This is a genomic window from Aquimarina algicola (genome assembly GCF_006443095.1).
GTDB lineage: Bacteria > Bacteroidota > Bacteroidia > Flavobacteriales > Flavobacteriaceae > Aquimarina > Aquimarina algicola.
In genome coordinates this window covers 115,343-172,169 of sequence record NZ_VFWZ01000011.1, presented here as the reverse complement: position 1 = coordinate 172,169, position 56,827 = coordinate 115,343, and the positions used below count along the sequence as shown (strand labels likewise).

Here is a 56,827-nt window from a genome sequence, read left to right as displayed (position 1 = left end):
AGGTGCATGCTGCGCTTAGAGCTGCTGTAATGGATATGTCAATCATTCCTATGGTATGTGGATCTGCATTCAAAAATAAAGGTGTACAGTTTTTATTAGATGCAGTTTGCCGTTACTTACCTTCACCAACAGATAAAGATGCTATTGTAGGAACAGACCCAAATACAGATGAAGAGATCTCTCGTAAGCCTGATGTAAAAGAACCGTTTTCGGCTTTAGCATTCAAGATTGCTACAGATCCATTCGTAGGTCGTTTAGCATTTTTCCGTGCATATTCTGGTAGGTTAGATGCTGGTTCTTATGTGTTGAATAATCGTTCAGGTAAAAAAGAACGTATTTCACGTATATACCAAATGCACTCTAATAAACAAAATGCTATAGAGTACATAGAAGCAGGTGATATTGGTGCAGCTGTTGGTTTTAAAGATATAAAAACAGGTGATACATTATCAGACGAGAAAAATCCTATTGTTTTAGAATCAATGGATTTCCCAGATCCGGTAATTGGTATTGCGGTTGAGCCAAAAACTAAAGCTGATGTAGATAAATTAGGTATGTCTTTAGCTAAGTTAGCTGAAGAAGATCCTACTTTTACAGTAAGAACAGATGAAGCCTCAGGACAAACAATTATTTCTGGAATGGGTGAGCTTCACTTAGATATTATTGTAGATCGTCTTAAGCGTGAGTTTAAGGTAGAAGTAAATCAAGGGCAGCCTCAAGTTGAGTACAAAGAAGCTATTACTGCACGTGCAGATCATAGAGAAGTGTACAAAAAGCAATCTGGTGGTCGTGGTAAATTCGCAGATATCGTATTTACTATGGAGCCTGCAGAAGAAGGTAAAGTAGGTCTTGAGTTTGTTTCAGAGATCAAAGGAGGTAATGTACCAAAAGAATTTGTTCCTTCTGTAGAGAAAGGTTTCAAAGAAGCTATGAAGAATGGTCCTTTGGCTGGATACGAAATGGACGCTATGAAAGTTACTTTAACTGATGGGTCTTACCATGATGTGGATTCTGATCAGTTGTCTTTCGAATTGGCGGCTAAGCTTGGGTATAAAGCTGCTGCAAAAGCTGCGAAAGCTGTTATTATGGAACCAATCATGAAACTAGAGGTATTAACTCCAGAAGAAAATATGGGGGATATCGTTGGTGACTTGAATAGAAGAAGAGGTCAAGTGAATGACATGAGTGATCGTTCCGGGTCTAAAGTTGTAAAGGCAATTGTTCCTCTTTCAGAAATGTTTGGATATGTAACATCATTAAGAACATTATCTTCTGGTAGAGCAACCTCTACAATGGAATTTTCTCACTATGCCGAAACTCCTTCTAATATTTCAGAAGAAGTAATTGCTGCTGCAAAAGGAGTTAACGCTTAATTATTACAGAAATGAGTCAAAAAATTAGAATAAAACTTAAATCTTACGATCACAATTTAGTAGATAAATCTGCTGAAAAAATCGTAAAGACAGTAAAGAGTACTGGTGCTGTTGTAACAGGTCCAATTCCTTTGCCAACGCATAAAAAGATTTTTACAGTGCTTCGTTCTCCACACGTAAATAAAAAATCTAGAGAGCAATTTCAATTAAGTTCTTATAAAAGACTTTTGGATATTTATAGCTCTTCTTCAAAAACGATTGATGCGTTGATGAAACTAGAATTACCAAGTGGTGTGGAAGTAGAGATAAAAGTCTGATAAAATCTTTAAGTAAGCTAAAGAACTTACAATAAAATGTCTCGAGCTGCGTGCGAGAGAAAAACGGCAAAAATATATTTCAGGGTTGAAATTATTTTGACCCTGTTTTTTTGCGAATAAACAAAGAAAAGTTAGAAAAGTAATTTTCACACTTTATAAATAAGAATAATTAATAAATAATTTTAATATGTCTGGGTTAATAGGAAAAAAAATCGGTATGACCAGCATCTTCGACGAAAATGGAAAAAACATTCCATGTACGGTGATCGAAGCTGGACCATGCGTGGTTACCCAAGTCAGAACCGAAGAAGTTGATGGTTATGAAGCTGTTCAACTAGGTTTCGATGACAAAGCGGACAAAAATGCTACTAAAGCGGCTATGGGTCACTTTAAAAAAGCAGGAACTGTTGCTAAACGTAAAGTTGTCGAATTCAAAGGTTTTGGTGAGGAGTACAAATTAGGAGATACAGTAACTGTAGAGCATTTTGCTGAAGGAGAGTTTGTAGATGTGTCTGCAACGTCTAAAGGTAAAGGTTTTCAAGGTGTTGTTAAGAGACACGGTTTTGGTGGAGTAGGACAAGCTACTCATGGTCAGCATAATCGTTTAAGAGCCCCTGGTTCTATCGGTGCGGCATCCTATCCTGCTAGAGTATTCAAAGGAATGCGTATGGCTGGAAGAATGGGTGGAGAAAAAGTAAAAGTTCAAAACTTAAGAGTGTTAAAAGTAGTTCCTGAAAAGAATCTACTTGTTGTGAAAGGGTGTGTACCTGGACACAAAAATGCTTATGTAACTATTGAAAAGTAATGGAAGTAGCAGTATTTGATATCAACGGAAAAGAAACAGGAAGAAAGGTAGACCTTTCAGATGCTGTTTTCGGTATAGAGCCAAATAATCATGCTGTGTACTTGGATGTGAAGCAATACTTGGCAAATCAACGTCAAGGAACTCACAAAGCTAAGGAAAGAGCAGAGATTACTGGTAGTACTAGAAAAATCAAAAAACAAAAAGGAACTGGTACTGCAAGAGCAGGTAGTATTAAGTCGCCTGTGTTTAAAGGAGGGGGTAGAATATTTGGTCCTAGACCACGTAGTTACTCTTTCAAATTGAATAAAAACTTAAAAAGACTAGCTCGTAGATCAGCTTTAAGTATCAAAGCAAGTGATAAGGCAATAACAGTTGTTGAAGACTTTACTTTTGATGCTATTAAAACTAAGAATTTTACGGCAATTTTAAAGTCTTTAGGGTTAGAAGATAAAAAATCTTTGTTTGTGTTGGCTGAGCCAAATAAAAATGTATATTTGTCGTCACGCAATTTAAAAGCCTCAGAAGTTATAACTTCTTCAGAATTAAGTACTTACAAAATACTTAATGCTAATAATGTTGTGCTTTTAGAAGGTTCTTTGAAAGGAATTGAAACGAATTTAAGTAAATAGAAGCCATGAGTATCTTAATAAAACCTATTATTACAGAAAAGGCTACCTCAGATAGTGAAGTGTTTAATCGCTATGGTTTTGTGGTAGATAAAAATGCGAATAAGGTAGAGATCAAAAAAGCAGTGGAAGCTGCTTATGGAGTGTCTGTTACTAAAGTTCGAACTATAAATGTCCGTCCGGATCGAAAAACCCGTTATACAAAAACAGGTATGATCACTGGTAAAACGGCTGCTTATAAAAAAGCAATCGTACAGGTGGCGGAAGGTGAAGTAATTGATTTATATAGTAATCTTTAAGACTAAAAAATGTCAGTAAGAAAATTAAAGCCAATTACCCCAGGTCAGCGTTTTAGAGTAGTAAATGGATTTGACGCAATTACTACTGATAAGCCGGAGAAGAGTTTATTAGCTCCGAAAAAAAGAACTGGTGGTAGAAACAGTCAAGGTAAAATGACTATCCGTTACAAAGGAGGAGGTCATAAAAGAAGGTATCGTATTATTGATTTTAAACGTGACAAGCAAGGAATTCCTGCTACTGTTGCTACAATAGAATACGATCCAAACAGAACTGCATTTATTGCACTTGTTAACTATCAAGATGGAGAAAAGCGTTATGTAATCGCTCAAAATGGATTACAAGTTGGTCAGAATATCGTTTCTGGTAACAATGTAGCTCCAGAAATTGGTAATGCAATGCCTTTAAGTGATATTCCACTTGGTACAATAATCTCTTGTATAGAATTACGCCCTGGACAAGGAGCCGTTATGGCTCGTAGTGCAGGTTCTTTTGCGCAATTAATGGCGAGAGATGGTAAGTTTGCTACTGTAAAGTTGCCTTCAGGTGAAGTTAGAATGATACTAGTAAGTTGTATGGCGACCATAGGAGCTGTTTCTAATAGTGATCATCAATTAATCGTTGGTGGTAAAGCTGGTAGAACCAGATGGTTAGGGCGTCGTCCAAGAACTAGACCAGTAGCAATGAACCCGGTAGATCACCCAATGGGTGGTGGAGAAGGTCGTTCTTCAGGAGGTCATCCACGTTCTAGAAAAGGTTTACCTGCAAAAGGATTTAGAACCCGTTCTAAAACGAAAGCGAGTAATAAGTATATTGTAGAACGTAGAAAGAAATAATAAGATATGGCACGTTCATTAAAAAAAGGACCTTACGTTCACTATAAATTAGAGAAAAAGGTAGCTGCAAATGTTGAAGCTAACAAAAAATCAGTAATCAAGACTTGGTCTAGAGCATCAATGATTACTCCTGATTTTGTTGGGCAAACTATAGCAGTTCACAATGGCCGTCAATTTGTTCCTGTATATATTACAGAGAATATGGTAGGTCATAAATTAGGAGAATTTTCACCTACACGTTCGTTTAGAGGACATGCAGGAGCAAAAAATAAAGGTAAAAAATAATTTAAGTCATGGGAGTTCGTAAAAGAGAAATGGCAGATAGAATTAAAGAAGAGAAAAAGCAGATTGCTTTTGCTAAACTTAATAACTGCCCGACATCACCACGCAAAATGCGTTTGGTTGCGGATTTAATTCGTGGTGAGAAAGTAGAGAAAGCACTTCATATTCTTAGATTTAACCCTAAAGAAGCTTCTCGTCGTCTAGAAAAGCTATTGCTTTCTGCGATTGCAAATTGGCAGGCTAAGAATGAAGATGCAAGCATTGAAGATGCTGATTTATTTATCAAAGAAATACGTGTTGATGGAGGAAGTATGTTAAAAAGACTTCGTCCTGCACCTCAAGGTCGTGCACACAGAATAAGAAAACGTTCTAACCACGTAACTATCGTGTTAGGAGCTAACAATAATACACAAAGCTAATATAAACTATGGGACAGAAGACAAATCCAATCGGAAATCGCCTTGGTATCATTAGAGGTTGGGAGTCCAACTGGTATGGAGGTAATGACTACGGTGATAAACTTGCCGAAGACGATAAGATTAGAAAGTATGTACACGCACGTTTATCTAAAGCTAGTGTATCTAGAGTAATTATTGAGCGTACGCTTAAACTTGTAACCGTTACTATCACCACTGCCAGACCTGGTATTATTATCGGAAAAGGTGGACAGGAGGTAGACAAGCTTAAAGAAGAGCTTAAGAAAATTACTGATAAAGAAGTACAGATCAATATTTTTGAAATCAAAAGACCTGAATTAGATTCATTTCTTGTAGCTTCTAGTATTGCTAGGCAAATAGAGAGTCGTATCTCTTATCGTAGAGCAATCAAGATGGCTATTGCGGCTGCAATAAGAATGAATGCAGAAGGAATAAAGGTTCAGATTTCTGGTAGATTAAACGGTGCTGAAATGGCACGTACAGAATCTTATAAAGAAGGTCGTATTCCTTTATCAACCTTTAGAGCTGACATCGATTATGCTTTAGTTGAAGCCCACACTACTTATGGTAGATTAGGGATCAAAGTATGGATCATGAAAGGCGAAGTATATGGTAAAAGAGAACTTTCTCCTTTAGTTGGTTTATCCAAAAAACAAGGAAAAGGTGACAGAGGAGGACGAAGTGGTGGAAATAATAAATCACGTCGTAGAAAGTAATTTTTTAAAGTAATTAAACAATGTTACAGCCTAAAAGAACAAAATTCCGTAAACAACAAAAAGGACGTATGAAAGGTCTTTCTCATAGAGGACATACCCTTTCAAACGGAACTTTCGGAATCAAATCGTTAGATTCAAGTTTTATTACAGCTAGACAAATAGAAGCGGCACGTATATCTGCTACTCGTTATATGAAAAGAGAAGGTTCTCTCTGGATCAAAATTTTTCCAGACAAACCTATTACTAAAAAACCTCTTGAAGTACGTATGGGTAAAGGTAAAGGTGCAGTAGAATATTGGGCAGCGGTAGTAAAGCCAGGAAGAATATTATTTGAAATAAGTGGTGTTCCTTATGATGTTGCTAAAGAAGCATTACGTCTTGCATCACAAAAACTTCCTGTTAAAACAAAGTTTATCGTAGCTAGAGATTATCAAGCTTAATAATTGAAATGATTATGAAACAATCAGAAGTAAAAGAATTATCTACAGCTGAATTACAAGAAGAACTTGGTAAATCTCGCAAAGAGTATTCAGATTTAAAAATGGCTCATGCAATGTCGCCACTAGAAAATCCTTTACAAATTCGTAAAGTGAGAAGATCTATTGCAAGAATTGCAACAGAGCTAACAAAAAGAGAATTAAACGGTTAATTCTGCTGAAAGATGGAAAAAAGAAATTTAAGAAAAGAACGTATAGGAGTTGTTACTAGTAACAAAATGCAGAAATCAATCGTGGTTTCTGAAGTTAAAAAAGTAAAACATCCCATGTATGGAAAATTCGTGTTGAAAACTAAAAAATATGTTGCACACGACGAGAAAAATGACTGCAATATTGGTGATACTGTAAGGATCATGGAAACAAGACCTTTGAGTAAAACCAAATGCTGGAGATTAGTAGAAGTAATTGAAAGAGCGAAGTAATTATGGTACAACAAGAGTCTAGATTAAAAGTAGCTGACAATACGGGAGCTAAAGAAGTTTTAGCAATTCGTGTTCTTGGCGGTACAAAGAGAAGATACGCCTCTGTAGGAGACAAAATAGTTGTCAGTGTAAAAGAAGCAACTCCTAATGGAAATATTAAAAAAGGAGCAGTTTCAACTGCAGTTGTAGTTCGTACTAAGAAAGAAGTACGCAGGCCAGATGGTTCTTATATTCGTTTCGACGACAATGCATGTGTTTTGTTAAACCCTGCTGGAGAAATGAGAGGAACGCGTGTATTTGGTCCTGTTGCAAGAGAACTTCGTGATAAGCAATTCATGAAGATTGTTTCACTAGCGCCAGAAGTGCTTTAAAACGTTTTGAAGATGGCAATAAAGCTAAAGATAAAATCAGGAGATACTGTGCGAGTTATCGCTGGAGACAATAAAGGTCAAGAGGGTAAAGTGCAAAAAGTACTCATAGATAAAAACAAGGCAATTGTAGAGGGTGTAAATTTAGTTTCTAAACACCAGAAGCCTAGTGCAACTAATCCACAAGGAGGTATTGTAAAAAAAGAAGCGCCTATTCATATTTCTAACCTTTCTCTTTTGACTTCAAATGGAGAAACTACAAGAGTAGGGTATAGAATGGAAGGTGATAAGAAAGTAAGATTTTCTAAAAAATCTAATGAAGTAATATAGTTATGGCCTATATACCAAGATTAAAACAAGAGTACAAAGACAGAGTAGTGTCTGCTCTTAGAGAAGAATTTAGTTACGAAAACGTAATGCAAGTACCAAAACTTAAAAAAATAGTTTTAAGTAGAGGTATTGGTGCGGCTGTAGCTGATAAAAAATTGATTGACTATGCTGTAGACGAGTTAACAACAATAACTGGTCAAAAAGCAGTTCCTACAATTTCAAAGAAAGACGTTGCTTCATTTAAGCTTCGTAAAGGTATGCCTATAGGTGCAAAAGTAACGCTAAGAGGAGAAAGGATGTATGAATTTCTTGATCGTCTAATTACTTCTGCATTACCTCGTGTTAGAGATTTTAACGGAATCAAAGCTACTGGTTTTGATGGTCGTGGAAATTATTCTTTAGGTATTACTGAGCAAATTATTTTTCCAGAAATAGATATTGATAAAGTAAATAAAATCTCAGGAATGAATATTACTTTTGAAACATCTGCAAATACGGATAAAGAAGCAAAATCATTGTTAACAGAACTAGGGTTACCTTTTAAAAAGAATTAATTATGGCTAAAGAATCAATGAAAGCCCGTGAGGTAAAAAGAGCTAAAACTGTTGCTAAATATGCAGAAAAGCGTAAGGCTCTTAAAGAAGCAGGCGACTATGAAGCATTACAAAAATTACCAAAAAATGCTTCTCCTATTCGTATGCACAACCGTTGTAAGCTAACAGGAAGACCAAAAGGATATATGCGTCAATTTGGAATTTCTCGTGTTACTTTTAGAGAGATGGCTAACAAAGGATTAATTCCTGGAGTAACCAAAGCAAGCTGGTAATATAACAAAAAGTATTAATTGATTTAAGGTTCGATTTATTATCGAAAACCAATATCATAAATAAATAATAATGAATACAGATCCTATTGCAGATTATTTAACCAGAATACGTAATGCGAATAGAGCTCAACATAGAGTTGTTGAGATTCCTGCATCAAAGGTTAAAAAAGAAATTACTAAAATATTATTCGATCAAGGATATATTTTAAGTTATAAATTTGAGGATAACACAACTCAAGGTACTATTAAAATCGCACTTAAATACGATAAGATGACCAAAGAGCCTGTTATTAAACAATTACAAAGAATCAGTAAACCTGGTCTTCGTAAATATGCAGGAGCTAATGATATACCAAGAATTCTTAACGGATTAGGTATTGCGATTGTTTCAACTTCTCATGGTGTAATGACTGGTAAGCAGGCAAAGCAAGAGAATGTAGGTGGAGAGGTACTTTGTTACGTTTATTAACAGTATAAAAGACAAAAAGAAATGTCAAGAATAGGAAAAAATCCAGTAACTATTCCGTCTGGTGTCACTGTAGAAGTGAAAGGTAATGTTGTTACTGTTAAAGGGAAATTAGGAGAGCTTTCTCAAGAGATCGACAGCGTTGATGTAAAAGTTGAAGAAGGTCAAGTTTTCTTAGAGAGACCAAGTGATGCTAAAGACCATAAAGCAAAGCATGGTCTTTATAGAGCTTTAATCAATAACATGGTTATTGGTGTTTCTGAAGGGTTTACTAAAGAATTAGAGTTGGTAGGAGTTGGTTATAGAGCTTCTAACCAAGGACAAAAATTAGATTTAGCTTTAGGTTTTTCTCACAATATTGTGCTAGATTTGGCACCTGAAGTAAAAGTTGAAACTATCTCTGAAAAAGGTAAAAACCCTATTGTAAAATTAACTTCTCACGATAAGCAGTTAGTAGGTCAGGTAGCGGCAAAAATTAGAAGTTTCCGTAAGCCAGAGCCTTATAAAGGAAAAGGAATTAAATTCGTAGGAGAGCAATTAAGAAGAAAAGCAGGTAAATCTGCATAATAACTAACGTTATGGCATTCTCAAAAGATTCAAGAAGAGCAAAAATAAGAAAGGGAATCCGCGGAAAAATAAGCGGAACAGAACAACGTCCTAGATTATCTGTTTTTAGAAGTAATAAAGAAATTTATGCTCAAATTATAGATGATGTTTCTGGAAAAACAATAAGTTCAGCATCATCAAGAGATAAAGATATTGCTTCAGCATCTGGTAATAAGGTTGAAAAAGCAGGTTTAGTTGGAAAAGCATTAGCAGAAAAAGCTAAACAAGCTGGAGTTGAAACAGTATCCTTTGACAGAGGAGGATATTTGTATCATGGTAGAGTAAAATCATTAGCAGAAGGTGCTAGAGAAGCAGGACTTAAATTCTAAAGAATATGTATCAGAAATATAAAAACGCAGAATTAGTAAAACCAAGTGGACTAGAATTAAAAGACCGTTTAGTTGGTGTACAGCGTGTTACTAAAGTAACAAAAGGTGGTAGAGCATTTGGATTCTCTGCTATAGTAGTTGTAGGAGACGAAAACGGTGTTGTTGGTCATGGTTTAGGTAAATCTAAGGAGGTAGCTGAAGCGATTGCAAAGGCAGTGGAAGATGCAAAAAAGAATTTAGTTCGTATACCATTACACAAAGGTACTTTACCTCATGAACAAAAAGGAAAGTACGGTGGAGCAAGAGTATTACTTATGCCTGCTGCAACAGGTACAGGAGTAATCGCTGGTGGAGCTATACGTGCGGTATTAGAATCTGTAGGAGTACATGATGTACTTTCTAAAAATCAAGGATCATCTAACCCACACAATGTTGTAAAAGCCACATTTGATGCTTTGTTACAAATGCGAAGCGCTCAACAAGTAGCAACACAAAGAGGTATTTCACTAGAAAAAGTGTTTAAAGGATAAATTAAGGAACGATGGCAAAGATTAAAATTACAAAAGTAAAAAGTGCTATAAATCGCACTCAGAGACAAAAAAGGACCCTAGAGGCCTTAGGTCTTAAAAAGATCGGCCAGGTTGTGGAGCATGACGACACTCCTAATATCCTTGGAATGGTAAATAAAGTTAAACATTTAGTTTCTGTTGAAACAAAATAATTTGAGCAAATGGATTTAAGTAACTTAAAACCTGCTGCAGGTTCAGTAAAAAATAACAATAAACGAGTAGGTCGCGGACAAGGTTCTGGTAAAGGAGGAACTTCTACTCGTGGTCATAAAGGTGCTAAGTCACGTTCAGGATACTCTAAAAAGATTGGTTTTGAGGGTGGACAAATGCCTTTACAACGAAGAGTGCCTAAGTTTGGTTTCAAAAATATTAACAGAAAAGAATATCAAGGAATCAATTTGGATACACTACAGAAACTTGTAGACGAGGGAAAAATTCAGGATACTGTGGATTTAGATGTGATTTTATCAACACGTCTTGCTGGAAAAAATGATTTAGTTAAGATATTGGGGAGAGGTGAATTAAAGGCAAAATTAAAAGTTTCAGCCCACAAATTTACTGCCACTGCAAAAGCTGCTATCGAAGCAGCAGGTGGCGAAGCAGTAACCTTATAAAAAACTATTCATGAAATTTATTGATACAATAAAGAGCATTTGGAAAATCGAAGAACTAAAAAACAGAATCATAGTAACACTAGGATTGCTTTTAGTATATCGATTTGGAGCACAAGTTGTACTTCCTGGAGTAGACGCATCAGAGCTTGCTAGTCTGGGAACTCAAACTCAAGATGGATTATTAGGTTTACTTAATGCGTTTACAGGAGGAGCATTTGCTAATGCTTCTGTATTTGCTTTAGGTATAATGCCTTATATATCTGCTTCTATTGTGGTACAGCTGATGGGGATAGCTATTCCTTATCTTCAGAAACTTCAAAAAGAAGGTGAGAGCGGAAGGAAAAAAATTAATCAGATAACACGTTGGTTAACTATTGCTATTACCTTGGTTCAGGGACCTGGCTATATTTATAATTTATTTGCTACACTCCCTGCGGAAGCATTCGTTATACCTAATCAAACTGTTTTTGTTGTATCATCTGTAATCATCATATCTACGGGTTGTATTTTTTCAATGTGGTTAGGAGAAAAGATAACAGATAAAGGTATAGGAAATGGAATTTCTCTTTTGATTATGGTAGGTATCATTGCTACTTTACCGCAATCTTTTGTTCAGAACTTTTCTTCAAGAGTTTCTGGAGAAGGTGGAGGAATGATAATGGTTCTTATCGAATTAGTTATCTGGTTTGTAATCATTCTAGCTTCTGTTTTGCTAGTTATGGCAGTTAGACAAGTACCTGTTCAATACGCTAGAAGAACCGCTGGTGGGGGATATGAAAAAAATGTTTTTGGATCTCGTCAGTATATACCTTTAAAATTAAATGCTTCTGGTGTAATGCCAATAATCTTTGCACAAGCTATTATGTTTGTGCCTGGGCTTATAGCTTCGCAAGTTTCAGAGTCTGAAACTGCGCAAGGTGTTACAGCTGCTTTTAGTGATATATTTGGTTTGTGGTATAATATTGTGTTTGGATTGTTAATTATAATTTTTACATATTTTTATACAGCGATAACTGTGCCTACTAATAAAATGGCAGATGATCTAAAAAGAAGTGGAGGTTTTATTCCTGGAATACGTCCTGGCTCTGAGACTTCTGAGTATTTAGATAAAATAATGTCACAAATTACATTACCGGGATCATTATTCCTTGCATTGATAGCTATATTTCCTGCAATAGCAGTAAAACTTCTAAACGTACAACAAGGTTGGGCTCTGTTTTTTGGAGGTACTTCTTTGTTGATTATGGTAGGGGTTGCTATCGATACTATGCAACAGGTTAATTCGTACTTGTTAAATAGACATTATGATGGGTTAATGAAAACAGGTAAAAATCGTAAAGCGGTAGCATAATGGCAAAACAACCTGCAATAGAACAAGATGGAAGTATTATAGAAGCATTGTCCAATGCAATGTTTCGTGTAGAGTTAGAAAATGGACATGTAGTTACGGCACATATCTCTGGTAAAATGCGTATGCATTATATTAAATTATTACCGGGTGATAAGGTGAAACTAGAAATGAGTCCATATGATCTTACAAAAGCTCGTATAACATATAGATATTAATATTTAGGTAATTAAGATTTTTTGTGTATTTTTGCACGCTGAAAAATCTTGTTATCCAATTTGTTAAAATAAAATGCAATTTTTGCATAGTGTTTTGCAAACAAAAACAAAATAAAGATGAAAGTTAGAGCATCAATAAAGAAAAGAAGTGCCGAGTGCAAGATTGTACGCAGAAAAGGGCGACTTTATGTGATTAATAAAAAGAATCCTAGATTTAAACAAAGACAAGGATAATTATGGCAAGAATTGCAGGGGTAGATATACCCAAACAAAAGCGAGGAGTTATAGCATTAACCTATATCTTCGGAATCGGTAGAAGTAGAGCAAAGACAATATTAGCTACCGCTAAAGTGGATGAAAATATTAAAGTTTCAGATTGGGATGATGATCAAATAGGTCGTATCCGTGAAGCAGTAGGAGCCTATACTATTGAAGGAGAATTACGTTCAGAAGTTCAATTGAACATCAAACGTCTTATGGATATAGGATGTTACAGAGGTATTCGTCATAGATCTGGATTGCCTTTAAGAGGACAGCGTACAAAGAATAACTCTAGAACGCGTAAAGGAAGAAGAAAAACAGTAGCTAATAAAAAGAAAGCGACTAAATAATCTAAAATAGAAGTTAGTATTAGTATTTAGAGGTTAGAATAAGTGTAATTTTTTTTAAAATTATTAAATAAAACTCTAACTGCTATGTACTATAAGCTAAATACTTGAAAATATGGCAAAGTCAACTTCAAAAAAACGTAAAGTAATAGTAGAATCTATAGGAGAAGCTCACGTAACTGCTTCTTTCAATAATATTATTATTTCTTTAACCAACAAAAAAGGAGACGTTATTTCTTGGTCTTCTGCTGGTAAAATGGGATTTAGAGGATCCAAAAAGAACACTCCTTATGCTGCTCAGTTAGCTGCAGAAGATGCTGCAAAAGTAGCTATTGAGGCAGGTCTTAAAAAGGTAAAGGTTTTTGTAAAGGGACCTGGTAACGGTAGAGAATCTGCAATTAGATCTATCCATAACTCTGGGATAGAAGTTTCTGAGATTGTAGATGTAACTCCTATACCACACAATGGATGTCGTCCTCCAAAAAGACGTAGAGTTTAAAAAAAATAATTTATCCTGGAAATGTTACACTTTATATTAAAGTGTATAGTTTCAGGATGTTTTAGTATAATAAGTAAATCTAAAAGAGGAATATACGATTATCGAAGGAAAGAGACCTTAATTCATAATCCCTCTTATAACTAAATCATAAATAATGGCAAGATATACTGGTCCAAAGACTAAAATCGCTAGAAAATTCGGAGAAGCGATTTTTGGTGACGATAAGTCATTCGAAAGAAGAAATTATCCTCCTGGTCAACACGGTAATAACAGACGAAGAGGAAAGAAAAGTGAATATGCGATCCAATTAATGGAAAAGCAGAAAGCAAAATATACATATGGAATTCTAGAGCGTCAATTCCGTAATATGTTCGAAAAAGCAACACGTGCACAAGGTATTACCGGTGAGGTATTACTTCAGTTATGTGAGTCTCGTTTAGATAATGTAGTATTTAGAATGGGATTGTCAAACTCTAGAAGAGGAGCAAGACAATTAGTTTCTCACAGGCATATTACTGTAAATGGAGAACTAGTAAATATTCCTTCTTACCAATTGAAAGTTGGAGATGTTGTAGGTGTAAGAGAAAAATCAAAATCTTTAGAGGTGATTCAAAATGCTCTTGCTAATAACAGCAATGTTTATGAGTGGATTACTTTTAATAACGAAACTAAACAAGGTACTTTTGTATCAATTCCACAGAGAATACAAATTCCTGAAAAAATCAATGAGCAGTTCATTGTCGAATTATACTCTAAGTAATTAACTCTAAGAAGAAACAATAATATGGCAATATTAAATTTTCAGAAGCCCGATAAAGTTATCATGATCGACTCCACAGAGTTTGATGGTAAATTTGAATTTAGACCATTAGAACCGGGGTATGGATTAACAATTGGTAACGCTTTACGAAGAGTTTTGCTATCTTCACTAGAGGGATTTGCTATTACATCTTTAAGGATAGAGGGGGTAGATCATGAATTTTCTACTATCTCTGGAGTAGTAGAAGATGTTACAGAAATTATCTTAAATCTTAAACAAGTACGTTTTAAACGTCAAATTGAAGATATAGATAATGAATCTGTTACAATTTCAGTGTCTGGTCAAGAGCAGTTAACTGCAGGGGATTTTCAAAAATTCATTTCTGGATTTCAAGTTTTAAATCCTGACTTGATTATCTGTAACATGGACAAAAAAGTGGCTCTTAATCTTGAGATTACTATCGAAAAGGGTAGGGGTTATGTTCCAGCAGAAGAAAATAAGAAAGCTAATGCTCCAATAGGTACTATTTTCACTGACTCTATCTACACACCAATTAAGAATGTTAAGTATAGCATAGAAAACTATCGTGTAGAGCAAAAAACTGATTATGAAAAATTAGTTTTTGAAATCGTTACTGATGGTTCTATACATCCTAAAGATGCTTTGACAGAAGCGGCTAAAATATTAATTCATCATTTCATGTTATTCTCTGATGAAAGAATAACTTTAGAAGCTGATGAAATAGCTCAAACAGAAACTTATGATGAAGAATCGCTTCACATGAGACAACTATTAAAAACAAAATTAATAGATATGGATCTTTCTGTTCGTGCTCTTAACTGTTTAAAAGCTGCAGAAGTTGATACTTTGGGAGACTTAGTATCATATAATAAAAATGACTTGATGAAGTTCCGTAACTTTGGTAAAAAATCATTAACGGAATTAGAAGAGTTAGTAAATGTGAAAGGACTTAACTTTGGTATGGACCTTTCCAAATATAAATTAGATAAAGATTAATACATCATATTTTGCACCTCAAGAGTGAGTCGATGCAAGATGATGATTAAAATTAAATGTCATGAGACACGGAAAAAAAGTAAATCATTTAGGTAGAAAATCTGCTCATCGTAAAGCGATGCTAGCAAACATGGCTTGTTCTTTAATAGAACATAAAAGAATTAATACAACTGTTGCAAAAGCAAAAGCGCTTAAACAGTTTGTTGAGCCACTAGTAACTAAATCAAAAGAAGATACAACACATAATAGACGTATTGTGTTCCGTAAACTACGTAATAAATACGCAGTTACAGAACTGTTCAGAGAAGTAGCTTCAAAAGTTGGTGATAGACCAGGAGGTTATACTAGAATTATAAAGCTAGGAAATCGTTTAGGTGATAATGCAGATATGGCAATGATAGAATTGGTTGATTACAACGAATTGTATAACGCAGGAAAACCTACTAAGAAGAAAGCAAGAAGAAGAGGTAGAGGAGGAAGTAAAAAAACTGAAACCGCTGCACCGGCTGCACCTGTAGCAGACACTTCTAGTTCTGAAGAAGAATAAATGAAGAGTGTGAGTGACACATAAGATACAAAGGATAAGCGTTCGTCGTTTATCCTTTTTTTTTGAAAAATTGTAAAAACCTTATTTTTAGAAATAGAAGTACTAAATAAATAATAAAATGACAAAATATCAATCTCGAAAAAAAGCGATTCTTTTACTAGCAGATGGAACTATTTTTCATGGTAAAGCAGTTGGAAAAGAAGGTAAAGCATTTGGTGAAGTTTGTTTCAACACAGGAACAACCGGATATCAAGAGATTTTTACAGACCCTTCCTATTATGGTCAGTTAATGGTGACTACCAATGCGCATATAGGTAATTACGGAACAAATGATGAAGAAAACGAATCTGATTCTGTAAAAATAGCTGGGTTAATTGTTAAGAACTTTAGTTTTGAATATTCTAGAGTGAATGCAGATAGTTCTCTTCAGGAGTTTTTAGAAAAACATAATTTACTCGCAATTTCAGATGTTGATACTAGAGCTTTAGTCTCTTATATTAGGGATAATGGAGCTATGAATGCTGTAATTTCTACAGAGATTGATGATATAGATGCTTTAAAACAAGAATTGGCAGCTGTACCCAATATGAATGGATTAGAATTGGCTTCCAAAGTATCAACGACTGCTCCTTATTTTGTAGGAGATCCAAATGCTACCTATAAAATTTCTGCTTTAGACATAGGGATAAAGAAAAATATTTTGCGAAACTTAGCAAAAAGAGATGCTTATATCAAAGTATTTCCTTTTAATACCACTTTTGAAGAGATGAGTGAGTGGAATCCTGATGGATATTTCTTGTCTAATGGTCCAGGAGATCCAGAACCTTTGAAAGATGCAATAGCACTAGCCAAAGAAATTATAGAAAGAGATTTACCTTTGTTTGGTATATGTTTAGGACATCAGGTCATAGCATTGGCAAATGGGATTAGTACTTATAAAATGCATCATGGTCATAGAGGGATTAATCACCCGGTAAAAAATCTTCTTACAGGAAAAGGAGAAATAACTTCTCAAAACCATGGTTTTGCAATACATAAAGAAGAAACAGAAAATCATTCAGATATTGAGATCACGCATCTACACCTAAATGATGATACTGTAGCAGGAATACGAATGAAAAATAAAAATTGTTTTTCAGTACAATATCATCCAGAGGCAAGTCCGGGACCAAATGATTCGACTTACCTTTTTGATCAGTTTATTGAGAATATCAAAAAAGTGAAAGAAACAGTATAACACAAAAACATAAAGTAAAATTAATGACGTGTTAATCACGAATAATGCTAAAACGTTATAGTTGATAACTTACTGTAGATATTGAGGTTTTCTCATATAATTAAGAACTTTTCAGCATCTTTAAAACTTACTGGTTTTGTATATTGCGAAGAGTTTAAATCATCCAACAAAATAAATAAAACATGAGTATAATTATTAATATTCACGCAAGGCAAATCTTAGATTCAAGAGGAAACCCAACAGTAGAAGTAGATGTAATAACAGAAAATGGTGTATTGGGTAGAGCAGCTGTGCCTTCTGGAGCTTCGACAGGAGAGCATGAGGCAGTAGAGCTTAGAGATGGGGGAAAAGATTACATGGGTAAAGGTGTTACAAAAGCAGTAGAAAATGTAAATACCATAATAGCAGAAGAATTATTAGGCTTCTCGGTTTTTGATCAAAATTTATTAGATCAAACAATGATTGCCCTTGATGGTACATCCAATAAATCAAAATTAGGAGCGAATGCTATCTTAGGAGTTTCTCTTGCTGCGGCAAAAGCAGCAGCAAACGAATTAAATATGCCTTTGTATAGATATGTAGGAGGTGTTAGTGCCAATACACTTCCGGTTCCTATGATGAATATTATTAATGGAGGATCTCATAGTGATGCCCCAATTGCTTTTCAGGAATTTATGGTAATGCCGGTTAAGGCAGAAAACTTTACTCATGCAATGCAAATGGGGACTGAAATCTTTCATAATTTGAAGAAAGTCTTACACGATAGAGGATTGAGCACAGCAGTTGGAGATGAAGGTGGTTTTGCACCTACTTTAGAAGGTACAGAAGATGCTTTAGACTCAATTGCCTTAGCGGTAGAAAAAGCAGGGTATAAGTTTGGAGATGAAATAATGATTGCTCTGGATTGTGCTGCTGCAGAATTTTATGTGGATGGAAAGTATGATTACACAAAGTTTGAAGGGGATAAAGGCGTTGTTCGAACAAGTGAAGAACAAGCTGATTACCTTGCAGAGCTAGCATCAAAATATCCGATTATTTCTATAGAAGATGGAATGGATGAGAATGACTGGGAAGGTTGGAAATACCTAACAGACAAAGTTGGAGACAAGGTACAGCTAGTAGGAGATGATCTTTTTGTTACAAATGTAGAAAGGTTGTCAAGAGGTATTGATAATAATATTGCAAACTCTATTTTGATCAAAGTAAATCAAATAGGTACATTATCCGAAACAATTGCAGCAGTTAATATGGCGCACAACGCAGGATATACCTCTGTAATGTCTCATCGCTCGGGAGAGACTGAAGATAATACAATAGCGGATTTAGCTGTTGCACTTAATACTGGGCAAATCAAAACTGGTTCCGCTTCCAGAAGTGATAGAATGGCAAAATATAATCAATTACTTCGCATAGAAGAAGAATTGGGAACGGTAGCCTATTATCCAAAAGAAAATGCCTTTAAAATAAAATAAACTTTATCGTTTTTTGATATTAAAAATAGATGATTTTAAAAGGTCATCTATTTTTTTTGTAAGTATTTCTGATAATCTCATGTAAGGCCAAAAATCATATAACGATTAATAATATATTAACACTATATTTCGTATTTTAGCGACCCTTACAATAACAGCAAATTCTAAAATAATCAAATGTCAAAAATAGCTACGTTAGAAATCGATGGTAATAAATATGAGTTCCCTATTATAAAAGGAACAGAAAATGAATTGGGAATTGATATAAAGACACTTAGAGGAGTAACAGGAGGTGTTACGACTATTGATCCCGGATTTAAAAATACAGGGAGTTGCGAAAGTGCAATTACTTTTCTTGATGGAGAAAAAGGAATTCTAAGATATCGAGGATATTCTATCGAAGAGTTAGCTGAAAAAGCAGACTTTCTAGAAGTAGCTTATTTACTAATTTTTGGAGAACTACCAACTGCAGAACAATTAGATAAGTTCGATAAAGATATTAAAGAAGAGTCTCACGTAGATGAGGATATGAAAAAAATATTAGATGGGTTTCCTAAAAGTGCTCATCCAATGGGAGTTCTTTCCTCTCTAACAAGTGCATTAATTGCATTTAATCCAGGGTCTGTTGATGTAGATTCAGAGGAAGCAATGTACAATGCTATTGTTAAGATAATGGCAAAATTTCCTGTACTTGCTGCATGGACCATGAGAAAAAGAAAAAGTCTTCCGTTAGATTACGGAGACAATTCTCTAAGCTATGTTGAGAATCTTCATAAAATGATGTTTGCTAAGCCTAATAAAGCTTATGAATTAAATAAGATCGTAATAGATGCACTAGATAAACTATTAATACTACATGCAGATCATGAGCAAAACTGTTCTACATCTACTGTAAGAATTGTTGGATCTTCTCATGCAGGATTATTTGCATCATTATCAGCAGGAATATCTGCACTATGGGGGCCACTTCATGGAGGAGCAAACCAAGCTGTAATAGAAATGCTTGAAGCAATTAAAGAAGATGGAGGAGATACAGCTAAGTATATACAAAAAGCAAAAGACAAAGAAGATCCATTCCGCCTGATGGGATTTGGTCATAGAGTTTATAAAAACTTTGACCCAAGAGCAAAAATCATTAAAAAATCTGCCGAAGAAGTATTAGGAGACCTTGGTATAGAAGATCCAGTTCTTGACATTGCCAAAGGTCTATCACAAGTAGCTTTAGAAGATGAATATTTTGTAAAAAGAAAACTATATCCTAATGTAGATTTTTATTCAGGAATTATCTATAGAGCATTAGGTATACCTACAGAAATGTTTACAGTGATGTTTGCGCTAGGAAGATTACCAGGGTGGATTTCTCAATGGAGAGAGATGCGCCTACGCAAAGAGCCTATCGGAAGACCAAGACAAATATATACTGGAGAAAACCTTAGATCATTCAAGGATATTGCAGATAGATAATTAGAGCCTTATTAAATAAATATATTAAAAGCGCTGAATTTTTTCAGCGCTTTTTGATTTTCTAAATACTCGAGTTAATCAATTGTTTCTTTTAGAAATAAGATAATAGAATCTAAATATGATGTTATAGTATTGCTAAAATCACAATTTTACAGGGTTTAAAAAATGAAATTGATATTTTATAGTCGATTTTGTTCATTATTTTTAATATTTTTATTTTAAATCTAAATTTTACTATTTAGAAAATAAGAGTAGATAACTTTTTAAACTCTAAAAACCATGAAAGAAATTATCGTAATAAAAAATAGGTCTGATCTTGGTGCGGGAACTAGAGGATCAGATCTAGGTATAGATGCCATAGAAATAGCTGCAATTAATCAAGACAATGATTTTTTTAATTTATATGAATACGAGGATATAAAAACAGAAAATGAAAAAATATATAACAAGGTTGATAACTTATTTGCAAAGAGGATAGAAAATATATATAACGTCTGTTCAAGATTAAGTGATAGTGTCACTAAAAACCTAAAAAAAAATAAATTTCCAATAGTATTATCAGGAGATCATTCTTCTGCATTAGGTACGATTAGTGGTATTAAATCTACTTACCCACAAAAAACACTGGGAGTGGTTTGGATAGATGCACATGCAGATATACATTCACCCTATACAACACCTTCAGGCAATGTTCATGGAATGCCATTGGCAGCAGCATTGGCAGATGATCATTTGATGTTTAAAACCAATGATGTTCCTCAAAAAACGGTAGAGTTATGGGAAAAAATTAAAAATATAGGAGTAAAGGAACGAAAAATAGAACCTGAGAATATTGTCTATTTTGGAGTTAGGGATACAGAACCTGCAGAAGATAATATTTTATCTACCAATACAATTAAAAATTACTCTGTTGCAGAGATGAGATATAGAGGGTTTGAACAATGCCTACAAGAAGCTGTAAAAAGATTAGATCAATGTGACATCATTTATATTTCATTTGATGTAGACAGTATGGATTGCGATTTGGTTTCTAGAGGTACAGGAACTCCTGTATCCAAAGGATTTGATATAGATGAAGTAAAAAGTATTATAGATGCATTTATTCAAACTAAAAAAATTGCATGTTTTGAGATTGTAGAAGTGAATCCTACACTAGATAATAAAGGAAATAAAATTGCCGAAGCAGCTTTTGAAGTTTTAAACTCGACAACAAAAAATATTGAAAAAATAATAGGAAAGAAAGAAGAGATGCATAGTTACTAGCTCAAAAAAGCATCTTTTGTCAATGTTACTTAACTATTTGTTTTTTAGAGCATCATTTTGTTAAAAAAAACCAATGAAACTATTCTTATAGACATATCACCTTCATATATTTGCGGCATATATGTAAGGGTATGAAATTAAATATACAAAACGAAACATCAAGGCTTAGAGCTGTGGTTTTAGGAACAGCTGTTAGTAACGGGAATACACCAACAGTAGAAGAAGCATACGACCCTAAGTCTATAGAACATATCAAAGCAGGAACATATCCAATAGAATCAGATATGACAGAAGAAATGAATGCTGTCGCTAGAGTATTGGAGAAATATGATGTAAAAGTTTTTAGACCGGAAATTATTAAAAATTGTAATCAAATTTTTGCCAGAGATATCTCACTAGTTATAGAAGATAAATTCATAAAATCTAACATTTTACCTGATAGAGAAAAAGAGATAAAGGCAATTCAATATGTAATCGATACAATTGATCCAAAAAAAGTGTTCAAAGCACCATCAGAAGAAATACATTTTGAAGGGGGAGACATTATCATACATAATGATTATATATTTATAGGGACATACAAGGGTGAAGATTATCCTGACTGTATTGTAGCTAGAACAAATATGAAGGGAGTTGAATACATAAAAACACTCTTTCCTAATAAAATTGTAAAAGAATTTGACTTAAATAAATCAATGGAAAACCCCAGAGATAATGCTTTGCATCTTGACTGTTGTTTTCAACCGGTTGGAAAAAATAAAGCTATAATTCATAAAGAGGGATTTAGAGATATAAAAGGATACGAGTTTTTAGTAGACCTTTTTGGTAAAGAAAATCTTTTTCATATTACAAAAGACGAAATGTATGATATGAACTCAAACATATTTTCTATAGCAGAAGATATTGTAATTTCAGAAAAAAACTTTATCAGGTTAAATACATGGCTGCGTAATCATAAAATTACAGTTGAAGAAGTCCCTTATGCAGAGATCGCAAAACAAGAAGGACTATTACGTTGTTCTACAATGCCACTAATTAGAGATTAATCAATGTTGAAGATATACTCATAATTTAATAAAAAGAAAAGAATAAAAATGAGACAAATAACTAATACTATTGTAATGATTCGACCTGTTCAATTCAGAATGAATGAGCAGACTGCAGTTAATAATTATTACCAAGTTGATGGAAACATAGATTCTGAAAGTGCAAACCAAAAAGCACAGCAAGAATTTGACACCTTTGTGAAAGTATTAGAAGAAGCAGGAGTAAATGTTATTGTGATTGATGACGATCCTAAAAATGATACACCTGATTCTATTTTTCCAAATAATTGGGTTTCTTTTCATGAAAATGGAGATATAGGATTGTATCCTATGTTTGCAGTAAACAGACGTAAAGAGAGAAGACCTGAAGTCTTAGATCAATTAGAATCTTCTGGTTTCAAAATTAATAATATTGTTGATTATACGAGTGCAGAAGAAGCAGGAGTGTTTTTAGAAGGAACAGGAAGCCTGGTTTTAGACAGAGTGAATAGAAAAGCCTATTGTGCATTATCTCCCAGAGCCGAAGAAGAACTTCTTATCGAATTTTGCGAAGATTTTGAATACACTCCGGTAATATTTACAGCCTATCAAACAGTAGATCAAGAACGATTACCTATCTATCATACAAATGTAATGATGGGACTTGGTGAGACACTTGCAATAGTATGCTTAGATGCTATAGATGATAAAAAGGAAAGAAAAAACCTTATCGAACACCTAAAAAATGATAACAAAGAAATTATTGCGATCACAGAAGAACAAGTAAATAATTTTGCAGGAAATATGCTTCAAGTTGAAGGGATAGATCGTAAACGTTATCTTGTAATGTCTTCTGCTGCGTATCATAGCCTTACCAAAGAGCAAATTGCCAAGATAGAACAGCATTGTTTAATTCTTCATAGTGATCTAAATACGATAGAAACTCTTGGAGGAGGCAGTGCACGCTGTATGATGGCAGAAGTTTTTCTTCCTAAAGCTTAAATATGTAGATTTATATCTTAAAATATATAGAATATGCTTTCTAAAAAGACAAAATATGGATTAAAAGCACTAACATATATTGCCAGAAAAAAATGTGATCATCCCGTTTTAATTTCTGAAATAGCGTCTAGTGAAAATATTTCTCAAAAATTTTTAGAAAGCATACTTCTAACACTTCGAAAAACAGGATTTTTAGGATCTAAAAAAGGAAAAGGAGGTGGATATTACCTTATTAAAGATCCTAAAGACATTACTATGGCTTCTGTTATTAGAGTTTTAGAAGGGCCAATTGCAATGGTGCCTTGTGTGAGTCTTAACTTTTATGAAAAATGTGAAGACTGTCCTGATGAAGATCAATGCGCAGTGCATGGTTTGATGATAGAAGTAAGAGATAATACGCTAAAAGTATTAGAAAATAAGACACTTAGCGATTTTATGATGTAAGGGGATGTTAGTCAATATTTTTCCTAAACTTGTATGGTCCTTTAATTTTACCCCAAACTTGTTTTCCTTTTTCATCATATCCTCTATTCCAAACAGATAATTTATTTTTGCTGATAACAAAATTACTAGAGATATGATCTACAAAATTAATACTGCTAGAGCATGATCCTTTATTAGTTTTACCAGAGTATATAGTTGAAGTTTTTTTCTTAAAATAAACATCGCACCCATTTCTGATTTCAAGATCTTCAGGTTTTAGACTTTTGAGAATTTTTGGGTTTTTCCAAGCTTCTTTGTATTCTTTTGCATTATTGATAGTATAGCTTTTACTAGCAAAAGTGATAGAGTCTACTCGTTCATAAAATAATACTCGTTGACTGTAGATAATATTTTCTTTTTTTGCATCAAAGAGTTGAGAGTATACCCAGTATCCGGATTTATTTTTCCATATTCTGATATTGATTAGAGAAAGCTGAGAAAAGCTAGGGTCGTTTTCTGCTTGTTCTTTATTTGTAAAATCCCCAATTAAAAGAGACACCAAATTATGCAATTCTTTGTCTTTTACAGGCGCAGAGACGCATCCTGAAAAGAGAATGAGTAGCGAGATGATAAGTAAAAATTGCTTCATTTGGTTGTTTTAATAAAAATAACAAAAAAAGCAAAAATAGGGTAATTTATCGATAAAAATTAGCATTTTGTCCTAGTAAAATATTTATTTTGATGCGATTTTTCTAATCATGCCTCCAAAAATAAAGTAATGAAAAGGGATCATCATATACCAATATATTCTTCCCCAAATACCTTTTGGTCTAAAAGTAGCCGTTTGATGTAAAATATTATTCTCATCAATATCAAATTCTAGCCATGCTTCTCCCGGGACTCGCATTTCTGCAAATAATAACAAACGCATATTATTTTTGTCTGCAACAAGAACTCTCCAAAAATCTAAAGCATCGCCAGAGAATATTTGATCTGGGTTTGTTCTTCCTCTTCTCAGGCCAACTCCCCCAAAAAATTTATCTATATATCCTCTTATTTTCCACATCCAATTTCCGTAATACCACCCTGTTTCTCCACCAATAGCCCATATACGATTTAATGCTTTTTCTTTGTTGTAAAGTTGCATTATTTTTTGGTCTTTAAAACAACCTCTTTTAGGCACAGTAATATATTTTTGAATGTCTTTTTTGAATCTACTACTGATCATAGAATCTTTCCAGCTTGATACAACCTGATTTTGCTCTATTTTTATAAAAGCAAGTTCCAAAGCTCGTTTATAGGTCATAGGTTTGATGTCTAATAACTGTTGGAGCCTATTGTCATTTGCTATTACGGGTATACTCATGCTATCTACAAGGTTTAAAGCAAGTTTATATGAGGTAGAAGTTACAAAGTATAACCAGTAAGAAGAAAGTTTAGGAGTCATGATAGGTAATGTGAAAATCAATAATTTGATGCCTCTGGTCTTGGCATATTGATATAACATTTGTTTGTATGTAAGAATATCAGGTCCGCTAATATCATAAGATTCATTATAACAATTCTGATTGCCTAATACCCCTATCATAAAGTTAAGAACATCTCTAATTGCGATAGGTTGTGTTTTGGTATTTACCCATTTTGGAGTAATCATTAAAGGAAGCTTTTCACACAGATCTCTAATGATTTCAAAAGAAGAACTACCGGATCCTACAATAATGCCTGATCGTAATACAGTAAGATGATAATTCCCTTTATAAAGTGTTTCTTCTACATTTTTTCTAGACCAAAGGTGTTTTGATAAGTTTTTTTCATTGACAATACCACTTAGGTAGATCACTTGTTTAATATTTGTATGAGCTACATATGCATTAAAATTCTGAGCAGAAATTTCTTCTTTTTTATCAAAATCAGTTGTAGAAGAACTCATAGAATGTATAAGATAATACGCTGCATCTATTTCTTTTGGGAGTTTTGTAAAGTCAGGGGATTCTAAAAAATCAATCTCTACAACAGAAACTTTATTTTTTGTGTCTTCATCAATAGATAACCTATTCTTATCTCGTACACAGCATATAAGTTCATGACCTGCATTAATAAGTAATGGTAATAATCTCATACCAATATACCCATTGGCACCAGTAATAAGAATTCGCATTTTTTAAGTAAAAGATACAAAGAATTTTTTCTTAATTAAAACAATATCATCGTATTACATTATATTTTTTTATTCTTTGTGAACGGTATAATAGCTGAGTCATTGATTTTAAGATATAGAGTGATGCGATATTCTATAACTCAAAACTTTGCGAATGATATCCATTTTAGTTTAATCGGTTTTATTTAATGTAACAAGGATTTTTAATCTTGTGTTGATTAAGATGAAAACTTTGATTTATAAACACTGTAAAAAGTATAAATGTCATGGTCGAACACTATAATTTCTATTATCTTTGCTCCCTAATTTTATTAAGATGAGTTTGCAGGAGGTTATTTCACAAAAAGTAAAAGAATCTATACAAGAATTATATAACGCAGTTTTAGATACTGTAGAATTACAAGCAACTAGAAAAGAATTTGAAGGAGATGTTACAGTAGTTGTTTTTCCTATGCTGAGAGTGGTTAAAGGAAATCCTGTGCAAATAGGAGAAGCTATCGGAAAGTATCTTGTAGAACAAGTAGATGAAGTTTCTAATTTTAATGTGGTAAAAGGATTTTTGAACCTTGTGATCACAGATACGTATTACCTGGACTTTTTTAATAAAATCAAAGATGAAGAACAATATGGTTTTGTAAATGTTAATGAAGAAGAAAAATCAGTTATGGTTGAATATTCTTCACCAAACACCAACAAACCATTGCATTTAGGACATGTACGTAATAATTTGTTAGGATACTCTGTCGCAGAGATCATCAAAGCAAGTGGAACAAAAGTGTACAAGACTCAAATCATAAATGATCGAGGGATACATATCTGTAAATCGATGATTGCCTGGCAGAAATTCGGAAATGGAGAAACACCTGAATCTACTGGACTTAAAGGAGATAAGTTAGTAGGTAATTATTATGTAAAATTTGATCAGGCTTACAAAGAAGAAATCGCACAACTGATTAAAGAAGGAAAATCAGAAGAAGAAGCCAAAAAAGAAGCTCCAATACTTCTAGAAGCTCAAAAAATGCTTCGTGACTGGGAATCTGGTGATAAAGATGTTGTAGCATTATGGAGCAAGATGAATAGTTGGGTATATGATGGTTTTGAACAGACATACAAAACACTTGGTGTAGATTTCAATAGTTATTACTATGAGAGCGATACATATTTACTAGGTAAAGATAATATTCAAGAAGGGCTGTCAAAAGGTATTTTCTATACAAAAGAAGATGGTTCTGTATGGTGTGATCTTAGTGATCAAAAGCTTGATGATAAATTGGTATTAAGAAGTGATGGTACGTCTGTATATATGACTCAGGATATAGGTACTGCCATACAACGTGTAAAAGATAATCCGAGTGTAGGTGGTATGATTTATACGGTCGGAAACGAGCAAGATCATCATTTTAAAGTACTATTTGCAATCTTGAAAAAATTAGGATATAACTGGGCAGAAAACTTACATCATCTTAGTTATGGTATGGTAGATTTACCTAGTGGAAAAATGAAAAGTAGAGAAGGAACAGTAGTAGATGCAGATGATCTAATTAGAGAAATGACCAAAACTGCTGCAGAAATCTCTAAAGATCTAGGAAAATTAGATGGTTATTCTGAAGAAGAAAAAGCCGAAGTATACAAAACAATTGGTTTGGGAGCTTTAAAATACTTTATACTCAAAGTAGATCCTAAAAAACGTATCCTTTTTAATCCTGAAGAGTCAGTGGATTTTCAAGGGAATACGGGACCATTTATACAGTATACTTATGCGCGAATTCAAGCCATTTTACGTAAAGCTGATTTTGATTGGAGTCAATCAATTGAAAATATAACATTACATCAAAAGGAAAAAGAATTAATAAAACAATTAGAGCTATATCCAGAAGTTATACAAAATGCTGCAAAAGAACTTAGCCCTGCTCTAATGGCTAATTATACTTATGATCTTGTTAAAAGCTATAATTCATTTTTTCAGAATGTATCTATATTTGGAGCAGATACAGATGCAGAGAAAATATTCCGCGTTCAGCTTTCAAGTCTTGTAGGTAATACTATTAAGTCTGCTTTTAAAACATTGGGAATCAATGTTCCTGAAAGAATGTAGTTAAAATATTAGATAAAAGTTAAAAATTAGTATTTCTAGAAGCTTTTTTGAATAGCAAAAAGTTCTTACAACGATATTTTACCCCTTTTTATCTAAAGAAACTGTTGAAAATAAGCAGTTTATAGTGAAGTGATTAATGTGTTTGTTATTTTTGTAAAATGAAGATTGAAGTATTTAGAGCTGTTGAGCAAGACCTATCATTAATGCAACGATTGTTTTATCAAACGGTGACTACTTACGGGTCTGCCGTTTTTACAAAATCAGAAATAAAACAATACTCTCAATTGGCGAGTGATACTTCATATTGGTTAGACAAATTTGAAACAGAATATATTTATAATGCCAAATTAAATGGTGAAATTATTGGTTCTGTTTTTATGAATGCCAAAGGCCATATAGAATATATTTTTATTAATAGAAATTATCATGGATTAGGAGTTGCTTCAAAATTGTATAATACCGTAGAAGAAATTGCTAGAGAAGATAAAATTATTACGTTAACAACATCTATTAATAAGCAAACGCGTTCTTTTTTTGAAAGCAAAGGGTTTCAAATTATTAAAAATGCTGTAAGAGTTTCAGGAGGAGAAGAAGTTATTACTTATAGTGGAATCAAGCATCTTTAGAAATTAACCCTAAACATAGCATTAGGAGTAAAGCCAAGACCTAATTGTCGAACCTCTTCTACATTATTTTCGGGATTAATCCTGTAATAATTGTTTACTGTATTTTCTGAACTCAAAATGTTCCATATCGATAATCCCGCAGTTGCACTGATTTTTTTTGAAAGCTTAAAATTATATATGGCAGAAGCATCCCATCTAAAGTAATCTTCGATAGTCTCTGTATTAGGGTGATTATAATTTATGGTGTTATCTTCATTGATCTCATTGCCAAAAACAGGTCGAGTTGTAGGAATACCACTATGCCAATTGATACCACTCGAGAATTTAAATTTTTTAAAAGAGTAAGAAAGAGCAAGATTAACATTATGCCTGATATCTATATTGTTAGGAAAATCTCTTTCGGTTAGTGTATTGAAAGCATAATTGTTTTCAGCAAAAGAGTAACTGAGCCATGCACTTAATTTCTTAAAGCTTTTATTGATCAAAAAATCAACTCCTTTTACAGTATAACTTCCATGGTCTTCTTGAAATTCCAGTTGATTTTGAAATCCTTGACTTTGTGCAATAATACCATCTACATGTTTATAATAAAAATCTGTACTAATCAACCAATTATTGTGATTGTAACTCAAGCCTAATGAAACTTGTTGACTTTTTAAAATAGGTATATCATCGTCATTAGATAATATCCATTTTCTATTTTCTACTCCCAAAAAATCATTTTGTGACTCAATAATTTGAGAAGTGATTTGGCTCTTTAGTTCACCTAAAACCTCAACTGTAAAATGATTATTAAACCGATGATTAAAGCTAATTCTGGGTTCTACCAAAAATGTATCGAATTTTTCAAAATAATTGGCACGAGCACCTATGTTAAGATGGGTGTTACTATCTTTTGATTTATACTCAATTTCAGAAAAAATACCATGTGTACGGACAACTTCTTTTATCAAATCCCTAAAAACAGGATTGTTTACATCTCTAAGGTTCGAAATTCCGGTTTCATTAAATTGATATCCTGTTTTTAAATTGATACTAGAGTTGAGCTGTAACAATGTATTTACTTTTACGCCACTTTCTAAAACCTCATTTTCTTGTAGCAATCGTTGATCATTAACAATATCAGAGTTTATAGCTTCTAACGTATAATTTGTACCATACAACAAAATTTCACTTTTAAAAAAATCATTCCAGTTTCTTTGATAAGAAATACCTGCTGCGCTATTGTTTTGTGTAAGATTACTTTCTCGGGAAAGATTAATTAGATTTATCTTTGTATTTTCTTGAAAATCAAGATTATTTCTAATCACTAAAGCATTTACCTTGATAAGGTCTTTGTCAGTAAATTGATACAACCACCGTAAACTTGCATCATAAAAAGAAAACTCATCATTGGTATTAAAAATATTCTCAGAATTATTAACCACTTCAGAATCCTGAAAAGCCTTGTCAAAGAACTGATTATAAGTAGGAGTTTCAAGAATTTCGCTCATTGATTTTCTTACAGATAATTGAAGAGAAGATTTCTTACCGATAGGTGTATCTATATAGGCGTCTGCACTAATCATATTGGTTCCAATGCTCGCATCGAGTTCGGTATTAATTTCATTACTTGTATTCATAGCAATTACGCTAGAAACACCATCTCCGTAAACAGTACTTGACCCGTTTTTGATGAGTTGTACATTTTTGGTTAGATAAGGATTAAAAGCAGAAATGAGTCCTAAGAAATGTCCGGACTGATACATTTTGATACCATCCCAAAGAATAAGGTTCTGATCATTAGTTCCCCCTCTCACGTTGATATCAGAAACAGTTTCTTGTACACTTAAAATCCCGGGTAATGCCTGAATTGTTTGTAATAAATCAGGTTCAATGAGTCCGGGAAGAATACCAAAGTCTGTATAATCTATGCTAATCGAACCATCAGATTTTTTGTCAATCCCCTTGATTAAATAATCATTAAGTACTACTTCATTTAAATATTGTACTTCTGGAATCATAGTGATTGATTTGCAAGGGGAATCTAAAAAGTCATTTGCGGAAAGAAATATTGTTTTATATCCAATAAAATTGACCGTAATGATTTCGTTGCTATTTTTAATTACTAGTTTAAATTCTCCATTTTGATTGCTAATTGTTGCATTGCTTTTGGTTTGTATGGTTGCATTAGCAACAGGTTCATCATTTACAGGTGATTTCAGAGTGCCACAAACCGTTTGTGTTTGCTCATTTTTGCGGCTTAAAGTAATAGTAGCGTCATTTAAAAATGTATAGATGAAAGGAGTATTGTTTTCGAGATAGGATATAGTACTTTTTAGATTTAATTCTTCAGAAGGTTTTATCAAGACAATTCCCTTTAGATCACTATCTGCATAAGAAAAATTACAGTTGAATTTTTTTTGAGTTTGTTCTAGAATAGAGATAAGAGATATATTATCCTGTGTAGATTGTGCAGATACTTCACAGAAAAGAAAACAAAAAAAAGTAAATAAAACTGTGATTTTATATTGTATCACTCCTTAGACAAGGTTATTGTTTTGTTTTTGATCTCATATTTCAAATGCATAGGTATGGTTATAGATTGTAATGCTGTTTGAATATCTGAATGTACAAAATTACCTGTAAAAAGTTTATCTAAGCTGACATTTTTTGTCAAAATAGTAACATTATATTGTCTCTCAAACTCTTCTAATATGTATTGATAAGGAGTACTCTTGAACGAACTGCGATTTTCTTTCCAATCAGGAGCAACAGCAGAGGTTTTATAATTCGATATTTCATTATTAATCACTCTGAAAGCGTTTCCTGCCGGTAATTTGATTACATTATTTTGATAGGTTACACTAACTAATCCTTCGTAACAAACAACTTCAAAATAATTGTTTCGTTGCTTTACATTGAATTGAGTACCTAATACACTGACGATGCCTGATGCGGTTTCAACATCAAACTTTTTTCCCTTGGCAACTTTAAAAAATGCTTCACCTTCTAAAGAAATCTCTCGATTATTCTGCCACGAATCATTATTATATTTAATAGAAGATAAGGCATTAAGCTCAACTATAGAAGTATCAGGTAATTCTACAGAAGTTTTTTGAGTAATCGCTGTATCTACGGTAGTGAGAGGGGAATAAAAAAATGTAAAATAAATGCCAAAAAACAGCACAAACATAGCTGCAACTTTCAAGATCATAGATACGTATGATTTGGTATTTCTTTTACTTTTATGAGTTTGTAATTGAGACGTCAAGCTAATCAGATGGTCTTCGACATCATATTCTGGAGCTTTGAATTTTTTGGCAGTATCAGAAATTTGAACATAGGAATCATGTTCGTTTAAACTTTTAAACGTTTCTAACTCATCCGGTGTTAGCGTTTCATGATCTAACCATTTACTTATAACATCTTCTTTTTTCATCTCCTAAGTTATATTATTATAACAACAGTGGTTTACAAATTCCTACCACTAATATGTTAAATTCCTTCAATTTCTTTTCTTAATTTTTCTAAAGCCCCATAAATTCTTTTTTCTACTGCTTTTCTAGAAATCCCAAGTAGTTCTGATATTTCTTTATGTTTTTTTCCTTCAACTCTATTTAATAAAAAAGCAACTCGTTGAGGTTCGGTTAATTTTTTGAGAGCATTTTGATATTTGATTAAATATTCTTTTTCTTCTAATATAAATTCAGGACTCTCATTAGTTCTGTCGTGATGTTCTAATTTTTGAAATTTAAGCTTAACTTTATGATGTTTAATTTCATTAAGTGATAAATTATTAGCGACAGTATACAAGAAGCTCTTAGCCTTTTGCAAAGGAATTTTCTTACAATTATCCCATAATTTTATGAATGCCTCTTGTACTTTATCACTTGGTAAAATATGTTCACCATATTTATAATAGATAAAGTCATGTAGTTCTTTAGAATGTTTTCTAAATAATTCAGAAAATATTTTTTCTTCACAGACATCCTCGAACAGGTCTTTTGGCATAGCAAACTATTTTTGCTAAAATTAAAAAAAAATGAGAATCATGGTAGGAATTTTTAGTTCTAAGTTGTTATTAAATAAATCGTAATGGATTAAAATTGCTATGAAAATTGAAAAATTCTTTCTTTACTTTTTTGTAAGTTTATTTGTACTATGTATAGCTTGTCAGGAAGAAAAAACTGAGAGTATTGTTCCTAATGATGAAAATACTTCTATTCCTAAAGACTCAGAATTAGCTGCCCTTGTCAAAAACGTAACTACTCACGATGGTTCTTTTGATGATATTGTTGATAAAAGTTATTGTTTTAGCATAAAGTTGCCATACTCTATCTTTCAAAATGGAAGAATCTTAAGAATAGACAAAGAAGAGGATTACACTAATTTGTCGACCTCGGATAAAATCGAAATTCAATTTCCTGTAACAATTACTTTGAGTGATTATAGAGAAATTGTGATACAAGATGCAAATGAACTTTCTGCTTTGTCAAGTAGTTGTAGGCAAGGAGAAGATGATGATATAGAGTGTATCGATTTTATTTATCCTATACAAGTATCTACTTTTAATATAAATACAAACCGGCTAGTAACAGAAGAAGTTGTACATGATTCTGTACTTTTTCAAATTATAAATACCCTTAATAGTAATTTAATTGTTAGTGTGAATTATCCTGTTGATTTGCTTCTGCATAATAGTGAAAAGGTTGAAGTTTTGCATAATACAGAACTCACGAATGCTATTTTGGATGTAATATCAGCATGTAACGAAAACGATAATTGATCAATTGTCAAGACCCCCTATTAGAAAAGATCGCTACTTGGCGATCTTTTTTTTGTTTAACATTTTTTCTGTTTTGTTAAACAAAAAGTTAAAGTAATGCTAAAACGAATCTTTGGGGTTAGTATTTTTTTGTGTAAGTTGTTTAATCACCAAACAATAAATTTAAAACCCATGAAATTTAAACATCTATTCAAGACAATTTATCTAACACTTTTTGTAATCACTTTGGTTGCTTGTAGTGATGATGACGATACGACTTTTCCTGCAGATTCAGAATCAATTGCAGACTTTGTATTAGATAATCAAGATCAATATAGTTCTTTATTAGCGGCTTTAGAAAAGGCTAACTTAGTACAAACTTTATCAGGAACAGGAAACTTTACTGTTTTTGCACCGAACAATGCAGCTTTTAATGAATTCTTAGGAGATCGTAGCTTAGATGATTTTTCTGAAGAAGAAATTAAAACTCTTTTAGAAAATCATGTTTTAGGAATAAAAGTTCTTTCTAGTGAAATCCAAACAGGATATGTTAAAAATCAAGCAGATTTTAGTTCTTATATCGCCAAAGAAGGAGATAATGTAACAATCAACGGAGTTGCTAGTGTTACTACTGCAGATGTAGAAAGATCAAATGGAGTTATACATGCTGTAGATAAAGTGATTGACACTCCCTCATTGCTTACTTTTGCTGCTTTGGATCCTAGCTTATCATCTTTGGCTACTACGGCTATAACAACAACTGGTTTTGAAACAGATTTTGGAGCTGTTTTAGGAGATAAAACAGGTAATGCTCTTACCTTATTAGCGCCAACTAATATGGCATTTATGAATCTTGGAGATATCTCAGGTTTATCTGCTGGTGAATTAGAACAAATTTTATTGAATCATGTGATCAGTGGTAGTCTTTTATCAGAAGGACTTTCTACAGGATATAGTAGCACACTAGCTTCAGTAACTTTTGGAGATGATACATCCAATTTAAGTATTTATATTAATACGTCTGATGGTGTCGAATTTAATGGAATATCTAAAGTTTCAACTGCTGATATTGTAGCTACTAATGGTGTGATTCATATTGTAGATGAAGTAATTACATTGCCAACAGTAGTAACTTTTGCAACAGCAGATCCTACTTTTTCTACTTTAGAAACTGCATTAACGACATTAACACCTTCTACAGATTTTGTAGCAACACTTAGTACAACTGGTGCAGCTCCTGCTCCTTTTACCGTATTTGCACCAACAGATGATGCTTTTGGTAACATTACTGTGCCTAGTGATGAAGACGATGTAGCTGATATTCTAAATTATCATGTTGTTACAGGATCAAATGTTCGCTCTTCTGATCTTGTTGATGGGCCTGTAGCTACATTAAATGGAAATGTAACTATCGATGCTTCTGCACCAAGTGTAAAAGGAGCAGAAAATGACACAGCTAGTAATATAGTTGCGACTGATGTTCAAGCTGTTAATGGAGTAATACACGTTATAGATCAAGTATTATTGCCAGCAGCTCCAGTAGTATTTTAAACTACTTTTTATAATATACTAATTCCGGGTTATCCTAAATCTATAAATATAACCCGGAGTTATTACTTCACACTTCTTTTCTAACATATTAACTCTAAAATTTTATCACATGAAAACGATAATCAAAAGATTAACGGTACCCTTGTTGTGCCTCATCGTAACGAATTTTTTTATCTCTTGTCAGGATGATGATTCACAAAATCAACCGGCAGAACAAAACGTTCAATTTGAAGAATCCAAAATCATAAGTTTTGATGCCATCGAAGAAATGACTCAAAATATTATCGATGGTGAATTGGCTGTTGAAGAAAGCGAGGCCTCTGGATCTGAAAATCAAAACAAAGTATTTGGGTTTAACATCAGCAGAGAAAAACGTATCTATGATTTTTCCGGGACTGTTAATAGTGGTGCAGGTTCAGGAACCGAACTTTCAGGAGAACTTAAACTCAACTTTACATTCTATCATGCCAGCTTTACAATTGTAAGAGGTGTTCTAGAATTGCCCGATGGTGCAATAGCAAGAACCAGAGGAGCAATTATAAGTGATGGTTTTGTATATCTTATTATTAATCCACCGGGAAGAGATTTAATTTTTGGTATTGGTAGAATAGGAGATGATGGTAATTTACAAGGAGGGTTCAGATTATTTACAAATGGCGGTGTTGGCAGAGGTTCTTGGACTGCTACTCTTACAGAAGCTACTTTTCCAAACAAAACTATAGTAGAGTTAGCAGTAGAAGATGGTAGGTTTACAACATTGGTTGGCGCATTACAAGCTGCGGATTTAGTAGGAGCATTAAATGGAGAGGGTCCTTTTACTGTATTTGCACCTACGGATGATGCCTTTGCTGCTTTAGAAACAATTCCTGAAGGAGAAACATTAAAAGAAATTCTTTTATATCATGTTGCAAGTGGAAGATTAAATACTTCATCTTTACTAGAACAAGAACTAATAGAAACATTGCAAGGTGAAAATGTAAAAGTAAGTCTAAATAGCGAAAATGAGATTGTTATCAATGATACTGTAAAATTGTTATCTGCAAATATTGGTGGATCTAATGGTGTTATTCAAGTAATTGATGCAGTACTTATCCCACCATCTTTTAGACCATTGCAAAGTATCGTTGATACTGCAATTGCTACTCCAGAGTTATCCACATTAGTTAGCGCGTTACAAGCTGCAGATTTGGTAGGAGCATTAAGTGGAGAAGGTCCATTTACTGTATTTGCTCCTACTAATACTGCTTTTGAAGCTTTAGAAGCAATACCCGAGGGAGATGCTTTGAAAGAAGTATTACTATATCATGTAGCTTCCGGAAAATTTACAGCAGCAGATTTATTAGAAAAACAGACGGTTACAACTTTACAAGGAGCAGAAGTAACAATTGAAAAAGATGAAGAAGGGAATGTACTTCTAAATGGTTCTATAAAAGTTATGACTGCTGATATAGAGGCTACAAACGGAATTATTCATTTGATTACAGGAGTTTTACTTCCTCCTGCAGAAATACAAAGTATCGTTGATACTGCAATTGCTACTCCAGAGTTATCCACATTAGTTGGCGCGCTACAAGCTGCAGATTTGGTAGGAGCATTAAGTGGAGAAGGTCCATTTACTGTATTTGCTCCTACTAATACTGCTTTTGAAGCTTTAGAAGCAATACCCGAGGGAGATGCTTTGAAAGAAGTATTACTATATCATGTAGCTTCCGGAAAATTTACAGCAGCAGATTTGCTAGAAAAGCAGACGGTTACAACTTTGCAAGGAGCAGAAGTAACAATTGAAAAAGATGAAGAAGAGAATGTGCTTCTAAATGGTTCTATAAAAGTTATGACTGCTGATATAGAAGCTACAAATGGAATTATTCATGTAATCACAGGAGTTTTACTTCCTCCGATGGCTCAAAATATTGTAGATATCGCAGTAGCAACTCCAGAGTTATCTACATTAGTTGGCGCATTACAATCAGCAGAATTGGTTGATGCTTTAAATGGAGAAGGTCCATTTACCGTATTTGCCCCTACAAATGCTGCTTTTGAAGCGCTAGAAACAATTCCTAGTGGAGAAGCATTGAAACAAGTACTACTATACCATGTTGTATCGGGTAAATTTACTGCTCAAGAGTTATTAAGAGAACATACTGTAACCACTTTGCAGGGAGATCGAGTAACAATTCAACGAAACTTTAGAGGACAAGTCATCCTCAATCGTAGAATAAAAGTAGAGCTTGCAGATATAGAAGCTTCTAATGGTATTGTACATGTAATCAAAAACGTATTAATTCCGCCTAGACATTAAACAAAAAAGTAAGTAGTGTTTTAGTAAGTAACGGCTAGAAGAATTTCTCTCTAGCCGTTACTATTATAGATATCTATATTTAAGCTTATAACTGAATACTTATCTTCTTTATATTTCTATAACTCCATTCTTTATTTATAGGTGACAAATTCTTAAATTTGCACGATCTATCCGGATGAGGTAGTGTTTTGTTAAAAAACTATAATATATGTTTGATAATTTAAGCGATAAGTTAGATAAAGCTTTACATATTTTAAAAGGACACGGGCAAATTACCGAAGTAAATGTAGCCGAAACATTAAAAGAGGTAAGAAGAGCATTAGTTGATGCCGATGTTAACTATAAAATAGCAAAAGAATTTACAGCTACTGTTAAGGAAAAAGCATTAGGTCAAAATGTGTTAAAGAGTCTTAAGCCAGGCCAATTGATGGTAAAATTGGTAAAAGATGAATTGACTGAGCTTATGGGAGGTGATGTTGCAGGAGTTAACCTATCAGGAAATCCATCTGTAATTTTAATGTCGGGATTACAAGGTTCTGGTAAAACAACATTTTCTGGAAAACTTGCAAATTATCTTAAAAACAAAAAAACCAAGAAACCGCTACTTGTAGCTTGTGATGTGTATAGACCTGCAGCGATTGATCAGTTGCATGTCGTAGGAGAGCAAATCAACGTAGAAGTATATAGTGATAAAGGTAATAATGATCCCGTTGCAATTGCAAAAGCTGGTGTAGCTCATGCCAAAGCGAATGGATTTAATGTTGTGATTATAGATACGGCAGGGCGATTAGCTGTTGATGATGAAATGATGACAGAAATTGCTAATATTCATAAAGCAATTACTCCTAATGAAACCCTTTTTGTAGTAGATTCTATGACAGGTCAAGATGCTGTAAATACAGCAAAAGCCTTTAATGATATCCTTAATTTTGATGGAGTGATCCTCACAAAATTAGATGGTGATACTAGAGGTGGAGCAGCATTATCAATTAAATCTGTTGTAAATAAACCCATCAAATTTATAGGTACAGGAGAAAAGATGGAGGCGATAGATGTATTCTATCCTTCTCGTATGGCAGATCGTATTCTGGGAATGGGTGACGTAGTTTCTCTTGTAGAAAGAGCTCAAGAGCAATTTGATGAAGAAGAAGCCAGAAAACTACAAAAGAAAATCGCCAAAAATCAATTTGGATTTGATGATTTCCTTAAACAAATCCAGCAGATCAAAAAAATGGGTAACATGAAAGATCTTGTTGGTATGATTCCTGGTGCGGGTAAAATGATGAAAGACATAGATATAGACGATGATGCTTTTAAACATATAGAAGCTATTATCCATTCTATGACACCACAAGAAAGAGCTAAACCTCAAATCATAAATTCTAGTCGAAAAAAACGTATTGGAAAAGGTTCTGGAACATCAATTCAACAAGTTAATCAACTATTAAAACAGTTTGATCAAATGAGTAAAATGATGAAAATGATGCAAGGCGGAGGCGGCAAAAGAATGATGCAGATGATGGGTAAAATGAGATAATTTAAAAATTAAAAACAAAATATAATAGGATATTTCAGGGGTGCATTATGGAAGTTTTAGACGGAAAAAAAATCAGTAACGACATAAAAGACGAGATAGCGGCAGAAGTTCAGAAAATGAAAGAGCGTGGAGAAAAAGTACCACATCTTGCTGCTGTTTTGGTTGGAAACGATGGCGCAAGTTTAACCTATGTAGGAAGTAAAGTTAAGGCGTGTGAACGAGTAGGTTTTGAATCTACATTAGTCAAAATGCCTAGTACGACTAGCGAAATTGAACTACTTGCAAAGATTAAAGAGCTTAATGAAGAAGATGATATAGACGGTTTCATTGTACAATTACCATTACCTCCTCAAATTGATACACAAAAAGTACTCTTAGCAGTAGATCCAGACAAAGATGTAGATGGTTTTCATCCTATGAACTTTGGTAAAATGGCGTTAGATATGTCTACTTTTATTCCTGCAACACCTTTTGGTATTTTAGAATTACTAGAGCGATATAATGTAGATACAAAAGGGAAACATACAGTAGTAATAGGAAGAAGCCACATTGTGGGTAGACCAATGAGTATCCTAATGGGTAGAAAAGGTTGGCCGGGTAACTCAACAGTTACTTTGACTCATAGTCATACTAAAAATATTACTCAGATTATATCACAAGCAGATATAGTCATTTCAGCACTAGGGGTTCCCAACTTCTTGAAAGCAGAAATGGTTAAAGATGATGCTGTGGTGATAGATGTTGGTATTACAAGAGTCGCTGATGATTCTAAGCCTAAGGGGTATAAAATTGTAGGAGATGTAGATTTTGAAAATGTAAGTAAAAAAACATCTTTTATTACACCGGTACCTGGTGGAGTAGGTCCTATGACTATAGCAATGTTATTAAAGAATACGTTATTAGCTAGAGAAAGACATCGTGTAAATAGTAAGAAATAATAAAAACACAAAAAGACAAAAAAATAAGAGATAAGAATTCAAAATTTTTATCTCTTATTTTTTTTGTAATTGTTTAAGATGATTTAGGTTTTAATGTAAGCCAAGTTCTTTTTTGTTGGTTTTAAACTTTTTAAATAAAGATTTAGCTATAGCTTAAGAAAAATCTTTCATTAATAGTAATCTTATTTTTTATAAAAAGTATAAAAACAAAAATGTTAGAGTTAAATATTTAACTCTAACATTTTGTTACATTTATTTTTTGGTGATTGGATAAATTCTTAATCACTGCATGTGATAGAACTAATTTTTTATCACTAATATTTTATTTTTTAATCTTCGTTAAATTTATCAGCACTTATATTGTCTTGAGTATTTCCAGTGCTGTATCCACTTCCTGTAGGTAAAAGGTCTAATGCTAAGTTATAAGAAGGAACATTTATACCTTTAGATGTTTTTACAGTTTTGAAATCTAAATATTGCTCACTCTTCTCATATAATGCATTTTTAGAGAAAGTACCGTAACGCTTACCATCTTTTACTGTTTCTACCCATTGCTTACCATAAGCAATCTTTAAGAAGTACTCACCTTCAGGTATGTTTCTTATAAACTGAACAGCATTAGAATTTATGTAAGTAACACGTACTAATTCGTCGTCTTTCTCAGTTTTACCCATTTTGTACATCTTAACAACTACTTCAGTATTTTTACCTACTTTAATTTTTAAGTAGTTGTCAAGTTTATAGTCAAACTTTCCTTTAAAGTTAAATGACTTAGGAGTTGCTCCTGACTTATATGTTTTCTTCTCCCAAGAAGAATATTTATCCTCTCTTGATACTTCTATAGCTGCGGCAGCTGTAGAAGGAGCTGGTGATGAATTCGAACCGTAAGATGGTGTAGTAGATTCTATTGGCGTTGATGCAACGTTAGAACCTCCTTTTTGAGCTCTTCTATTGGCTTCTTCAAGTGCTCTTCTTGTTTCTTCTGTATCTGCTAAAGCTCTTCTAGCTGCGGCATCTTTAGATCTTTTTGCAGCTTCTGCATCAGCGATTGCTTTTGCAGCATTTGCTTCAGCTTCTCTTTTTAATCGCTCTGCATCCGCAATAGCTTTTCTTGCAGCTTCTTCAGCGGCTCTTTTTGCAGCTTCTGCTTGAGCAATTGCTTGTGCTGCTGCTTTCTTAGCAGCTTCTCTTTTTGCTGCTGCTTCGGAAGCGGCTCTCTCAGCATCTGCAATACGACTGTCCTGTGTTAAGTGGGCAGTGATTACAAATCCGTTCATACTTTTGTACTGAATGGTACTCCATTCTCCGTAGCCTGAGTTGATTACGTATACTTGAGTTCCTTGAGGAACCTCAGCAATGGTATTATAATTAAAACCAGGTCCACTCCTTACTTCTAATTTACGAGCAGACATCAAATACTGATCAGCCTGAGCATGAGCAGTAGAGAAGGTAATCACCAAAAGCAGAATAAATGTAAAAATTGACTTCATATCTCTTGTTTTTTAGTAGATTGGGTTATGTTTAATTCAATAATTATTATTTCAATAATTTTAGTTCTAAAAAATTAAATTCTTACAAAAGCCTTAAAAATTAACCAATTCTAATTCTTTTTAAATGCTTTAAATTATTGTTTTTCAGTAAGTTAATTTATATAGTCTTTAGTAAAACTTTAATAATTAAGGTTAAATTCCTGAAAGAAAAACTATTAAAACATATTCAAAAGTAGTGTTTTATAATTAAAAACACAACTTGTTTTGAATTTATTTCTACAAAAATAATATTTTCTTTCTATTAATTTGTGTTTTTCAACGATTTTTTTTGTCATTACAACCGATTTATTCACTGCCTATATTGCGCTTATACGGTTTGTAAATTTTATGTTATCAATATGTGAATATAATGCGTTTTTAAGTTTTTTTAAGAGAAATTAACTGTTTCTTCTATTCTGAAAAACTTCAAAAATGAAATCTTCTAGTGCTTCTCTTTGATTAGATCAGGAAATTTTTTTTGAAATTTTAATAATCTAGGAATTGATACATTTTTAATATATGGATTATTTGGATTTCTTTTTTCATAATCTTGGTGATAGTCTTCTCCTACCCAAAATTTTTGAAATGGTAAAATTTCTGCAGCTATTGCTCTATTTAGCTTTTTGGCAAGCTCATCTTTTTTCTTTTGTATAATTTGTTTCTGTTTGTCATTTTGATAAAATATGATTGATCTGTATTGTGATCCATGATCCGGACCTTGACCATTTATTTGAGTTGGGTTTTGGGAACCAAAGTATACGTCTACCAATGTTTCAAAAGAAACAATATTTGGGTCGTATAGGATTTCAACAGCTTCTGCATGCCCGGTACGTCCTGTGTTGCTTGCTTGGTAAGTGGGATTTTCAGTATGACCTCCGGAGTAACCAGATATAGATTCTTTTACACCTTTAACACTTTCGTACACAGCTTCTACACACCAAAAACATCCACTTGCAAAATATGCTTTTTCTAAACCATTAACAGGTTCTACTTTTACAGGTTTTATATCTTTTTGTGTTGTTTTGTCTTTTTTGTTTGATTGACCGTTGCTATTGCAGCTTAATAATAAGAGTGCAGAAACAAATAGTATTGAAATGATATTTTTCATAAAAATTAAATTTTTAAGATAAGTCAGGTTACTTTAAAAAAACTTTCATTATATATATAAAAGATAACAAACTGTTTTATGTTTACTATTTTGTAAATACCAAAAGAGCAGTAATTCTTATTAAAATTACTGCTCTTTTTTTGTCTTATTTATATATGGTATGATTTATCCATTCATCGAAATAAGGAATTCATCGTTATTTCTTGTTTGTTTAAATCTTTCATTGATAAACTCCATTGCTTCTACAGGGTTCATATCTGCCAGATATTTTCTCATAATCCACATACGTTGTATTGTAGTGTCATCTAACAAAATATCATCACGTCTTGTACTACTTGAAATAAGATCAATCGCAGGGAATATACGTTTATTGGCAATACGTCTATCCAATTGTAATTCCATATTACCCGTCCCTTTGAATTCTTCAAATATAACTTCATCCATTTTAGAGCCGGTTTCTGTAAGGGCGGTTGCGATTATCGATAGAGATCCTCCTCCTTCTATATTTCGTGCGGCACCAAAGAAACGTTTTGGTTTGTGCAATGCATTAGCGTCAACACCACCACTTAAGATTTTCCCACTAGCAGGTTGTACCGTATTATATGCTCTTGCTAAACGAGTTATAGAATCTAATAGTATTACAACATCATGACCACACTCTACGAGCCTTTTGGCTTTTTCTAATACGATGTTTGCTACTTTTACATGTTCGTTTGCTTCTTTGTCAAAAGTAGAAGCAATAACTTCGCCTTTAACATTACGTTGCATATCTGTTACTTCTTCTGGTCTTTCATCAATTAGTAAAATCATTTGATATACTTCAGGATGATTAGCAGCAATTGCATTGGCTACATCTTTAAGTAGCATGGTTTTACCAGTTTTAGGTTGCGATACAATCATACCACGTTGCCCTTTTCCTATAGGAGCAAATAAATCCATTATTCTGGTAGAGATTGTGCTTTGTTTTTCGGCCAGTTTAAATTTATCCTGAGGAAACAAAGGTGTTAAGTGTTCAAAAGAAACTCTATCACGAACTACTTGAGGATCGAGACCGTTAATTTTGTTGACTTTTATTAAAGGGAAGTATTTTTCTCCTTCTTTAGGAGGTCTTACTTGTCCTAGTACTGTGTCTCCGGTTTTTAATCCAAAGAGTCTTATTTGTGATTGAGAGACATAGATGTCGTCTGGTGAAGACAAATAATTATAGTCGCTAGAACGCAGAAAACCATAACCGTCTTGCATGATATCTAAAACTCCTTCGCTTTCTATAATAGCGTCAAATTCAAAGTCGGGCTCTTTATAGCGATTTCTGTTATCTCTATTGCCGTTGTCTTTTTTGTTATTATTGTGGTTATTGTTTGTATTGCGATTTCTAGATTGTTGAGGTTTATTATCAGTCTTACCTTTGTTTTCTCTTTTGTCCTCTTTGTTATGCTGAGGTTTTGTTTTGTCCTCGTTTGCATCGGTGTTTTTTGCCTTTGTGTTTTTTGCGACAGCAACAACTTCTTTATTTTCTTCTTTAGCTTCTTTTTGAGCTTTAGGTTCTTTTTTATTGGTATTCGAGGTTGTGTCGGTTTTGCGTGTACGAGGTCTTCTTTGGCGTGTACTGGTTTTAGGTTTTGGTTCTGCCTCTGACTTCTCAGGAGAATCTCCGCTAACGGCCTGCTTTACTTTATCAGGGTTAGCTGCTTGGTAATCCAAGATTTGATATACAAGATCTAATTTTTTTAAAGTACGGAATTTAGGTACACTTAGACTCTTTGCAATCTCCTGTAATTCAGGAAGCTTTTTTGCTTTTAATTCAGAAATTTCTAACATTTAAATTTGTTATATAATTTACGTTTTTTAGATGTAATTTTTCTAAAGAAGTATCTAGGAAAATTTTATTTTGAAGATAAGTAACCTTAGTTGAGAAGGTTACAGATTTTGTTGTGCAATTATACAACTTTATTTTTATTTTTTACTCATAATTCTAAAAAGAAACTCTTATTTTTGCTTTTCTTTAAGGGAAACGTATAATGTTACAACGAATTCAGACAATATATTTATTAATTGCAGGCTTGATCTCAGGTTTGGTTCATTTGTATTTACCTTATGCAACTGATCAAAATGGCGTTGCATTATTTGCTAAAGATAATATGTTTCTTTTGAGTATGTTTTCTGCGTCAGCCGCCTTATCGCTATTAGCGATTTTTATGTTTAAAAATAGAAAGCTTCAATTTGTATTGGGGCGTCTAAATATCTTATTAAATTTTATTTTACTAGGAGTATTTGTGTATTGGTCTCTAATGATATCTGGAGAAACGAACATTTCTGAGAAAGGTATTGGGATGATGATTCCTATTATTTCTATCGTTTTATTAGTTGTAGCCAATAAGGCTATTAAAAAGGATGAAAATCTCGTAAAATCTGTAGATCGATTACGATAAACCTAACATCTTAGTAGTATTAGTGCGTGAAAACCCGGAGTATGCCAACTTCGGGTTTTTAGTTTTTTGATATTGGTTTTGCTGTTAACTAATTAGAGTGATTTTGATTACTTTTTACCTAGTTCAATGACTTCCAGGTTTTCAATTTTGTCTAGGTTTATTGTAAAACGTAACATTGTTCTTATTTTGTGAAATCCATGTTTTCCTGCTGCTCCCGGATTCATGTGTAAAAGGTTGTTTTTGTGATCGGGTATCACCTTTAAGATATGTGAGTGGCCACATATAAATAGGTTAGGGGGATTTGATATAATTTCATCTCGTGTAGCACTGTTATATTTTGGTGGATAACCTCCAATATGTGTTATCCATACCGATACCTTTTCACAAGTAAACCTTTGGTGGAGTGGAAAACTCGCTCTTGCTTTGTTGTTATCGATATTACCATAAACGGCTCGCAAAGGAGTAATTGCCTCAATAGCATCTGTTACTTTTAAGTCGCCAATATCACCTGCATGCCAGACCTCATCAGCTTGTTTTGCATAATGCAAAATTCGATCATCGATATGGCTATGTGTATCACTGAGTAAAAGGATTTTTTTCAAAATAAAATTATAAAGATCATTTATAGAATAATAAGAAAACAGAAATAATGTTGTTACTTATATCTGTATTATAAAAGGTATATTTGCCCTTGTTATTTTACAAAAATAGAATACTTTGAGATATTTTTTAGAACTTTCTTATAATGGATCGCCATACCATGGATGGCAACGACAACCTAATGCTGTTTCGATTCAAGAAGTTTTAGAAAATGCTCTGTCCACGATTCTGAGATTTAAAACAGAAATTGTAGGAGCTGGTAGGACTGATACAGGAGTTCATGCAAAACAAATTATGGCTCATTTTGATAGTGATCATGATCTTAATGTCGAAAGTCTTATTTATAAACTTAATTCAATTTTGCCTGCTGAGATTGCGATCCAGTCATTATATGAAGTTGATAAAGATGCACATGCTAGATTTGATGCTGTAAGTAGATCTTATGAATATTGTATTAATTTAACTAAAGATCCCTTTTTGATAAAAAAGTCATATTACATGAAGAGATCATTAGATTTAAATCTAATGAATGAAGCTGCCAAATTACTGTTAAACTATACTAATTTTAAATGTTTTAGTAAGTCTAAAACCGATGTAAAGACGTATAATTGTACTATTACTGAAGCTATTTGGGAAAGAAATAAAGATAATTTGATCTTTAAAATTTCTGCAAATCGTTTTTTGAGAAATATGGTTAGAGCAATAGTAGGGACCTTGATTGAAATTGGTGAAGGTAAGCTGGATCTTGAGGATCTTGTTGATATTATTAAAAGTGAAAACCGTAGTCGAGCAGGATATTCAGTGCCCGCTCATGGTTTGTATTTAGTAGAAGTAAAATATCCAAAAACTATATATAAAAGATAAATGACGCAGAAAAAAAGTGGTAAGGCTTTTGACTTCAAATTATTTAGACGACTAATTACGTATACTAACCCATATAAATTAACTTTTTATTTTGTTGCGTTAACAGCAATTTTATTGTCAATATTTACAGTAATAAGGCCTTATCTTTTGCAGCAAACGATTGATAAAACTATAATTCCCAAAGATAATGAGTTGCTTCTATTTTTTATAAGTGCTATGATAGGAGTGCTTGTTCTTGAAGTTACTACTCAATTCTTGTTTATATATTTTGCAAATTGGTTAGGGCAGGAAGTAATTAGAGATATAAGAGTCAAATTGTTTAAACATATGATTGGTTTTAAAAAACAATATTATGACCAATCAGCAGTAGGTAGACTTGTTACCAGAGCAGTAAGCGATATTGAAACCATTGCAAGTATTTTTAGTCAGGGATTATTTATGATAATAAGTGATCTTCTTAAAATGTTTGTAATTCTTTGTTTTATGTTTTATCAAAGTTGGCAACTTACTTTATTAGTATTACTTATTTTACCTCTTATTTTGTATGCAACCAGAATTTTTCAGCAAAAAATGAAAGCTGCTTTTGAAGAAGTACGTACTCAAGTATCTAATCTTAACTCATTTGTTCAAGAACGTATTACTGGTATGAAAATCGTTCAGTTGTTTACAAGAGAAGATATTGAATATGAAAAATTCAAGGAGATTAATGAAAAGCATAAAAAAGGCTGGATAAAAACAGTATGGTATAATTCGATCTTTTTTCCAATAGCAGAGATGTCTAGTTCTATAACCATTGGTTTGATAGTGTGGTTTGGCGGATTGAATGCTACTCAAAACGGAACAATAACTCTTGGGGTTGTCATTGCTTTTATAGAACTGTCACAAATGCTTTTTAGGCCGTTACGACAAATAGCAGACAAATTTAATACGCTACAAATGGGTATGGTAGCTGCAAATAGGGTGTTTGCAATTTTAGATACTAATTCTAAGATAGAAAATAATGGTCATCTGTTGCTTGATAGTGTAAAAGGTAAAATTACCTTTGATGATGTACGTTTTAGTTATGTAAAAGATGAAGAAGTTTTAAAAGGAGTATCTCTTACTGTTAATGCAGGAGAGACTGTTGCTATTGTTGGAGCCACTGGTGCAGGCAAATCAACAATTATTAATCTCTTAAGTAGATTTTACGAGATTGATAGTGGCGTAATTTCTGTGGATGATACAGATATTAAAACAGTAGAGCTAACTTCTCTTAGAAGTCATATCGCTCTGGTATTACAAGATGTATTCTTATTTGCAGATACTATTTTTAATAACATTACTCTTAATAATTCAGAGATTTCTGAAGAAGAGGTATATAATGCAGCAAAAGAAATTGGAATCCATGATTTCATTATGAGTTTGCCGGGAGGTTATGAATATAATGTAAAAGAAAGAGGAGCTATGCTCTCTTCAGGCCAAAGACAATTGATTTCATTTTTGAGAGCATATGTTGCTAATCCTAGTGTTTTAATTTTAGATGAAGCTACTTCTTCGGTCGATTCCCATAGTGAACAATTGATACAGGATGCAACTAATAAAATCACAAAAGGAAGAACTTCTATAGTAATTGCACACCGACTTGCTACAATTAGAAATGCAGATCAAATCATTGTCATGGATCAAGGGCAAATTGTAGAACGAGGAAACCATAATCAGTTATTAGAAATACAGGGTGGATATTATAAAAACCTATACGAAGTACAGTTCGATACAATTCCAGATTAATTATTGTCTTTTTTAATTATCATTTAGAGGGGATTTCAATAATCTCAAATTTGTAAAAAATAGCCGCAATCATAAAGGTGAAAATCGTGAATATTATTGTAGAAATCACCAAAAATAATATTGTTTTGAGGGTTATTTTCATAAAGCTTATATTGTAAAGACGCTTTAAAACGTAAGCAATATATATTATATAGATAGGAAATTGTATCATAGTAGCAAGATACATATTGTCTGTTATGAATGGTATTGGAAATAAAACGATTGACATTATGGCTACTATATGTGAGTAAGCATATAGATATATGATTAAATGCTCAGTAAGGTTATATTTTTTATAATTGATAAAAACAAGTCTAGAAATCAATGCTAGTATAGGAATTATAAGAAAGTTTGTAAGAGATTGATATTTAACAGTGAGATCTGTGGTGCTTTTTGTGATTTCTAATTGCTCTTCAGAAGTTGCATTTAATATTAATAGTTCTCCTAATCGGTCTTTTAAGAAGAAAGAATAAATCCCGATTAAAGTAAGTGAGATCGCAAAATAACTTATAGCGTTTAGGTATCGTTTTCTCAATCCATTAATGTAGCCATCTATTACTTGTTCTGGTTTTGTAAATAAATGAGTAAAAGTTCTAAAAAAAGAATTATCAAAATTTAAAAATGAATTACTGAATTCTAAACATAAATTTTTGAACGTTATTCGTCGGGTAATTTTTTTTGCACCACAATTAGGACAAAAATTGAAATTCTTTATAGGCGTACCACAATTCTTACAATTGTTTATTTGTTTCCTTGTTAACTCGTGCATTATGTTAGATCCTTTGTTATCTGCTCGATCAATTCTTCTTCTGTTTTGTATATAATAAATTCACCATTTTTAATGTAAGATAACTTGCCGGTTTCTTCACTTACTACCAATGCAATTGCATCAGTCTTTTCGCTGATCCCTACAGCCGCTCTATGTCGTAAACCAAATCGTAGAGGTATATTATTGTCATTAGTTACCGGTAGGATAGCACGAGTAGCAACAATATAATTGTCTTCTATAATCATTGCACCATCGTGAAGGGGGCTATTTTTATAAAAAATACTTTCAATGATAGGGGTGTTTACCAGTATGTTCATAGAATCCCCGGATGTCTTTACAAAATCCAAAGAAGTATTTCTTTTTATAACTATTAATGCTCCAGTACGTGTTTTTCCCATTTCTTGACAGGCAGTAATAATAGCTCTGATATTTGTAATACTTTCTTCGGGAGTGTCTCTTATAAATTTGAGTTGCCTTAAAAATTTACGCCTCCTCCCAAAATTAGTTGATCCAATCATCAAAAGAAATTTTCGTATTTCTTGCTGAAAAACAACAATCAAAGCAAACATTCCTACTCCAATAAACTCACCTAAAACACTACTTAACATCTCCATATCTAGAAACTGGGTGAGTTTCCAGACGAGATAGATAATCACAATACCTATAAATATATTAATAGCAGCAGTACCTTTAACTAATTTGTAAATGTAATACAGTAAAAATGCTACAAATACTATGTCTAGTACGTCGAGTATTCTAAGGTTAATTAAATCCAAATTACAGCTGTTTGATGTAAAAATAGAAAAATTAGCGAAACCTTATTTTAAAAATTATACAATCAAAATTAATCTATGATCTTTATTATGCTTGGTTTTATTTATAAGGGGGTAAAATGAGTGCTTGAAATATTTATGGAATATATCAAAATATTCTATCTATTATACATCTCTACTAGTTTAATGCATTGCATAGCTTCCTTAACATCATGCACTCTTAGTATAGAGGCTCCATTAAGTAAAGCAATAGTGTTGAGTGCAGTCGTACCATTTAAAGCTTCACTCGCTGTAATTCCTAGCGTTTTATAAATCATTGATTTTCGAGATAACCCCGCTAATATTGGTGTTTCAGAAAAATTTAAAAGTGCTAATTGTTTTAGAAGGTTAAAGTTTTGCGCTATGTTTTTGGCAAATCCAAACCCTGGATCAATGATAATATCGTTTATCCCATATTGTTTGGCGAGCGCAATTTTTTCAGAAAAATATAAATTCATATCATGTAATAGATCATCATATTGCTCTAGAGATTTCATAGTTTGAGGAGTGCCCCTCATATGCATCATGATGTACGGTACTTTTGTTTTTGCAATAGTTTCAAACATTTGATCATCAAGATTTCCGGCAGAGATGTCATTAATCATTGCTGCACCTCTGTCTATGCATGCTAAGGCAATTTCACTTCGGAATGTGTCTATCGATAATAAAGCTTCAGGAAATTGTTTCGTTAGCAACGATACGATAGGGGTTATTCTTCTTTTTTCTTCTTCAGTAGTAACATGATCTGCGCCTGGTCGAGAAGAATATGCTCCTAGGTCTATAAAGGTGGCTCCATCAGAAAGCATTCGTTCAGTTTGATGTAAAATCTCATTCTCATTTTTGTATTTCCCACCATCATAAAAAGAATCCGGAGTGAGGTTTAAAACCCCCATTACTTTTGGCGAAGTAAAATCAATCAAATTACCTTTACAATTAATTGTCATAAGTATTGTGTTGTGAATATCGATTTTTAATAAAAATTGTCGCTTTTTTGTGCAAAAATAGTAGATTCAGCTCAAAACATAGATTTATTTTACATTCTTAGAAATGAAATGGGTGAAATTATGTTTTTACATTGTAGGATTTGAGAATACAATTTTTTTTATTGATATAATAAAACGAAATTTACATAAAATTTAATAGTAAAATATGCCTGATACAGGGACACAGTATGATGCTGTAATCGAAAAATGTCATGATCTTTTCAACAAAAAGATGACAGATTATGGTAGTGCATGGAGAATATTACGATTACCATCATTAACAGATCAAATCTTTATTAAAGCACAACGAATTCGAAGTCTTCAAGAAAACGAAACTCGTAAAATCGATGAAGGCGAAGTGGCAGAATTTATAGGGATTATTAATTATTGCCTTATGGCATTGATACAGTTAGAAAAGGGAGTTGCGGATCAACCTGACCTTTCTCCAGAAGAAGCATCAGAGTTATATAGCAAACATATTGCTAATACAAAACAATTGATGCTTGACAAAAACCATGACTATGGAGAAGCATGGAAAGATTTACGTGTGAGTTCTTTAACTGATCTGATTCTTCAAAAACTATTAAGAGTAAAACAGATTGAAGACAATAAAGGAAAAACATTGGTGAGTGAAGGGATCGATGCTAACTATCAAGATATGATCAATTATGCTGTATTTGCAATGATACACTTAGGAGAGGCAGAATTATAAGATAGATATATAAAATACTGTTAAACTAAAAATAACATCAAGTATCCTATATATATTGTAAGAATTAAAACGTAAACCATACCAAGAGTTATACTATGAAAATACTTGTTACCTTTTCTAGAATCTTCGTGGCAGCACTTTTTTTATTCTCAGGGTTTATCAAATTGAATGACCCTTTAGGTTTTTCATATAAGCTTCAAGAATATTTTGCAGAAGGAGTACTTAATCTAGAATTTCTAATCCCTTATGCACTTCTAATTGCAGTTTTTCTGGTCATTTTTGAAGTAATTTTAGGAATTACACTATTATTGGGGTACTTGCCAAAATTTACGGTATGGTCATTATTATTGATGATTGTGTTTTTTACCTTTCTTACGTTTTATTCAGCTTATTTTAATAAAGTTACAGATTGTGGTTGTTTTGGTGATGCTTTACCATTGACACCCTGGGAGTCGTTTACCAAAGATGTAATTCTTCTGATATTAATATTAGTATTATTTTTTGGTCAAAAATATATCCGTCCGGTTTTACCAGTCTCAACACATAAATGGATCGTATTTGCTTCTTTTACAGCTTGTTTAGGATTTGCATACTATGTATTGATGCACTTACCTGCTTTTGATTTTAGAGCTTATAAAATAGGTACGAATATACAAGAAGGCATGGAAATCCCAGAAGGAGCTCCAAAGGCAGAATTCGCATACCATTGGAAGTTTAAATTAAGTAATGGAAAAGAACAAATCATCACAACAAGTGGTGATTACCCTAGTGTAGTTGGAAAATTTATTGATGTTGAAACCGAAACAATTAAAGAAGGGTACGAACCTCCAATACATGATTTTGCAATAGAAAAAGATGATGTTGATTATACATCAGAATTCTTAGCTAAAGAAAATCTAATCTTGATTGTAACATATAACTTATCTAAAAGTGAATCAGAAGGTTTTAGTAAAGTTAAAGAAATCACAGATAAAGCAATCTCTAATGGTTATGATGTTATTGGTCTTACTGCATCTACACCACAAGATATATCTTTAGTACAACAAAAACATGGGCTTTCTTTTGAGTTTTATACCACAGACGAAACAGCTTTAAAAACAATTTTACGTTCTAATCCCGGAATAGTAAAGCTTAGTAAAGGAACAATCCTAGAAAAATGGCATTGGAATGATGCAGAAAAGCTTTCTTTAGAAAAAGTAACTCCTTCAAAAAGTAAAATAAGTCAAAATATTAAAGAAATAGATACTACAAAAACTTTTAATGTAAAGCTTAAACAGAAACTAGATAGTATTAGAAATATAGGCCCTAAAGATGAAAACGGTAATTTGTATCATGATATCTCGCCCGAACAACAAAAACTTATAGATAGCACAAAACTTACACTTATAGAAGATGTTATAAAAAAATATGGATATCCTGGAAAAAGTGTACTAGGCGAAACTTCAGAAAATACACATTTGGTAGCTTTTCTCATTCTTTATGAGTCTGATAAATTTGAAACGTATTATGATTTGCTCAAAGAAGCGGGAGAAAAAGGGGAGTATGATAAAGAATATCTCGATTTAGCAAATAAAAAGTATACCCAAATCAATAGTAATGAATAATTTCATCTTATACTTGTATTGTTAATTTGAGATAAAAGATAGTTATAATAATGTTCAGTTACTTTATCAATAAATTAGGATACGCTTTACTCACTTTATTTGGAGTTGTAACTGTGATTTTTTTACTTTTTACATTACTTCCGGGTGACCCGGCACAGATGATGCTAGGTCAAAATGAAACAGAAGAACAGTTAAAAAGTGTAAGAAAAAAATATGGGTTTGATCAGCCTATATCGACACAATATTTATACTACATAAATGATTTATCGCCTATCTCATTTCATAGTACAAATTCAGATGATTTTTCATATTATGATCCTAAAAAGTATTCGGGTTTTATATTGTTTTCAACCAAGAATTCGGTTTCAATACTAAAATTACCATATCTGAGAGAATCTTTTCAAAAAAATGGAAAAGATGTAAGTCAAGTTATAGAAGAAACGCTTCCTAATACAGCAATTCTTGCAGTATCGGCGATAAGTATAGCTATTTTTTTGGGTATATTATTTGGTGTGATTAGTGCATTAACAAAGGATAAATGGGCCGATAGATTAATCCAGTTAATAAGTACATTAGGAATGAGTGTGCCTTCATTTTTTAGTGCAATACTATTTGCGTGGTTGTTTGGGTATGTACTACATGAATTTACAAATCTAAATATGACTGGGAGTTTGTATGAAGTAGATGATTTTGGAGAGGGAAAATTTATACAATGGAAGAATCTTATTTTACCTTCAATTGTTTTAGGAATAAGACCTTTGGCAGTCGTTACCCAGTTGATGCGTAATTCACTATTGGAGGTTTTAAGCCAAGATTATATTAGAACAGCAAAAGCAAAAGGGCTTTCTATGTATCAAATAATAAGAAAACATGCTTTAAAAAACGCATTAAACCCTGTTGTGACTGCTATTTCAGGATGGTTTGCTTCTATGCTGGCGGGAGCAGTGTTTGTAGAATATATATTTGGATGGAATGGATTAGGAAAAGAAATTGTTGATGCTTTGAATACATTAGACCTTCCCATTATTATGGGAGCGGTGGTTGTAATTGCCTCTATGTTTATCCTGATTAATATTCTGGTAGATATTATCTACGGCTGGTTAGACCCTAGAATAAGAGTATAAGATATTTCGAAATAAAATTTAAAAATTTACTTTTTAACCAAAACATAAAATTTATAAAATGAGAAAAAAGATTGTAGCAGGAAACTGGAAGATGAACAAAAACTTATTGGAGACAAAGGAGTTGTTATCTGATATTAAGAATAAAGTAAATACATCTCTTGGAGCAGAGGTTATTGTCTCGCCAACATTCGTAAATCTACAAAATGCCGTAGAATTGTTACAGGATTCTGATGTGGTCGTAGCCGCTCAAAATATGCATCAAGCAGAGAGTGGGGCGTATACAGGTGAGATTTCTGCAGAAATGCTTAGAAATATAAAAGTAGAAACCGTTATTTTAGGACATAGTGAGCGCAGAGCATATTTTTCTGAAACTGATGCATTGCTTGCTGAAAAAGTAACTACTGCCCTTAAACATGAAATGACGATTATTTTTTGCTTCGGAGAGGAACTTAATGATCGAAAAAATAACACCCATTTTTCTGTTGTAGAAGAACAATTAAAAGAAGGGCTTTTTCATATCAATAAGGATGATTGGAGTAATGTTGTGCTAGCTTATGAGCCTGTTTGGGCGATAGGAACGGGAGAAACGGCGTCTCCTGAACAAGCGCAAGAAATGCATGCATTTATTAGAGAAACTATCAAGAAAACTTATGGTCAAGAGATAGCCGATGAGGTATCTATTTTGTATGGTGGTAGTGTAAAACCAAATAATGCAAAAGAGATATTTGCAAAACCAGATGTAGATGGTGGACTTATTGGAGGTGCATCATTGGATGCAGAAAGTTTTGCAGCAATAGCAGCTTCAATTTAATAAAAAAACAGATCATGTCTAATAATAAATATCTAGGATATTATTTTAACGTTTCTCCACTTCAACCGGCTTCAGAAATTTTAATAGCAGAATTAGGAGAGGTTGGTTTTGAAAGCTTTGTAGAAACACAAGAAGGAATTAATGCCTTTATCGAAAAAGAACATTGGAGAGATGATATCTTACAAGATATTTATGTGCTGAATTCTGGCGAGTTTGTAATAGAATATACAATAGAAGAGATTGATCAGGTAAATTGGAATAAGGAATGGGAGAAAAACTTTGATCCTATTATTGTAGATCAAATTTGCAGTATAAGAGCTCCTTTTCATGAAAAGCCAGATACACAATATGACATTGTCATCGAGCCAAAAATGTCTTTTGGTACGGGGCATCATGAGACAACTCATATGATGATTCAGCATCTTTTACAAATTGATCTAAAAGACAAAAGAGTACTTGATATTGGTTGTGGTACAGGGGTATTAGCTATTTTATCTGAAATAAGAGGCGCAACATATATTGACGCAATAGATATTGATAACTGGTGTTATTTAAATACTTTAGAGAATATAGAACGCAATCATTGCAAAAATATCATTGCTTACGAAGGTGATGCTTCTTTGATTGTTGGAAAAAACTACGATATTATTATAGCAAATATTAATAGAAACATATTGCTCAATGATATAAAAAAATACGCATTATCATTATCGTCAGAAGGAATTTTATTATTAAGTGGTTTTTATGAGCAAGATTTAGAACAAATTACAGAAGAATGTGCGAAACATAATTTGATATATAAATCACATATTAATAGAAATAATTGGTTAGCAGCTTTTTATGAGTTAAAATAGAGTTGAGGTTTACGATTTTATTACTTTTAATTATATATTTGTATAAAGTTTATATGTAATGGGAACTCAGGAAAAAGTTTTAGAAGAAGTTCTAGAAAAATCAGTTGATCAAGGTAACAATGAAATTATTCTTTATAATGATGATGTAAACACGTTTGATCATGTTATAGAAACGCTTGTTTATACTTGTGAACATACACCACTGCAAGCAGAGCAATGCGCTTTATTGGTCCATTATACAGGGAAATGTACTGTAAAAACTGGAACTTATAAAGACCTCGAACCAAGATGTTCTAAACTTCTACAAGCAGGATTAAGTGCTGAAATTGTATAATTTCAACAGCTTCAATAATATTTAGAAAAAGATTCTCAGTAATGAGAATCTTTTTTTTGCTTATAAAAAGCTATAAATCATAATAATTAGAGATTATTATGGTATTTGAGTTAGGTTTTCTATTACTATTTTAAAAATTTATGACTTGTAAGAAAAAACTTATTTTAGAAATGCATTTCAACTTAGTTGCATTAAAGAGTATTGCTTTTTGAACTCTTGCTTTTTAACAATTATTTGGCAAAATGGTATCCTGTCAAAGATGTATTTTGTCGATTTTACCATTAGATAAAAAATAGATTTTTTGCTATTTCTTTAAAGAAAAATGATAGGATAGGGGTATTTGTAATCAATAATTCAACAAAAAACGAATTTTGTCGATAAAAATATTATATCTTTGCACCTTAGAAAAGTTTATAGCTTTTTTTAAAAAATTATTTTAAAACAATTTTTGTTTTAATTACACAAACTCAACTTATTAAAATGAAAAAAATTAAAGTACTAGCGCTATGCGCTATAGTGGCCTCATTCGCTATGTCTTGTAGTGATGATAGAGATGAGCCATTAAACGAATCTCAAACAGACATATTATCAGGACCAGTTTCAAAAGAACATAAAACCGCGATAGAAAACCTAGGCTTAGGATCAAACGAGGTAAAATATGTTACGAATGAATATCCTGATGGAACTTCAAAAAGTGGTGTATTAACAGCAGATGATATTTTTGTGACTTTAGATGCACTAGCACAAACAGAATTAGCATCGGATGCTGATGGTAAGCAATATAGAACACGTGCATTGGTTAGTCAAAATCGTACTATAAACGTTGTAGGTTATACCGGAGGAAGATTTGCATTAACCAGTAGAATGAGAACTGGTCTACAAAGAGCCGTAGATAATTATAATGCAATAAACATTTCGTTACGATTTAACTTAAGATT

At 32.8% G+C, this 56,827-nt stretch carries 66 protein-coding genes (2 of these 66 cut by a window edge); 54 read left to right on the top strand and 12 right to left on the bottom strand.

Annotated elements, in window-relative coordinates:
- The 37 genes from fusA to FHK87_RS25185 all read left to right on the top strand — a co-directional run.
- Positions 1-1,373, top strand: partial view of an elongation factor G gene (fusA, locus tag FHK87_RS25365; protein ID WP_140597687.1) — the 3' portion only. It extends 754 nt beyond the left edge of the window; the window shows 1,373 of its 2,127 coding nt (coding positions 755-2,127); its start codon lies beyond the left edge, outside the window; the stop codon is at positions 1,371-1,373.
- Between the two features lie 11 nt (positions 1,374-1,384).
- A complete protein-coding gene (rpsJ, locus tag FHK87_RS25360) occupies positions 1,385-1,690 on the top strand; it encodes a 30S ribosomal protein S10 (RefSeq protein WP_010181931.1) in 306 nt (101 codons plus the stop codon).
- A 187-nt stretch (positions 1,691-1,877) separates the two neighbouring features.
- A complete protein-coding gene (rplC, locus tag FHK87_RS25355) occupies positions 1,878-2,495 on the top strand; it encodes a 50S ribosomal protein L3 (protein ID WP_140597686.1) in 618 nt (205 codons plus the stop codon).
- Entirely contained in the window at positions 2,495-3,124 is a 630-nt protein-coding gene (rplD, locus tag FHK87_RS25350; protein WP_140597685.1) for a 50S ribosomal protein L4, read from the top strand. The genes rplC and rplD overlap by 1 nt, the downstream gene beginning before the upstream one ends.
- Positions 3,125-3,129: 5 nt before the next feature.
- Positions 3,130-3,420: a 50S ribosomal protein L23 gene (gene rplW / locus FHK87_RS25345; RefSeq protein ID WP_140597684.1), complete on the top strand. Its 291-nt coding sequence runs from the start codon at positions 3,130-3,132 to the stop codon at positions 3,418-3,420.
- 9 nt (positions 3,421-3,429) lie between these two features.
- Positions 3,430-4,254: a 50S ribosomal protein L2 gene (gene rplB / locus FHK87_RS25340; protein ID WP_140597683.1), complete on the top strand. Its 825-nt coding sequence runs from the start codon at positions 3,430-3,432 to the stop codon at positions 4,252-4,254.
- Positions 4,255-4,260: 6 nt separating this feature from the next.
- The gene (gene rpsS / locus FHK87_RS25335; RefSeq protein ID WP_024770876.1) at positions 4,261-4,539 is read left to right on the top strand and encodes a 30S ribosomal protein S19; all 279 of its coding nucleotides are present in this window, start codon (positions 4,261-4,263) and stop codon (positions 4,537-4,539) included.
- 8 nt (positions 4,540-4,547) lie between these two features.
- Positions 4,548-4,955, top strand: coding sequence for a 50S ribosomal protein L22 (gene rplV, locus FHK87_RS25330; protein WP_140597682.1), 408 nt, complete (start codon positions 4,548-4,550; stop codon positions 4,953-4,955).
- A gap of 8 nt (positions 4,956-4,963) precedes the next feature.
- Positions 4,964-5,689, top strand: a complete 726-nt coding sequence (gene rpsC, locus FHK87_RS25325; RefSeq protein ID WP_140597681.1) for a 30S ribosomal protein S3 — start codon at positions 4,964-4,966, stop codon at positions 5,687-5,689.
- Positions 5,690-5,709: 20 nt separating this feature from the next.
- On the top strand, positions 5,710-6,129 hold the full coding sequence (gene rplP, locus FHK87_RS25320; RefSeq protein WP_140597680.1) for a 50S ribosomal protein L16: 420 nt from the start codon (positions 5,710-5,712) through the stop codon (positions 6,127-6,129).
- A gap of 14 nt (positions 6,130-6,143) precedes the next feature.
- Positions 6,144-6,338, top strand: coding sequence for a 50S ribosomal protein L29 (gene rpmC, locus FHK87_RS25315; protein ID WP_140597679.1), 195 nt, complete (start codon positions 6,144-6,146; stop codon positions 6,336-6,338).
- A gap of 12 nt (positions 6,339-6,350) precedes the next feature.
- Entirely contained in the window at positions 6,351-6,608 is a 258-nt protein-coding gene (gene rpsQ / locus FHK87_RS25310; RefSeq protein ID WP_140597678.1) for a 30S ribosomal protein S17, read from the top strand.
- Between the two features lie 2 nt (positions 6,609-6,610).
- Entirely contained in the window at positions 6,611-6,979 is a 369-nt protein-coding gene (rplN, locus tag FHK87_RS25305) for a 50S ribosomal protein L14 (RefSeq protein ID WP_140597677.1), read from the top strand.
- A gap of 12 nt (positions 6,980-6,991) precedes the next feature.
- Positions 6,992-7,306, top strand: coding sequence for a 50S ribosomal protein L24 (gene rplX, locus FHK87_RS25300; protein WP_140597676.1), 315 nt, complete (start codon positions 6,992-6,994; stop codon positions 7,304-7,306).
- A gap of 2 nt (positions 7,307-7,308) precedes the next feature.
- Positions 7,309-7,860 (top strand): 50S ribosomal protein L5, encoded by a 552-nt coding sequence (gene rplE / locus FHK87_RS25295; protein WP_140597675.1) that lies wholly within the window; start codon positions 7,309-7,311, stop codon positions 7,858-7,860.
- Positions 7,861-7,862: 2 nt separating this feature from the next.
- The gene (gene rpsN, locus FHK87_RS25290) at positions 7,863-8,132 is read left to right on the top strand and encodes a 30S ribosomal protein S14 (RefSeq protein WP_140597674.1); all 270 of its coding nucleotides are present in this window, start codon (positions 7,863-7,865) and stop codon (positions 8,130-8,132) included.
- 70 nt (positions 8,133-8,202) lie between these two features.
- Complete coding sequence (gene rpsH, locus FHK87_RS25285) at positions 8,203-8,601, top strand: 30S ribosomal protein S8 (protein ID WP_140597673.1); 399 nt, start codon at positions 8,203-8,205, stop codon at positions 8,599-8,601.
- 21 nt (positions 8,602-8,622) lie between these two features.
- The gene (gene rplF / locus FHK87_RS25280; protein WP_140597672.1) at positions 8,623-9,165 is read left to right on the top strand and encodes a 50S ribosomal protein L6; all 543 of its coding nucleotides are present in this window, start codon (positions 8,623-8,625) and stop codon (positions 9,163-9,165) included.
- 11 nt (positions 9,166-9,176) lie between these two features.
- Positions 9,177-9,533 (top strand): 50S ribosomal protein L18, encoded by a 357-nt coding sequence (gene rplR / locus FHK87_RS25275; RefSeq protein ID WP_140597671.1) that lies wholly within the window; start codon positions 9,177-9,179, stop codon positions 9,531-9,533.
- A 5-nt stretch (positions 9,534-9,538) separates the two neighbouring features.
- Positions 9,539-10,063 (top strand): 30S ribosomal protein S5, encoded by a 525-nt coding sequence (gene rpsE, locus FHK87_RS25270; protein ID WP_140597670.1) that lies wholly within the window; start codon positions 9,539-9,541, stop codon positions 10,061-10,063.
- 11 nt (positions 10,064-10,074) lie between these two features.
- Positions 10,075-10,254, top strand: a complete 180-nt coding sequence (rpmD, locus tag FHK87_RS25265) for a 50S ribosomal protein L30 (RefSeq protein WP_027392536.1) — start codon at positions 10,075-10,077, stop codon at positions 10,252-10,254.
- A 9-nt stretch (positions 10,255-10,263) separates the two neighbouring features.
- Positions 10,264-10,716 carry a 50S ribosomal protein L15 gene (rplO, locus tag FHK87_RS25260; RefSeq protein WP_140597669.1) on the top strand — a complete coding sequence of 151 codons (453 nt, stop codon included), beginning with the start codon at positions 10,264-10,266 and terminating at the stop codon, positions 10,714-10,716.
- Between the two features lie 10 nt (positions 10,717-10,726).
- A complete protein-coding gene (secY, locus tag FHK87_RS25255; RefSeq protein WP_140597668.1) occupies positions 10,727-12,067 on the top strand; it encodes a preprotein translocase subunit SecY in 1,341 nt (446 codons plus the stop codon).
- The gene (gene infA / locus FHK87_RS25250) at positions 12,067-12,282 is read left to right on the top strand and encodes a translation initiation factor IF-1 (protein WP_008613577.1); all 216 of its coding nucleotides are present in this window, start codon (positions 12,067-12,069) and stop codon (positions 12,280-12,282) included. Before secY ends, infA begins: the two co-directional genes overlap by 1 nt.
- Before the next feature lie 117 nt (positions 12,283-12,399).
- A complete protein-coding gene (gene ykgO / locus FHK87_RS25245; RefSeq protein WP_013621733.1) occupies positions 12,400-12,516 on the top strand; it encodes a type B 50S ribosomal protein L36 in 117 nt (38 codons plus the stop codon).
- 2 nt (positions 12,517-12,518) lie between these two features.
- On the top strand, positions 12,519-12,893 hold the full coding sequence (gene rpsM, locus FHK87_RS25240) for a 30S ribosomal protein S13 (RefSeq protein WP_140597667.1): 375 nt from the start codon (positions 12,519-12,521) through the stop codon (positions 12,891-12,893).
- Positions 12,894-13,005: 112 nt separating this feature from the next.
- Positions 13,006-13,389, top strand: a complete 384-nt coding sequence (rpsK, locus tag FHK87_RS25235; protein ID WP_140597666.1) for a 30S ribosomal protein S11 — start codon at positions 13,006-13,008, stop codon at positions 13,387-13,389.
- A gap of 154 nt (positions 13,390-13,543) precedes the next feature.
- Entirely contained in the window at positions 13,544-14,149 is a 606-nt protein-coding gene (gene rpsD, locus FHK87_RS25230) for a 30S ribosomal protein S4 (RefSeq protein WP_140597665.1), read from the top strand.
- Between the two features lie 24 nt (positions 14,150-14,173).
- A complete protein-coding gene (locus FHK87_RS25225; RefSeq protein WP_140597664.1) occupies positions 14,174-15,166 on the top strand; it encodes a DNA-directed RNA polymerase subunit alpha in 993 nt (330 codons plus the stop codon).
- Positions 15,167-15,227: 61 nt separating this feature from the next.
- Positions 15,228-15,713 carry a 50S ribosomal protein L17 gene (gene rplQ, locus FHK87_RS25220; RefSeq protein ID WP_140597663.1) on the top strand — a complete coding sequence of 162 codons (486 nt, stop codon included), beginning with the start codon at positions 15,228-15,230 and terminating at the stop codon, positions 15,711-15,713.
- Between the two features lie 118 nt (positions 15,714-15,831).
- Positions 15,832-16,950 (top strand): glutamine-hydrolyzing carbamoyl-phosphate synthase small subunit, encoded by a 1,119-nt coding sequence (gene carA / locus FHK87_RS25215; RefSeq protein WP_140597662.1) that lies wholly within the window; start codon positions 15,832-15,834, stop codon positions 16,948-16,950.
- A gap of 182 nt (positions 16,951-17,132) precedes the next feature.
- On the top strand, positions 17,133-18,422 hold the full coding sequence (gene eno / locus FHK87_RS25210; RefSeq protein WP_140597661.1) for a phosphopyruvate hydratase: 1,290 nt from the start codon (positions 17,133-17,135) through the stop codon (positions 18,420-18,422).
- Between the two features lie 177 nt (positions 18,423-18,599).
- A complete protein-coding gene (locus FHK87_RS25205; protein ID WP_140597660.1) occupies positions 18,600-19,886 on the top strand; it encodes a citrate synthase in 1,287 nt (428 codons plus the stop codon).
- A 279-nt stretch (positions 19,887-20,165) separates the two neighbouring features.
- Entirely contained in the window at positions 20,166-21,149 is a 984-nt protein-coding gene (rocF, locus tag FHK87_RS25200) for an arginase (protein ID WP_140597659.1), read from the top strand.
- 131 nt (positions 21,150-21,280) lie between these two features.
- Positions 21,281-22,195, top strand: coding sequence for a dimethylarginine dimethylaminohydrolase family protein (locus tag FHK87_RS25195; protein WP_140597658.1), 915 nt, complete (start codon positions 21,281-21,283; stop codon positions 22,193-22,195).
- Between the two features lie 48 nt (positions 22,196-22,243).
- On the top strand, positions 22,244-23,176 hold the full coding sequence (ctlX, locus tag FHK87_RS25190) for a citrulline utilization hydrolase CtlX (RefSeq protein WP_140597657.1): 933 nt from the start codon (positions 22,244-22,246) through the stop codon (positions 23,174-23,176).
- Positions 23,177-23,209: 33 nt separating this feature from the next.
- The gene (locus FHK87_RS25185; protein WP_140597656.1) at positions 23,210-23,620 is read left to right on the top strand and encodes an RrF2 family transcriptional regulator; all 411 of its coding nucleotides are present in this window, start codon (positions 23,210-23,212) and stop codon (positions 23,618-23,620) included.
- A gap of 7 nt (positions 23,621-23,627) precedes the next feature.
- On the opposite strand, the gene FHK87_RS25180 is transcribed toward FHK87_RS25185, so the two are convergent.
- Both FHK87_RS25180 and FHK87_RS25175 read right to left on the bottom strand, forming a co-directional pair.
- On the bottom strand, positions 23,628-24,248 hold the full coding sequence (locus tag FHK87_RS25180) for a chromophore lyase CpcT/CpeT (RefSeq protein ID WP_140597655.1): 621 nt from the start codon (positions 24,246-24,248) through the stop codon (positions 23,628-23,630).
- An 84-nt stretch (positions 24,249-24,332) separates the two neighbouring features.
- The gene (locus FHK87_RS25175; protein WP_140597654.1) at positions 24,333-25,757 is read right to left on the bottom strand and encodes an SDR family oxidoreductase; all 1,425 of its coding nucleotides are present in this window, start codon (positions 25,755-25,757) and stop codon (positions 24,333-24,335) included.
- Positions 25,758-26,073: 316 nt separating this feature from the next.
- Between FHK87_RS25175 and argS the strand changes: the two genes are divergently transcribed.
- Positions 26,074-27,852, top strand: coding sequence for an arginine--tRNA ligase (argS, locus tag FHK87_RS25170; protein WP_140597653.1), 1,779 nt, complete (start codon positions 26,074-26,076; stop codon positions 27,850-27,852).
- 158 nt (positions 27,853-28,010) lie between these two features.
- Positions 28,011-28,478 carry a GNAT family N-acetyltransferase gene (locus FHK87_RS25165; RefSeq protein WP_140597652.1) on the top strand — a complete coding sequence of 156 codons (468 nt, stop codon included), beginning with the start codon at positions 28,011-28,013 and terminating at the stop codon, positions 28,476-28,478.
- Here the strand turns inward: FHK87_RS25165 and FHK87_RS25160 are convergent.
- From FHK87_RS25160 to FHK87_RS25150, 3 genes are read right to left on the bottom strand one after another with little or no spacing between them, the layout of a single operon-like run.
- Positions 28,475-30,997 carry a TonB-dependent receptor plug domain-containing protein gene (locus tag FHK87_RS25160; RefSeq protein WP_140597651.1) on the bottom strand — a complete coding sequence of 841 codons (2,523 nt, stop codon included), beginning with the start codon at positions 30,995-30,997 and terminating at the stop codon, positions 28,475-28,477. The two genes, FHK87_RS25165 and FHK87_RS25160, sit on opposite strands and share 4 nt — an antisense overlap.
- On the bottom strand, positions 30,994-31,899 hold the full coding sequence (locus FHK87_RS25155; RefSeq protein ID WP_140597650.1) for a FecR family protein: 906 nt from the start codon (positions 31,897-31,899) through the stop codon (positions 30,994-30,996). The genes FHK87_RS25160 and FHK87_RS25155 overlap by 4 nt, the downstream gene beginning before the upstream one ends.
- A gap of 56 nt (positions 31,900-31,955) precedes the next feature.
- Positions 31,956-32,471: an RNA polymerase sigma factor gene (locus FHK87_RS25150; RefSeq protein WP_140597649.1), complete on the bottom strand. Its 516-nt coding sequence runs from the start codon at positions 32,469-32,471 to the stop codon at positions 31,956-31,958.
- 100 nt (positions 32,472-32,571) lie between these two features.
- On the opposite strand from FHK87_RS25150, the gene FHK87_RS25145 reads away from it, so the two are divergent.
- The 5 genes from FHK87_RS25145 to FHK87_RS25125 all read left to right on the top strand — a co-directional run bounded on the left by FHK87_RS25145 (position 32,572) and on the right by FHK87_RS25125 (position 39,550).
- A complete protein-coding gene (locus FHK87_RS25145) occupies positions 32,572-33,246 on the top strand; it encodes a hypothetical protein (protein WP_140597648.1) in 675 nt (224 codons plus the stop codon).
- A 171-nt stretch (positions 33,247-33,417) separates the two neighbouring features.
- Positions 33,418-34,776 (top strand): fasciclin domain-containing protein, encoded by a 1,359-nt coding sequence (locus tag FHK87_RS25140; RefSeq protein WP_140597647.1) that lies wholly within the window; start codon positions 33,418-33,420, stop codon positions 34,774-34,776.
- 109 nt (positions 34,777-34,885) lie between these two features.
- Entirely contained in the window at positions 34,886-37,075 is a 2,190-nt protein-coding gene (locus FHK87_RS25135; RefSeq protein ID WP_140597646.1) for a fasciclin domain-containing protein, read from the top strand.
- A 208-nt stretch (positions 37,076-37,283) separates the two neighbouring features.
- Positions 37,284-38,612, top strand: a complete 1,329-nt coding sequence (gene ffh / locus FHK87_RS25130; protein ID WP_140597645.1) for a signal recognition particle protein — start codon at positions 37,284-37,286, stop codon at positions 38,610-38,612.
- A gap of 47 nt (positions 38,613-38,659) precedes the next feature.
- Positions 38,660-39,550: a bifunctional 5,10-methylenetetrahydrofolate dehydrogenase/5,10-methenyltetrahydrofolate cyclohydrolase gene (locus tag FHK87_RS25125; RefSeq protein ID WP_140597644.1), complete on the top strand. Its 891-nt coding sequence runs from the start codon at positions 38,660-38,662 to the stop codon at positions 39,548-39,550.
- A gap of 329 nt (positions 39,551-39,879) precedes the next feature.
- On the opposite strand, the gene FHK87_RS25120 is transcribed toward FHK87_RS25125, so the two are convergent.
- From FHK87_RS25120 to rho, 3 genes are all read right to left on the bottom strand, one after another.
- Positions 39,880-41,040 (bottom strand): SH3 domain-containing protein, encoded by a 1,161-nt coding sequence (locus FHK87_RS25120; RefSeq protein ID WP_140597643.1) that lies wholly within the window; start codon positions 41,038-41,040, stop codon positions 39,880-39,882.
- A gap of 481 nt (positions 41,041-41,521) precedes the next feature.
- On the bottom strand, positions 41,522-42,187 hold the full coding sequence (gene msrA / locus FHK87_RS25115; RefSeq protein WP_140597642.1) for a peptide-methionine (S)-S-oxide reductase MsrA: 666 nt from the start codon (positions 42,185-42,187) through the stop codon (positions 41,522-41,524).
- A 165-nt stretch (positions 42,188-42,352) separates the two neighbouring features.
- A complete protein-coding gene (gene rho / locus FHK87_RS25110) occupies positions 42,353-44,005 on the bottom strand; it encodes a transcription termination factor Rho (protein ID WP_140597641.1) in 1,653 nt (550 codons plus the stop codon).
- Positions 44,006-44,205: 200 nt separating this feature from the next.
- Here rho and FHK87_RS25105 point away from each other — a divergent pair, with 200 nt between their 5' ends.
- A complete protein-coding gene (locus FHK87_RS25105) occupies positions 44,206-44,616 on the top strand; it encodes a DUF4293 domain-containing protein (RefSeq protein ID WP_140597640.1) in 411 nt (136 codons plus the stop codon).
- A gap of 107 nt (positions 44,617-44,723) precedes the next feature.
- On the opposite strand, the gene FHK87_RS25100 is transcribed toward FHK87_RS25105, so the two are convergent.
- Positions 44,724-45,218, bottom strand: coding sequence for a metallophosphoesterase family protein (locus FHK87_RS25100; protein ID WP_140597639.1), 495 nt, complete (start codon positions 45,216-45,218; stop codon positions 44,724-44,726).
- A gap of 115 nt (positions 45,219-45,333) precedes the next feature.
- Between FHK87_RS25100 and truA the strand changes: the two genes are divergently transcribed.
- Positions 45,334-46,080, top strand: coding sequence for a tRNA pseudouridine(38-40) synthase TruA (gene truA / locus FHK87_RS25095; protein ID WP_140597638.1), 747 nt, complete (start codon positions 45,334-45,336; stop codon positions 46,078-46,080).
- The gene (locus FHK87_RS25090) at positions 46,081-47,847 is read left to right on the top strand and encodes an ABC transporter ATP-binding protein (RefSeq protein ID WP_140597637.1); all 1,767 of its coding nucleotides are present in this window, start codon (positions 46,081-46,083) and stop codon (positions 47,845-47,847) included.
- Positions 47,848-47,866: 19 nt separating this feature from the next.
- Here the strand turns inward: FHK87_RS25090 and FHK87_RS25085 are convergent, their stop codons facing one another.
- From FHK87_RS25085 to folP, 3 genes are all read right to left on the bottom strand, one after another.
- Complete coding sequence (locus FHK87_RS25085; protein WP_140597636.1) at positions 47,867-48,655, bottom strand: DUF3667 domain-containing protein; 789 nt, start codon at positions 48,653-48,655, stop codon at positions 47,867-47,869.
- The gene (gene cdaA, locus FHK87_RS25080; protein ID WP_140597635.1) at positions 48,655-49,431 is read right to left on the bottom strand and encodes a diadenylate cyclase CdaA; all 777 of its coding nucleotides are present in this window, start codon (positions 49,429-49,431) and stop codon (positions 48,655-48,657) included. Before cdaA ends, FHK87_RS25085 begins: the two co-directional genes overlap by 1 nt.
- Positions 49,432-49,586: 155 nt before the next feature.
- On the bottom strand, positions 49,587-50,411 hold the full coding sequence (gene folP / locus FHK87_RS25075) for a dihydropteroate synthase (RefSeq protein ID WP_140597634.1): 825 nt from the start codon (positions 50,409-50,411) through the stop codon (positions 49,587-49,589).
- A gap of 205 nt (positions 50,412-50,616) precedes the next feature.
- Here folP and FHK87_RS25070 point away from each other — a divergent pair, with 205 nt between their 5' ends.
- The 7 genes from FHK87_RS25070 to FHK87_RS25040 form a co-directional block, all read left to right on the top strand.
- Complete coding sequence (locus FHK87_RS25070) at positions 50,617-51,162, top strand: DUF1599 domain-containing protein (RefSeq protein WP_140597633.1); 546 nt, start codon at positions 50,617-50,619, stop codon at positions 51,160-51,162.
- A 95-nt stretch (positions 51,163-51,257) separates the two neighbouring features.
- Positions 51,258-52,766 (top strand): BT_3928 family protein, encoded by a 1,509-nt coding sequence (locus tag FHK87_RS25065; protein WP_140597632.1) that lies wholly within the window; start codon positions 51,258-51,260, stop codon positions 52,764-52,766.
- A 50-nt stretch (positions 52,767-52,816) separates the two neighbouring features.
- On the top strand, positions 52,817-53,890 hold the full coding sequence (locus tag FHK87_RS25060) for an ABC transporter permease (protein ID WP_140597631.1): 1,074 nt from the start codon (positions 52,817-52,819) through the stop codon (positions 53,888-53,890).
- Between the two features lie 58 nt (positions 53,891-53,948).
- Positions 53,949-54,701, top strand: coding sequence for a triose-phosphate isomerase (gene tpiA, locus FHK87_RS25055; RefSeq protein WP_140597630.1), 753 nt, complete (start codon positions 53,949-53,951; stop codon positions 54,699-54,701).
- Positions 54,702-54,715: 14 nt separating this feature from the next.
- Entirely contained in the window at positions 54,716-55,555 is an 840-nt protein-coding gene (prmA, locus tag FHK87_RS25050) for a 50S ribosomal protein L11 methyltransferase (protein WP_140597629.1), read from the top strand.
- A 58-nt stretch (positions 55,556-55,613) separates the two neighbouring features.
- Positions 55,614-55,889 (top strand): ATP-dependent Clp protease adaptor ClpS, encoded by a 276-nt coding sequence (locus FHK87_RS25045; RefSeq protein WP_140597628.1) that lies wholly within the window; start codon positions 55,614-55,616, stop codon positions 55,887-55,889.
- 480 nt (positions 55,890-56,369) lie between these two features.
- On the top strand, positions 56,370-56,827 hold the 5' portion of the coding sequence (locus FHK87_RS25040; RefSeq protein ID WP_140597627.1) for a M57 family metalloprotease. Its footprint extends 397 nt past the window's final position; 458 of the gene's 855 nt are visible here — the first part of the coding sequence; the start codon lies at positions 56,370-56,372; its stop codon lies off the right edge, out of view.

What these genes read in the sequence shown, in the direction of transcription:
- FHK87_RS25150 (WP_140597649.1), bottom strand. Translation starts at nt 32,471, where the DNA reads ATGCCAAAAGACCTGTTCGAGGATGTCTGTGAAGAAAAAATATTTTCT.
- FHK87_RS25205 (WP_140597660.1), top strand. Translation starts at nt 18,600, where the DNA reads ATGTCAAAAATAGCTACGTTAGAAATCGATGGTAATAAATATGAGTTC.
- rplP (WP_140597680.1), top strand. Translation starts at nt 5,710, where the DNA reads ATGTTACAGCCTAAAAGAACAAAATTCCGTAAACAACAAAAAGGACGT.
- FHK87_RS25165 (WP_140597652.1), top strand. Translation starts at nt 28,011, where the DNA reads ATGAAGATTGAAGTATTTAGAGCTGTTGAGCAAGACCTATCATTAATG.
- rplX (WP_140597676.1), top strand. Translation starts at nt 6,992, where the DNA reads ATGGCAATAAAGCTAAAGATAAAATCAGGAGATACTGTGCGAGTTATC.
- rpsN (WP_140597674.1), top strand. Translation starts at nt 7,863, where the DNA reads ATGGCTAAAGAATCAATGAAAGCCCGTGAGGTAAAAAGAGCTAAAACT.
- argS (WP_140597653.1), top strand. Translation starts at nt 26,074, where the DNA reads ATGAGTTTGCAGGAGGTTATTTCACAAAAAGTAAAAGAATCTATACAA.
- rpsE (WP_140597670.1), top strand. Translation starts at nt 9,539, where the DNA reads ATGTATCAGAAATATAAAAACGCAGAATTAGTAAAACCAAGTGGACTA.
- FHK87_RS25175 (WP_140597654.1), bottom strand. Translation starts at nt 25,757, where the DNA reads ATGCGAATTCTTATTACTGGTGCCAATGGGTATATTGGTATGAGATTA.
- FHK87_RS25045 (WP_140597628.1), top strand. Translation starts at nt 55,614, where the DNA reads ATGGGAACTCAGGAAAAAGTTTTAGAAGAAGTTCTAGAAAAATCAGTT.
- FHK87_RS25135 (WP_140597646.1), top strand. Translation starts at nt 34,886, where the DNA reads ATGAAAACGATAATCAAAAGATTAACGGTACCCTTGTTGTGCCTCATC.
- rplF (WP_140597672.1), top strand. Translation starts at nt 8,623, where the DNA reads ATGTCAAGAATAGGAAAAAATCCAGTAACTATTCCGTCTGGTGTCACT.
- FHK87_RS25185 (WP_140597656.1), top strand. Translation starts at nt 23,210, where the DNA reads ATGCTTTCTAAAAAGACAAAATATGGATTAAAAGCACTAACATATATT.
- rpsM (WP_140597667.1), top strand. Translation starts at nt 12,519, where the DNA reads ATGGCAAGAATTGCAGGGGTAGATATACCCAAACAAAAGCGAGGAGTT.
- rplE (WP_140597675.1), top strand. Translation starts at nt 7,309, where the DNA reads ATGGCCTATATACCAAGATTAAAACAAGAGTACAAAGACAGAGTAGTG.
- FHK87_RS25145 (WP_140597648.1), top strand. Translation starts at nt 32,572, where the DNA reads ATGAAAATTGAAAAATTCTTTCTTTACTTTTTTGTAAGTTTATTTGTA.
- rplW (WP_140597684.1), top strand. Translation starts at nt 3,130, where the DNA reads ATGAGTATCTTAATAAAACCTATTATTACAGAAAAGGCTACCTCAGAT.
- rho (WP_140597641.1), bottom strand. Translation starts at nt 44,005, where the DNA reads ATGTTAGAAATTTCTGAATTAAAAGCAAAAAAGCTTCCTGAATTACAG.
- carA (WP_140597662.1), top strand. Translation starts at nt 15,832, where the DNA reads ATGACAAAATATCAATCTCGAAAAAAAGCGATTCTTTTACTAGCAGAT.
- rpsD (WP_140597665.1), top strand. Translation starts at nt 13,544, where the DNA reads ATGGCAAGATATACTGGTCCAAAGACTAAAATCGCTAGAAAATTCGGA.
- FHK87_RS25070 (WP_140597633.1), top strand. Translation starts at nt 50,617, where the DNA reads ATGCCTGATACAGGGACACAGTATGATGCTGTAATCGAAAAATGTCAT.
- folP (WP_140597634.1), bottom strand. Translation starts at nt 50,411, where the DNA reads ATGACAATTAATTGTAAAGGTAATTTGATTGATTTTACTTCGCCAAAA.
- rpsQ (WP_140597678.1), top strand. Translation starts at nt 6,351, where the DNA reads ATGGAAAAAAGAAATTTAAGAAAAGAACGTATAGGAGTTGTTACTAGT.
- FHK87_RS25140 (WP_140597647.1), top strand. Translation starts at nt 33,418, where the DNA reads ATGAAATTTAAACATCTATTCAAGACAATTTATCTAACACTTTTTGTA.
- rplQ (WP_140597663.1), top strand. Translation starts at nt 15,228, where the DNA reads ATGAGACACGGAAAAAAAGTAAATCATTTAGGTAGAAAATCTGCTCAT.
- msrA (WP_140597642.1), bottom strand. Translation starts at nt 42,187, where the DNA reads ATGAAAAATATCATTTCAATACTATTTGTTTCTGCACTCTTATTATTA.
- FHK87_RS25225 (WP_140597664.1), top strand. Translation starts at nt 14,174, where the DNA reads ATGGCAATATTAAATTTTCAGAAGCCCGATAAAGTTATCATGATCGAC.
- FHK87_RS25105 (WP_140597640.1), top strand. Translation starts at nt 44,206, where the DNA reads ATGTTACAACGAATTCAGACAATATATTTATTAATTGCAGGCTTGATC.
- FHK87_RS25180 (WP_140597655.1), bottom strand. Translation starts at nt 24,248, where the DNA reads ATGAAGCAATTTTTACTTATCATCTCGCTACTCATTCTCTTTTCAGGA.
- FHK87_RS25125 (WP_140597644.1), top strand. Translation starts at nt 38,660, where the DNA reads ATGGAAGTTTTAGACGGAAAAAAAATCAGTAACGACATAAAAGACGAG.
- rplB (WP_140597683.1), top strand. Translation starts at nt 3,430, where the DNA reads ATGTCAGTAAGAAAATTAAAGCCAATTACCCCAGGTCAGCGTTTTAGA.
- rplC (WP_140597686.1), top strand. Translation starts at nt 1,878, where the DNA reads ATGTCTGGGTTAATAGGAAAAAAAATCGGTATGACCAGCATCTTCGAC.
- FHK87_RS25120 (WP_140597643.1), bottom strand. Translation starts at nt 41,040, where the DNA reads ATGAAGTCAATTTTTACATTTATTCTGCTTTTGGTGATTACCTTCTCT.
- FHK87_RS25060 (WP_140597631.1), top strand. Translation starts at nt 52,817, where the DNA reads ATGTTCAGTTACTTTATCAATAAATTAGGATACGCTTTACTCACTTTA.
- rpsC (WP_140597681.1), top strand. Translation starts at nt 4,964, where the DNA reads ATGGGACAGAAGACAAATCCAATCGGAAATCGCCTTGGTATCATTAGA.
- eno (WP_140597661.1), top strand. Translation starts at nt 17,133, where the DNA reads ATGAGTATAATTATTAATATTCACGCAAGGCAAATCTTAGATTCAAGA.
- rplN (WP_140597677.1), top strand. Translation starts at nt 6,611, where the DNA reads ATGGTACAACAAGAGTCTAGATTAAAAGTAGCTGACAATACGGGAGCT.
- ctlX (WP_140597657.1), top strand. Translation starts at nt 22,244, where the DNA reads ATGAGACAAATAACTAATACTATTGTAATGATTCGACCTGTTCAATTC.
- FHK87_RS25085 (WP_140597636.1), bottom strand. Translation starts at nt 48,655, where the DNA reads ATGCACGAGTTAACAAGGAAACAAATAAACAATTGTAAGAATTGTGGT.
- rplO (WP_140597669.1), top strand. Translation starts at nt 10,264, where the DNA reads ATGGATTTAAGTAACTTAAAACCTGCTGCAGGTTCAGTAAAAAATAAC.
- prmA (WP_140597629.1), top strand. Translation starts at nt 54,716, where the DNA reads ATGTCTAATAATAAATATCTAGGATATTATTTTAACGTTTCTCCACTT.
- ffh (WP_140597645.1), top strand. Translation starts at nt 37,284, where the DNA reads ATGTTTGATAATTTAAGCGATAAGTTAGATAAAGCTTTACATATTTTA.
- rpmC (WP_140597679.1), top strand. Translation starts at nt 6,144, where the DNA reads ATGAAACAATCAGAAGTAAAAGAATTATCTACAGCTGAATTACAAGAA.
- rocF (WP_140597659.1), top strand. Translation starts at nt 20,166, where the DNA reads ATGAAAGAAATTATCGTAATAAAAAATAGGTCTGATCTTGGTGCGGGA.
- FHK87_RS25065 (WP_140597632.1), top strand. Translation starts at nt 51,258, where the DNA reads ATGAAAATACTTGTTACCTTTTCTAGAATCTTCGTGGCAGCACTTTTT.
- rplR (WP_140597671.1), top strand. Translation starts at nt 9,177, where the DNA reads ATGGCATTCTCAAAAGATTCAAGAAGAGCAAAAATAAGAAAGGGAATC.
- secY (WP_140597668.1), top strand. Translation starts at nt 10,727, where the DNA reads ATGAAATTTATTGATACAATAAAGAGCATTTGGAAAATCGAAGAACTA.
- rpmD (WP_027392536.1), top strand. Translation starts at nt 10,075, where the DNA reads ATGGCAAAGATTAAAATTACAAAAGTAAAAAGTGCTATAAATCGCACT.
- rpsS (WP_024770876.1), top strand. Translation starts at nt 4,261, where the DNA reads ATGGCACGTTCATTAAAAAAAGGACCTTACGTTCACTATAAATTAGAG.
- tpiA (WP_140597630.1), top strand. Translation starts at nt 53,949, where the DNA reads ATGAGAAAAAAGATTGTAGCAGGAAACTGGAAGATGAACAAAAACTTA.
- rplV (WP_140597682.1), top strand. Translation starts at nt 4,548, where the DNA reads ATGGGAGTTCGTAAAAGAGAAATGGCAGATAGAATTAAAGAAGAGAAA.
- FHK87_RS25155 (WP_140597650.1), bottom strand. Translation starts at nt 31,899, where the DNA reads ATGAAAAAAGAAGATGTTATAAGTAAATGGTTAGATCATGAAACGCTA.
- infA (WP_008613577.1), top strand. Translation starts at nt 12,067, where the DNA reads ATGGCAAAACAACCTGCAATAGAACAAGATGGAAGTATTATAGAAGCA.
- rplD (WP_140597685.1), top strand. Translation starts at nt 2,495, where the DNA reads ATGGAAGTAGCAGTATTTGATATCAACGGAAAAGAAACAGGAAGAAAG.
- rpsJ (WP_010181931.1), top strand. Translation starts at nt 1,385, where the DNA reads ATGAGTCAAAAAATTAGAATAAAACTTAAATCTTACGATCACAATTTA.
- ykgO (WP_013621733.1), top strand. Translation starts at nt 12,400, where the DNA reads ATGAAAGTTAGAGCATCAATAAAGAAAAGAAGTGCCGAGTGCAAGATT.
- rpsK (WP_140597666.1), top strand. Translation starts at nt 13,006, where the DNA reads ATGGCAAAGTCAACTTCAAAAAAACGTAAAGTAATAGTAGAATCTATA.
- rpsH (WP_140597673.1), top strand. Translation starts at nt 8,203, where the DNA reads ATGAATACAGATCCTATTGCAGATTATTTAACCAGAATACGTAATGCG.
- FHK87_RS25195 (WP_140597658.1), top strand. Translation starts at nt 21,281, where the DNA reads ATGAAATTAAATATACAAAACGAAACATCAAGGCTTAGAGCTGTGGTT.
- FHK87_RS25090 (WP_140597637.1), top strand. Translation starts at nt 46,081, where the DNA reads ATGACGCAGAAAAAAAGTGGTAAGGCTTTTGACTTCAAATTATTTAGA.